Source organism: Corynebacterium sp. AOP36-E1-14 (assembly GCF_052377495.1).
Lineage (GTDB): Bacteria > Actinomycetota > Actinomycetes > Mycobacteriales > Mycobacteriaceae > Corynebacterium.
This window is the reverse complement of record NZ_JBQSWV010000019.1, coordinates 1-57408: the sequence shown is the minus strand read 5'-3', so window position 1 is coordinate 57408 and position 57408 is coordinate 1. Positions and strand designations below refer to the sequence as shown.

Sequence of the window (57408 nt, the reverse complement as noted above, 5' to 3'; positions counted from 1 at the left end):
CCTTCTCCTCGGCCTGGACCACGTCGCCCACGCCCAGGGCGGAGAGCTCGGAGACCTCGCCGTGCACGGTGACCCCGGCGTCCTGCAGGGAGGTCAGAACGCGCTTCTTGTCCTCGTCGGGCAGGGCGGCGTCGAGCAGCACGACCTCGGTGGCGTTGCACACCGAGCAGCGGCGCGTCTTACCGTTGATGACCAGCTCGATGGCCTCGTCGACGTCGGCGGAGCCGTCCACGTAGAAGTGGCAGTTGCCGGTGCCGGTCTCGATGGCGGGCACGGTCGCACCGGTGACCACGGCGTTGATCAGGCCCGCGCCGCCACGCGGGATCACGATGTCGACCAGGCCACGGGCGGTGATCAGGTCCTGGACGGAGTCGTGGGTCTCGCAGGGAAGCAGCTGCACGGTCTCGCGCGGCAGGCCGTGCTCCTCGCACACGTCCTGGAGGATCTCCACGAGGCGGGCGTTGGAGTTCTGTGCGGACTTGGAGCCACGCAGCAGCGGCACGTTGCCGGACTTCACGGCCAGGCCGAAGGCGTCGACGGTGACGTTGGGGCGGGCCTCGTAGACCATGCCCATCACGCCGAGCGGCACGCGGACCTGGCGCATCTCCAGGCCGTTGGGACGACGCGAACCGCGCACCACGTCCCCCACCGGGTCGGCGAGGTCGGCGACCTGGCGCAGGCCGCCGGCGATGCCCTCCACGCGGGCGGCGTCCAGGCTGAGGCGGTCGATGAGGGACTCGGACATGCCGCGCTCCCGTCCGGCGTCGATGTCGCGGCCGTTGGCCTCGAGCACGGAGTCGGTCTCGGCGACGAGGCGGTCGGCGGCGGCGAGGAGCAGGTCGTTCTTCTGCGTGGTGGTCAGCGCGGGACGCTGGGAGACCTCGCGGGCCTTCTGCGCCTTGGCGAGAACCTCCTCGCGCTCGGCGGCGCGCACGGGAGTCAGCCCGGCGGTGTCGCCGGAGGTGGCGGTGGCGGTGGACGGGTTCTGGGCGGTGTTCGCGTCGGTCATGACACCCAAGGTTACGTGACCGGCACACAAAAATCACCCAGATTGTTCAACAATCTGGGTGACCGGCTCAGGCGGTGGGTCAGCTCGTCGCGCCGTAGACCCGCGACTGACGGTTCGAGTACGTCGCCATGTAGTCGGCGTGGATCACCGGACGCTGCGCGAACTCCGGCAGGTCCGCGGTCGACTTGCCGACCATGCCCTCCAGCGTCGCGGAGTCGTAGTTGACCTCGCCGCGGCCGATGAGGTCGCCGTCCGGGCCCACGATGTCCAGCACCTCGCCGGAGGTGAAGGCACCGTCCACCCGCGCGACGCCCACGGCGAGCAGGGAGCTGTGGCGTTCCATCGCCGCGGCCGCACCGGCGTCCAGGTGCAGCGTGCCGGCGGAGTCGGCGGCGTAGAGCACCCAGAACTTCCAGGCGGACAGGCGGTCCTCCCGCGGCCAGAAACACGTGCCGACCATGGCCTCGTCCAGCGCCGCGCCGATGTTCTCGGTGGACGTCAGCAGCACCGGGATGCCCGCGCGCGACGCCAGCCGGGCGGCGGACACCTTCGCCGCCATACCGCCGGTGCCGAGCCGTCCCCCGTCGCCGGCGACGACGCCGCGCAGGTCCTTGCTGGTACGCACCTCGGCGATGAAGCGGGCGTCCGGCTCGGCGGGGTTGCGGTCATAGAGGCCCGCGACGTCGGAGAGCAGCACCAGCGCATCGGCGTAGGTCAGGTGGGACACCAGGGACGCCAGACGGTCGTTGTCGCCGAAGCGCATCTCCGAGGTCGCCACCGTGTCGTTCTCGTTGACGATCGGCACGGCGCGCAGCTGGCGCAGCCGGTCGATGGTGCGCTGCGCGTTGCGCGCGCGGTCACGCCGCGCCGCGTCGGAGGCGGTGAGCAGCACCTGACCGACGGAGCGTCCGTACCGCGCGAAGCTGCGGGCCCACTCCTGGGCGAGAAGAACCTGGCCGGACGCCGCGGCGGCCTGCTTCGTCGCCAGGTCGGTGGGCTTCTGCGCCAGGCCCAGCGGGCCCATGCCGCAGGCGACGGCGCCGGACGACACGACGATCACGTCGGTGTCGCGGTCCATGCGCGCCTCCAGCGCGTCGGCGATGACGTCGATCCGGTCCGGGCTGACCAGGCCGGTCTCGTCGGTCAGGCTGGACGAACCGATCTTGACGACCACACGCTTGGCGGTGCGGATCGTCTCACGGACGTCGGAGTGGTGGCCGTAGGCCGGGGAATCCTCACTGACCTCGGCGTCCGGGAATTCCTTGGAGGTCGCCGGGATGACGGGACCGGGCTGATGCACAGCATCCGTCCCGAACTCCAGGGGCGCAGGGTACTCAAATACCGTGGGCTCTGCGGACATGTCAGAGGCATCAGTGGTGTCAGACATGTCTTTCATTATGGACCAGTGGCACCGTTCCTCGCCACGAGACGGGCGAAGGGGCCCCGCAACGGGAGGGAACTCGGACACGTCCGACGAAACTCCCACATCGCGGGGCCCCGCACCCTCCCCCGGAATCGGGTGTCCGGGTGGCTGGGCGTGGCCCGAAGAGGCTCAGGCTGAAGTCGGTCTGGGGATCAGCCCTGCCAGCGCTCGCGGTCCGGCTCCTCGCCGTCGCCGAAGTCGTACTCGTCGATCAGGCCGCGGCGGGCCTGGGAGGCACGCTTGCGCTCGTCGGAGGTGGAACGCCCCGTGCGGTCCAGGCGGCGGTCCGTGCCGCGCCCGGAGGGCAGCAGGTCCACGCCGGCGGAGGTCTGCGGTTCCCACTCGAAGGTGATCGCACCGATGGTCACCTCGTCACCGGCGGAGGCACCGGCCTTGTACAGCGCCTCCTCGACACCGGCCTTGGCCAGGCGGTCGGCGAGGTAACCCACGGCCTCGTCGTTCTCGAAGTCGGTCTGGATGATCCAGCGCTCCAGCTTCGAACCGGAGACGATGTAGGCGTCCTCGAACTCCGGGTCCTTGCTGACCTCGAAGTCGGCGAACTTGCCGCGGCCCTTGCCGCGCAGGTTCTTCGGGGTGACGACCTGCGGGGCGACCTCCTCGACGGGGTGGGCGCGCCGGTGCTCGGAGACGATCCCCATCAGCGCGTAGCGCAGCGGGTCCAGGCCCTCGTGGGTGGCGGTGGAGATCTCCAGGACCGGCCAGCCGAAGGCCTCCTCGAGCTCGGGGCGCATCATCTCGGCCATCTCGCGGGCGTCCGGCACGTCGATCTTGTTCAGGACGATCACCCGGGGGCGGTCGCTGAGGTCGCCGAGGCCGGCGTCCGCCGACAGCTCAGACTCGTAGTCCTTGAGCTCGGTCTCCAGGGCACGGATGTCGTCGACCGGGTTACGGTCGGACTCCAGCGCCGCGCAGTCCACCACGTGCACGAGCACGGCGGTGCGCTCGATATGGCGCAGGAAGTCCAGGCCCAGTCCCTTGCCCTGGCTCGCACCGGGAATCAGACCGGGCACGTCGGCGATGGTGAAGACCTCATGGCCCACGTTGACCACGCCCAGGTTGGGCTGCAGCGTGGTGAAAGGGTAGTCGGCGATCTTCGGCTTGGCCGCACTCAGCACGCTGACCAGCGAGGACTTACCGGCCGACGGGAAGCCGACGAGGCCCACGTCCGCCATGGACTTGAGCTCCAGGGTGATCTCGCCGATCTCACCGGGCTCACCCAGCAGGGCGAAACCGGGCGCCTTACGTGCCTTGGACACCAGCGAGGCATTGCCCAGACCACCGTGGCCACCGGCGGCGGCGACGTAGCGCTGCCCCTTGGTGGTGAGGTCGGCGAGGACCTCGCCCTTCTCGTCGAGCACGACGGTGCCGGCGGGCACCTGGACCACGAGGTCCTTGCCGCGGGCGCCGTGTCGGTGGTCGCCGGAACCGGCGGCACCGCGCTCGGCCTTGATGTGCGGGTGGAAGTGGAAGTCGAGCAGGGTGTGGACCTGCGGGTCGACCTCCAGGACCACGTCCCCGCCGTGCCCGCCGTTGCCGCCGTCCGGGCCGCCGAGGGGGACGAACTTCTCGCGGCGCACCGAGGCGCAGCCGTTTCCGCCGTCGCCGGCCTGCAGATGCAGGACGACTCGGTCCACGAAGCGTGACATGATTGGACGCCCTCCAGTTCAGGCGGTTAAAAGGGGTGGTTGGAGAATCCCGACGATCCTACCACCCGCTCCGGACACGGGCCTCAGCACCGCAGGTCAGGCATCCCCGATCAGCTCCATCATGTCGTCCAGGACCCGGTCGGCGGCGACGACCGAGGCGTTGAGGAACCACGGGTCGACCTCCACCTCGAAGGCACGCCCCTCCTGCACCACGGGCAGCGCGGTCCACGAGTCGCTGGAGGTCACGTCCGCCGCACCCTGCGGGAAGCCGTAGAACAACCAGTCCGCGTCGAGGTCCGCGGCGTTCTCCAGGGAGATGTCGTGGCCCGGGGCGTCGTCGAAGGTCTGGTTCTCCGGGCGGGTCAGCCCGGAGTCGACTGCCACGATGCTCGCCAGCGCCCGCGCGCCCATCATGAGGTACTCGTCGCCCTTGCCGCGCACCAGCGACACCGTGCCGTCGCTGCCCCGGCGCTCCGCCCAGTCACGGGCTCGGGTCTCGTAGCTCTCCAGGAGTTCCTCGGCCTGGTCCGGGACACCGAGCGCGTCGCCGATCACCCCGAGGTCGGCCTTCCACTCCTCCGACCCGCCGTTGGACAGCACCACCTCGGCGAGCTGGCCGAGCTGGTCGAGCAGGGTGGGGTCGGCGCGCTTGTTGGACAGGATCAGGTCGGGGTCCAGTGCGGCGACGGCCTCCAGGTCCGGCGCCTGGCGCTCACCCACCGACTCCACGGTGTCCAGGTCGAACTGCGATCCGAAGCGGTCCTTGACGAAGTCGGGGATGCCGTCGGAGACCGTGCCGACGGAGCTGGCCAGGGCGATGCCGACGGGCAGGGCGCCGAGGGCGAGGCAGGTCTCGAACTGCCCGGTGTTCAGCGCGACGACGCGCAGCCCCTGATCCTCCGAACCGCCGGCCGCGCCGGAGGGTTGGGTGTCGCCGCTTCCGCCGTCTCCCCCGCTGCCGCAGGCCGCGAGCAGACCGGTGGCGCCGAGCCCGAGGGCCCCGGCGAAGAAGGCACGGCGGGTGATCCCCGCCGCTGATGCTGTGAGGTTCGGTGAGTTCATCAGAACTAAAGATAGCCTCACCATTGGTCACGGCGCAATGCGCAGAACAAAACCCCGGGACATCAGGGATGTCCCGGGGCTCTACCGCCGCGGACGGCGGTGACCGGAGGTTTAGGCCTCGACGGTCTCGTTCTCGACGATGTTCACCAGACGACGGTTACGGCGGGTGCTGAACTGCACGGCGCCGCCCTTCAGGGCGAACAGGGTGTCGTCGCCGCCGCGTCCGACGTTCTCACCGGGGTGGAACGAGGTACCGCGCTGACGGATCAGGATCTCGCCGGCCTTGACCTGCTGACCACCGAAACGCTTGACACCGAGACGCTTGGACTCGGAATCGCGACCGTTGCTGGAGCTGGAAGCACCCTTCTTGTGTGCCATGGTCTTTTCCCTCCTCGGAAAAGCTCGTACCGCCGCGCGGGACGCAGCGGTCGCTGGGTTTACTTGATGCCGGTGACCTTGAGGACGGTCAGCTGCTGACGGTGGCCGTAACGACGCTTGTAACCGGTCTTGTTCCGGTAGTGCATGCCGTTGATCTTCTTACCCTTGGTCTGGTCGACGATCTCGGCAGCAACGGTCTTGTCGGCGAGGTTGTCACCGGAAGTGACGTCAGCGCCATCGACGAGGAGAACCGGGGTGAGGGCCACGGACGAACCGGGCTCTCCCTCGATCTTCTCGACCTTGACGAGGTCACCTTCGGCAACCTTGTACTGCTTTCCGCCGGTCTTGACGATCGCGTACATGGAAGGGCTACCCCTTTGTTTCTCTACTCGGCTCAGGCCGCCCCTCCACCGAGCATCCCCGCACGGGGCGGGACACGGCCTGAAAAGGCAATCTGACTGGACTTCATTGCTTATTTCACTGCGTCCGACCCGATCGATTCTGCGCCGGACGTGCGGCGCAACCGTAGCTCCCCGGTTGTAACCGGGGTGCCGACGGACACGATCGACCAATGGTCGAACAGCGACTATGCAAGGCTACCGCCCTACCCCGGGAAAACAAAATCTCCACCGCTTCCACAGGGTGCGGGCCGGACGGGGAACGACACGCCGGTGATTCACCGGGCGCTACGCACCACCCGGCGTCGGCCCCTGCGGTCCGAACGCACCTGCGGGGCCGCTGAGCGCGCGGGCTCGGGTGAGGACGACTCGGCGACGTCCTGTACTGCCTCAGCGGGCTCGGCGGGACGTCCGGCGTCGGACGCCTCGGCACCGTAGTCCTGCGGCCGCGGGGCGACGTCGGAGCGGGAGTTGCCGCGGACGCGTCGGCGACGACGCGGCGAGCGCTCGAACGCCTCCTTCGCCGACTCGTAGTCGCCGGCAGTCTCTGCGGCAGCCTCGGCGACCTGCTCGACAGCAGGCTCGGCAGGCTCAACAACCGGCTCGGCCGGGGCCACGCGGCGCACCACGCGGCGACCGCGACGGTCCTTGCGACGCGACGTTGCCACCGGCGCCGGAGCGTCCTGCGTCGGCTCGTCCTGCGCCGGAACGTCCTGCGCGGGTTCGTCCTGAACGATGCCGCGCAGGAGCTGCTCCGTGGCGTCGTCGGCGGACTCGCTGAACTCCTCGTCAGACACGTAGTCCGAGCCGCTGGGCTCGTCCGGGTCCTCCTCGCCGGCGCGGCTCAGCGCGTAGGCGACGATGTCCTGCACGGACTCGGGACCCGAATCCGGGGCCGACCCCTTGCGCCGTCGGCGACCGCCCTGCGCGTGGGTGCCGTGCACGGTCTTGGCGACCTCGGCGGTGGCGTCAGCGGTGGCGTCGGCGGTGGCGTGCTGGTCCTCCTGCGCGGGCGCAGGGGCGTCCTCGATGGCGCTGTCCTCGTAGCGCTTGCGGATCTCCTGCTCGTGACGGGCCTGCTTGAGCCCCTCGCGGCCACCATGGTCGCGGCGCTCCTGGCGGTCGTCGACCTCCTCGTGCTCCACCGGGTCGTCGTGCAGGATGATGCCGCGGCCGTGGCAGGTTTCGCACTGCGTGGAGTAGGTCTCCACCAGGCCGACGCCCAGGCGCTTACGCGTCATCTGCACCAGGCCCAGGCTGGTGACCTCGGAGACCTTGTGCTTCGTGCGGTCGGCGGCGAGGTACTCGTGCAGCCGGCGCAGCAGCAGGTCACGGTTCTCCTCGAGCACCATGTCCACGAAGTCGACCACGATCATCCCGCCGATGTCGCGCAGGCGCATCTGGCGCACGATCTCCTCGGCGGCCTCCAGGTTGTTCTTGGTGACCGTCTCCTCGAGGTTGCCGCCGGAGCCGACGAAGCTGCCCGTGTTGACGTCGATGACCGTCATCGCCTCGGTCTTGTCGATGATCAGGTAGCCACCCGACGGCAGCCAGATCTTCTGGCTCAGCGCGTTGGACAGCTGCGCGTCGAGCTCGTAGGCGGCGAAGACGTCGTCGCCGCCGTGCTCCTCGGGGTTCCAGCGCACCACGCGCGACTCCAGGTCCGGGGCCATGCGGTGCACGTAGTCGCGCACCCGCTGCCAGGACCGGTTGCCGTCGACGACGAGTTCGTTGAAGTCCTCGTTGAACATGTCGCGAACCACCTTGACCAGTAGGTTCGGCTCCTCGTACATGGTCACCGGGGAGGCGCCCTTCTTGGCGCGCTCCTTCTCCTCACGCTCGGTGATGTCCACCCAGCGGCGGTGCAGACGGTCGACGTCCTCGGCGATCTTCTCCTCGCTGACACCCTCGGCGGCGGTGCGGATGATCGTGCCGCCGTCCTCGGGCACCACGCGCTGCAGGATCGACTTGAGACGCTTGCGCTCGGCCTCCGGCAGCTTGCGGGAGATGCCCTGCGTGCGTCCGCCGGGGACGTACACGAGGTAGCGTCCGGCGAAGCTGACGCGGTTGGTCAGCCGGGCGCCCTTGTGCCCGAGCGGCTCCTTGATGACCTGCACGAGCACCTGGTCTCCCTGCTTCAGCGCCGATTCGATGCGCCGCGAACGGCCGCGGACGTGCCCGGAGCGCCAGTCGACCTCGCTGGCGTAGAGCACGGCGTTGCGGCCCGTTCCGATGTCGACGAAGGCGGCCTCCATGCTGGACAGCACGTTCTGCACGCGCCCCAGGTAGATGTTGCCGATGGTGGACTGCTGGTCGTCGCTGGTGACGAAGTGCTCCACGAGCAAGCCGTCCTCCGCGACGCCGACCTGGGTGGTCCAGCCGTTGCCGTCGTGACGGTGGGCGTCGCGCACGACCATGGAGCGGAAGATGTTCTCGCGGCGCGCGAGGAACTCCGCGCGGGTGACCGCCCGGTGCTTCTCGTTGCCCTGCTCCTGACGCCACCGGCGCTTCGACTCCAGCCGCGTGGAACCCTTGAGCTTCACCGGCTCGTCGACGACCGGGGTCTGCTCGGGGGCCTTCTCCTGGGACTTCTCCTGCTGCGAGTCCTGCTGCGTGTCCTGCGCGGACTGTTGCTTCTGCTGCTTCGGCTGGTCCTGCTTGGGCTGCTCGTTCTGGTCCTGCTGGTCGGCGCGGCCCCGGCCGCGACCACGGCTGCCGCGACGACGACGGGAGGACGCCGACCCCTCGCCCTGCTCGTCGGACGCCGGAGCGTTGCTGCCGGCGTTGTTGCCGCTGTTGTTGACGCTGTTTTCTTCCTCGCGTTCGCGACGCAGTGCCTCCGCACCGGCCGCCGCGCTGCGCGAACCGACACGTCGGACGATCCGACGACGCACCACCGGACGCGGCGCCTCTGCCTCCGGCTGTGCTTCCGCCGCGGCCTCCTGCACCGGTTCCTTCACCTGCTCCGGCTGGGGCTCGGGCTGGGGCTGCTGCTTCTTTTCGGCCTGCTTCTTCGGGGCCTGCTTCGGAGCCCGCTTCTTCGGCGCCTGCGCCTTCGGGGCGGCCGCCTGCTCCTGCTTCTGCTCGGTCGCGGCGGTGTCTGCCGTGTCCGTGCCATCCGTGGTGTCCCTGGTGTCCATGGCGGCGTCCTGTCCGGCCGGACGGCTCACGCGCCGACGCCGGCGACGGCGCGACGCCGACCCCGTGTTCTTCGTCTCGGGCGTCTCGGATGCCTCCGGCGCTGCCGCGGTCGACTGCTGTGCCGGCTTCGCCTCGGGCTCGACAGCCGCGAGGGGCTCAACTGCCTCGACGGGCTCAGCAGGTGCGACGGGGGCCGCGGCCTTGCGCGTCACCTTGCCGGAACGTGCCCGACGACGCGTCGGTGCCGCCTGCTCCTTCGGCGGCTGCGCCGATTCGACTGCGGGCTCTACTACGGGTTCTGCCGCGGGCTCTGCCGCGGCAGCGGCCTCAGCGGCAGGCTTCGTCTTCGTCGCCGTCGTCCGCGGCGCCCGCTTCTTCGCGGGAGCCTTCTTGGCCGGGGTCTTCTTCGCGGGGGCCTTCTTCGCGGGAGCCTTCTCCGCCTTCTCAGCCTTCCCGGCCTTGCCGATCTCGCCGAGCACCCGCTCCGCCTCGGCACTGGTCACCGTCGACGCGGCCCGCTTGTTCTCCACACCATGCTCCCCCAGCACGGTGATCATCTGCGCGCTCGGGATCCCCAGGGCCTTGGCCAGTGCGTGGACACGGACCTTCTCCCCCAGGTCGGCGACCTTCACGTCTGCCGCAGCTGCGGCAAGTTCCTGGCCTGTCTTCGCCATGCTTTCTCCTCTTGACCTGCCACGTACGGAACGTCGTTCGCGACCGCCCACCACGTCCCGACGCTCTCGTCGAGGTGGTGCGGTCGCGGCGTCCCCGTCAAGGACGTCCCGGTGGACGGCCCGGGAACTGGTCCCCGGGAAAAGAGCGGGCGCGTGTGATCGGTCCGATCAGGTCGCAGCCACACTGTCGCGTCGTCCACCCGAGTCGTACGGGGTCGTGCCGCCGTGGCATTCATATTCGATGTTGTCTGCACGGTTGTCGTGCCTAGAAATCTGTCCGACATTCGGAGCACACCGTCTTCCCGGGTGCTGCACGTGTCTCCGCACATTGTTGCACACTGCGGCCGCCGGACGGGGCCCCGCCACACCGCCCCCCGTGCTGCGAGCTGTGCAACACGTTACGGTGGCTTATATGAGCCCCGAATTTCGCACTCTCCAACAGATTCAGGACTCCGTCACCCCCGCCCTCCCCGGGCGCGTGGTGGCGGCCGTGCTGTTCGCCACCTTCGTCGGCGCCTCGTCCTCCCCCATCGCAGGACCGTGGACCCTCTCACTCGCCGCGGTGGTGCTGCTCATCGGCGCAATGTACCTGGGCATGTCGCTGCGGGCGAAGGGACTGCGAAGCAACGAGTACGCCCCGATGCGTGCCGACGACCGTTCCCCGGCGGAGGTCGGCGGCACCATGGAGGAGCCTCAGAGCCCGAACAAGACGCTGCGCACGTTCCTGTCCTTCGCCGTCCCCGGGATCTACGTGCTGATGTGGATCGGTCAGCTGATCGACTCCGCCACCGTCGGGTGGATCTACGCCGCGGTGGTGACGGTGGTGAGCCTGGTGGTCTTCTGGCGCGCATTCGTGATCGAAGGTGCCCGGCCGGAGGGCTACGTCGCACTGTCGACGGTCTTCGCCACCGAGCCGGACTGGTCCCCGTCGGACGACACCGACGCGGTCGCCTCCACCCTCTACGCCGCCCAGGCGGTCCCCGGGGGACGCCAGGTGCGTCGCGACGTCCTCGCCGACCTCTCCGCCCCGCTCCTGTCGGACGCCTCACCGGACGCCTCACGCGACGAGACGCTGGACGCCGCGCTGCGCTCGCTCACCGCACGCGGCCTGGCCGTCGTCCTGCGTGAGCGCAAGGACGCCACCACGGTCGTGCGGTGGGTGACGTTGACCGAGGACGGACGCGACGCCCTCGCGCGCGGACCGGTGGGCACTGCCCCTGTCAGCTGAGTCATGCCCCAGGTCGGGAAATCGGTGTTCTCCTACCTGGGGCATGACCCAGCTGACATGACACAGGCACGGGCACGAAAAACTCCCCGCCACGACCTCGTAGGAGTCGCGGCGGGGAGCCGTGGAGCGGCGGATCAGAGGTTCGGGAACCAGATGCCGATCTCGCGCTCGGCGGACTCCGGGGAGTCGGAGCCGTGGACGACGTTCTCGGCGACGGCCGTGGCGAAGTCGCCGCGGATGGAGCCGGGGGTGGCCTTGGCGACCGGGTCGGTGCCGCCGGCCAGCTGACGCCAGGCGTCGATGGCGCGCTCGCCCTCGACGATGCCCGCGATCATCGGGGCGGAGGTGACGAAGTCGACCAGCTCGCCGAAGAACGGCTTGTCGGCGTGCTCGGCGTAGTGCTTCTCTGCGGTCTCGCGGTCGGCGACACGCAGGTCCAGGGCGGAGAGGGTGAGGCCCTTGCGCTCGATACGGGCGATGATCTCGCCGACGAGGCCGCGGGCGACACCGTCCGGCTTGATGAGGATGAGAGTGCGTTCAGTCATGGGCATCAGCCTACCGAACACGGGTGAACACAAGTTAAAGCGGCAAGCCCAGGCGTCGCCGGCGACTGCGCAGCACCTGGTTGACCACGGTGACGACCACGAGGAAGCCGGTGAGCGGCACGACCGCACTCAGCCCGGCGTGGAAGAAACTCAGCGCACCGACGATCGCCCCGGCCGACAGGCACAGTGCCATGAGCAGCGGGTACACCCACGCCGAGATGCGTCCGCCGAAGAAGGAGTCCACGAACCGTTGTCCGGCCTTCACCAATGTCCCGGTCACGTAGGTCAACGCGATGCTGACCTCCCCGTCGCGTTCGAAGACGGAGTTCAGCGCACCGATGCCCACCGACAGCAGCATCACCGCCCACACCTCGGCGTCGAGGGCCAGCAGCGCGCAGGACGCCACGAAGATCGTCGAGACGGTGGCGAGCACCGCCTCGCGCGAGCGGTAGCGTCCCCACCGGCGGGTGACCAGGCGGTGGACCAGGGCACCGAGCATGACCCCGGCCATGAACAGCACGATGCAGCGTCCCGCCAGGCGCATGAGTTCGGCGTCGTCCTCCACGAAGGAGACGGCCAGGCGGGTGCTGTTGCCGGACATGAACGACAGGAACACCCCGCCGTAGAACATGAAGCCGATGGAGTCGGCGTAGCCGGCGACGGCCGACAGGCACATGGCGAGGACCCGTTCCCCGGGTCGATATGTATTCATCGAAAGGTCATGCTACCCGCGAGGTTGGCCATGTCGGCCCCGCCGTTTCCCTGATAGATTCGACACAGGAAGAACACGGGAACGAGATGACACTGGTGACAAGGAGAGACAATGACTGAACTCACGGACAAGAAAGGGAACCCCGTCACCGTCCGTCTGAGGTCGAAGGGCAACGCCTACGGGCTCTACCTCGCCGACGGCACCCGCGCCGGCGCAGCCTACTTCGTGGACCGCGACACCGAGCACGGTGCGCCGGACGGGCCGGAGCGGATCTTCCACCACACCATCGTCTCCGACGACTACGCCGGCCGTGGGCTGGGAAGCCTGCTGGTCCGCGAGGCCCTGGCCGACACCCGTGATCAGGGACTCACGGTGGTGCCGTCCTGCCAGTTCGTGGCCTCCTGGATCAAGCGCAACGGGTACGACGGCCCGCTCGACGCCCCCACCACCGAGATCGACGAGTACGTCCTGGAGCACGCCGGCGAGGTGTGACCCGCCGCCGCACGTGCGGAGGACCGAATCAGTCGCGGTCCTCGGCGACGTAGTAGTGCTGGGCAGGCAGCAGGCCCTTGTCCATGCGGCTCTTCACGTTCGCCCGCAGGTGGTAGGTGTACCACCAGGCGAGGATGAACAGGATCGCCACGAAGAGCATCGTGGGGTGCACGACCACCCCGATCAGGGCGAAGACCTGCAGGGTGATGTTCATCTTGTCCGCCCAGGGGCGGAACTGCAGGAAGGACGCCACGACCATCGCCAGGCCGAGCACGGCGACGTAGGTCATGTTGAACACGGTGGCGTGCGCCCCGTCGTCGACCACGCCGACCACGGCGAGGACGAGCAGCACGGTGATGGCCTCCATCAGCATGATGCCGGCCATCATCCCCTTCAGCCCCTTGAACGGGTCGACCTGCATCTCGTGTGCGGGCCCCAGGGGGGTGGTGTTCTCACTCACTGCATCCTCATCTCGCCTGTGCCGGTGTGGCTCTTCTGGGACCACTTTGCCGTAGCCGGGGTCCAGGAGTCCAACGCGTTCGCCAGTCCGCAAGGGTCGGTGAGGTGGATCAGGTTGTCGCGGTGTTCGGCGGAGAAGAACCCGCGCTCCACCATCTGGTCGACCATCGCCAGCAGCGGGGCCCAGTAGTCGTCCACGTCGACCAGGGCGACGGGCTTGTGGTGGATGCCCAGCACCTGGCCGGTCCACACCTCGAAGAATTCCTCGAGCGTGCCGATCCCACCGGGCAGGGTGACCATGGCGTCGGCGGTGGACGCCATGCGTTCCTTGCGCTCGTTCATGGTGTCCACGATCTCCAGGCTGGTCAGCCCGGTGTGGCCGGTCTCGCCGTCGTAGAGGTGGCGGGTGATGACACCGTGGACCGCCATGCCGGCGGCCAGGGCGGCGTCGGCGGCCACGCCCATCAGGCCGACCGATCCCCCGCCGTAGACCAGGGAGTGCCCGGCCTCGGCCAGCTGACGGACCACGGCGACCGTGGCCTCGCGGTAGGCCGGGCTGTCGCCGGTGGCCGAGCCGAGGTACAGCGCCACGCGTTTCGGCGCGACGAGGGTGCCGGTCACGGTGCCGCTCATGCCGGGTCCTTGCCGAACAGGGTGCGGGCCTCGCCGGCGGTGACGACCGACCCGGTGACCAGTACGCCGGCGCCGGAGACCTGACTGTCGCCGAAGCCACCGTCGTCCTCGGCGAGCTGGACGGCCAGTTCCACGGCGCCGGGCAGGTTCACCGCCACGTGCACGCGCTCCTCGCCGAAGGCGTCGCGGGCGTACTCGGCGAGGTCCTCGACGTCGACGGCGCGCGGGGAGGTGTTCTGGGTGACGACGATCTCGTCGAGCACCGGCTCCAGGGCGGCCAGGATGCCGCGGGCGTCCTTGTCTCCGAGCACGGAGACCACGCCGACGAGGCGTCGGAAGGAGAAGTCACGGTCCACGGCCTGCGCCAGCGCCTTGGCGCCGTGCGGGTTGTGGGTGGCGTCGATGAACACGTTGGGCGTCGAGCGCACGCGCTCCAGGCGACCCGGCGAGCTGACCTGGGCGAAACCACGCCGGACGGTGTCCTCGTCGAGCATGCGTCCGGCACCGGCGCCGAAGAACGCCTCCACCGCGGCCAGTGCGGTGGCGGCGTTGCGTGCCTGGTGGGCGCCGGAGAGCGGCAGGAAGATGTCGGTGTAGACCCCGCCGAGTCCCTTGAGCGACAGGTTCTGACCGCCGACGGCGACGGCGGACTCCACCACGGCGAACTCCTCGCCCGCGCGGGCGACCGAGGAGTCGGCCTCCACTGCCTGGCGCAGCAGCACCTCGAGGGCCTCGGGTTCCTGCTCGGCGATGACGGCGACGTTGTCCGGCGGGGTGAGCAGGTCGTCGGCGTCCCAGCGCTGCTTGATGATGCCGGCCTTCTCCCCGGCGATCTCGGCCAGCGTGTCGCCGAGGTAGTCGGTGTGGTCCAGCCCGATCGGGGTGACCACGGCGACGTCGGCGTCGATGACGTTGGTGGCGTCCCAGCGTCCGCCGAGGCCGACCTCGACGACGGCGACGTCCACCGGGGCGTCGGCGAAGGCGGCGTAGGCCATGGCCACGAGGATCTCGAACTTGCTCATCCGCGGACCGCCCTCGGCCTCGGACTCGCGGTCGACCATCTCCACGAAGGGCTGGATCTCACGCCAGGTGGCCACGTAGTCCGCCGGGTGCAGCGGCGTGCCGTCGATCGCGATGCGCTCGGTGGCCAGCTGCAGGTGCGGGCTGGTGGTCCGTCCGGTGCGGCGGTGGAAGGCGCGCAGCAGCGACTCGACCATGCGGGTGACCGAGGTCTTGCCGTTGGTCCCGGCGACGTGGATGGCCTGATAGTTACGCTGCGGGCTGCCGAGCAGGTCCATGAGCCGGCGGACGCGGTCGAGGGTGGGGTCGATCTTGGTCTCGGGCCACCGCTCGTTGAGCTCGGCCTCGACCTCGGCGAGGGCGGCGAGGTCGCCGGCGGTCACCGGGCGGGCCAGTTTCGCGGCGTCGTCGTCGGTGTTGGCGGGTTCGGACAGGTCGATCGGCAGGTCGAGGCCGGTGGCGTTGAGCTGGGCCTCGCCGAAGTCGTTGTTCTCGTCGTGCTTGTCAGTCACTGTTGCGGGGTCACTTCCCTGCCAGGTCGGTCAGCCGGGCGTTGATGCGCTCGACCTCGTCGGCGGCGATGCCGCGACGCTCACGGATCTCGGCGACGACCTTCTCCGGCGCCTTGGCCAGGAAGTTGTCGTTGCCGAGCTTCTTGTCTGCGCGCTCGAGCTCCTTGTTGGCCTCGGCCAGGTCCTTCTCCAGGCGCTTGCGCTCGGCGGCGACGTCCACGGTGCCGGACGTGTCCAGCTCCACGGTGATCGTCGCACCCGACAGGCGCAGCTCCACCGACGCCGTCGGCGTGAAGTCCTCGGCCGGGGCGGTGAGTCGGACGATGGAACGCACGGCGTCCTCGAGCCCGGCGAGGTCGGCGGCCGCGGCGTCGAAACGTCCCGGCACCTTCTGGGTGGGCTTGACACCCTGGTCGGCGCGGAAGCGGCGGACCTCGGTGACGAGCTTCTCCACGTCGTCCAGACGACGCACGGCGTCGACGTCCGTCTGCGCCCCACCGTTGGTGTTGGCGGCGGTGGGCCAGTCGGTGACCACGAGGCTGTCGGCGTAGCCGTCGACGCCGTCGGTGAGCACGGTCCACAGGGTCTCGGTGACGAAGGGCATCGAGGGGTGCAGGAGGCGGAAGACGGTGTCGAGCACCCGGCCGAGCACAAGCTGGGTGTTTTCGCCGCGGGTGCGCTCGGCCTCGGTGGCGGCGTCCCAGTCGCGCGGGATCTGCACCTTGGCGATCTCCAGGTACCAGTCGCAGAACTCGCCCCAGGTGAAGCGGTAGAGCGCCTCGTTGGCCACGGCGAACTCGTAGCGGTCCAGGTGGGTGTCGACGAGCACGCGCAGTTCCTCGAGCTTGTCGAGGATCCAGCGGTCCGGGTCGGTGAGCTGTTCGCGGGACGGGAAGGCGTCCTGCCCGTCCACCGGGAGCACGCGGGCACCGTTCATCAGGGCGAACTTCGTGGCGTTGAACAGCTTCGTGGCGAAGTTACGCGAGGACTGCGCGGAGTCCTCACCGATCGGCAGGTCGGTTCCCGGGTTGGCGCCGCGGGCCAGCGTGAAGCGCAGCGCGTCCGCACCGTAGTCGCGGACCCAGTCCATCGGGTCGATGCCGTTGCCCAGCGACTTGGACATCTTGCGGCCGTGCTCGTCGCGGACGAGTCCGTGCAGGAAGACGTCGGTGAAGGGCACCTGGGGGCGTCCGGCACGCTGGTCGGCGGTGGTGCCGGGCTCACCGTTGTCGAGGACGGAGCCCTCGACGGTATCGGCGAAGGTGGCGAACATCATCATGCGCGCGACCCAGAAGAACAGGATGTCGTAGCCGGTGACCAGCACGGACGTCGGGTAGAACTTCGCCAGCTCGTCGGTGGCGTCCGGCCAGCCCATCGTGGAGAACGGCCACAGCGCGGAGCTGAACCACGTGTCCAGCACGTCCTCCTCGCGGTACCAGCCCTCGCCGGTGGGGGCCTCGTCATCCGGGCCGCAGCACACGATCTCGCCGTCGGGTCCGTACCAGATCGGGATGCGGTGGCCCCACCACAGCTGCCGGGAGATGCACCAGTCGTGCATGTCGTCGACCCAGTCGAACCAGCGCGGTTCCTGGGAGGCCGGGTGGATGACCGTGTCGCCCTCGCGGACGGCGTCGCCGGACATCTTCGCCAGCTCCTCGACCTTCACCCACCACTGCTCCGACAGGCGTGGCTCGATGGCCTCGCCGGAACGCTCGGAGTGCCCCACGGAGTGCACGTAGGGGCTGATGCGCTTGACCACGCGCCCCTGCTCCTCCAGTGCCAGGCGGATCTGCTCGCGCGCCTCGAAGCGGTCCATCCCGTCGAAGCGGGTGCCGGTGTTGGCGATGTGGCCGGTCTGGTCGATGACCTCGGGCATGTCGAGGTCGTGGCGGCGGCCCATCTCGAAGTCGTTCGGGTCGTGCGCCGGGGTGATCTTCACCGCGCCGGTACCGAACTCGGGGTCGACGTAGTCGTCGGCGATGACGACCATGCCGTGGCCCTCGATGAACGGGTGCGGCAGGCGGGAACCGACGAGGTCGCGGTAGCGCTCGTCGTCCGGGTGGACGGCCACGGCGACGTCGCCGAGCATCGTCTCCACACGGGTGGTGGCGACGTCCACGTGCGCGCCCTCGCCGGAGGCGTCGCCGTAGCGCAGGGTGACCAGCTCACCCTCGTCGTCGGAGTAGACGACCTCGATGTCGGAGATGGCGGTGCGCAGCACCGGCGACCAGTTGACCATGCGCTTGGCGCGGTAGATCAGGCCGCGGTCGAAGAGCTCCTTGAAGATGGTCTGCACGGCACGCGACAGCCCGTCGTCCAGGGTGAAGCGCTCGCGCTCCCAGTCGACGGAGTCGCCGATCGCGCGCATCTGCGACTGGATCACGCCACCGTACTGTTCCTTCCACTCCCAGACCTTGTCCACGAACTCCTCGCGCCCGTAGTCGAACCGGTCCTTGCCCTCGGTCTCCTTGAGCATGCCCTCGACCTTGGTCTGCGTGGCGATGCCGGCGTGGTCGGAGCCCGGCAGCCAGAGGACCTCGTGGCCCTGCATGCGCTTACGCCGGGCCATGGAGTCCATGAGGGTGTGGTCGAGGGCGTGACCCATGTGCAGCTGACCGGTGACGTTCGGCGGCGGCAGCACGATGGAGAACGGCGGGCGGTCGCTGGTGGCGTCCGCGTGGAAGTAACCCGAGTCGACCCACCCCTGGTAGAGGTCGTTCTCGACGTCCGCGGGGGTCCACTGCTTCGGGAGCCGGTCGGCCCGGGAGGAGGTGTCGGGGTTGCTGCTGGCTGCGCTGGAGCTGGTCTGATCAGTCACGGTAGGACAGTCTAGTGCAGGGCCCGGACATGAACGTGACCGGCTGGTGGGCGTTCCGAGGACCCAGGACGGCTCAGGAAGAGACAGGACGTCGCGCAGCCACTGGTCGACCTCCTCCATCGTCGCCGTGTCCACAACCCCCGCATCGCCGGTGATGCGGTCCCTGGAGATTGTTCGTGTCCGTTCAGCGAGGGCATACGTTGTCCGGTCCAGATCCGGCGCGGTCCCACGAAGCTGCACGCGCAGAAGGACGTGGCCTCCGGGGATTGTCCTCCCGGGGGCCACGTCCTGTGGTTGCCTGCGCGTTTCGCCGGTGGCGGCTACCGCGGCGGGCTGTGCGTCGGCCGAGTGCGGCCTACGCTCCGTCCCAGCTGGTGGGGTTGTCGTCCAGCGGGATCTCGAGGGTCATCAGGAACCGGGCGGTCATCATGTAGTGACCGACCAGCAGCGTGATGATCGCGGCGGACTGCTCGTCCAGGGCCTCGACCACGGCCTCGAAGGTCGGGCCGGCCTTGGGGTTGGCGACCAGGTCGTCGGTGAGCTCCATCGCCTTCTGCTTGGCATCGCTCAGGGAGCTGAAGTCACCGGACTGGATCGCCTTGATCTCGTCCTCGGTGACACCCACGGAGCGGGCCTTGTCGGCGTGCTGCATCCACTCGTAGTCGCTGTGCGAGATCACACCGACGCGCAGGGTGACCATCTCACGGATCTGCGGGTCCAGCGGGGAGTTCGGGAACGAGTTGCCGTAGTCCAGGTAGGCGTCGGTGATCCCGGTGGTGGTGCGCATCAGACCGGCGACGAGGTTCGAGGGGAACCGGTTGTAGACCCGCTTCTCCTCCTCGGTGCCGGTGGACGGGTCGAACAGAGGAATTCGTGACATGACGTGACCTTTCCGATCTAGTGGTTGTCGAAGCCGGTGTCTGCTGCGAAGGTACGTGCGGCCTTCACTGCGTCGGCGAGCTTCATGTTCATCGGGTCGCCGTGACCCGGCAGGATGACGTCGGCGTCGACGCCCTCCAGGAGGTCCAGGGCCTCGAGGGCCTCGGAGCGGGAGTGGTTGAAGAACCACGGGCACGGCTGGGGGCCCTGCTTGGTCGAGCAGGCGTGGCCGGTGACCAGGGCGTCGCCCGTGGCGATCACGCCGACGGAAGGCACCAGGAAGGCACTGTGGCCGGAGGTGTGGCCGTGGGTGGCCACCGGGACCGGACGCCCGGGGATGTCCATGGGACCGTCGCCGACGGGCTGGACGTCGGTGATCTTGATGTCCTGCTCGGCGCCGACCTTCTGCACCCGCTCCCACCATTCCATGGTCTGGGGCATCGGGCCCTGCTCGACCTCGTCGGTGCCGGCCTGCTCGAGGTACTCGCGTGCGGCGTGGTGGACCTCGACCGGGTCGGAGTACACCGGGGTGCCGAAGCGGCGGTGGAACGCGTCCACCGCACCGAGGTGGTCGACGTGGGCGTGGGTCAGCAGGATCGCGCGGACGTCTTCGGGCTTGTGCCCGATCGACCGCAGCGCCTCCTCGATGGCCTCGACGTCGCCGGGCCACCCACCGTCGATCATGGTGAGGTCGCTGCCCTCACGCAGAATTCCGACGTTGACGTCCGTGCCTGACAGGCAGAAGACGTCCTTGGCGATTTCACTCATGGTCTGGAACCTTTCTCTCTTACTGTGCGAAGCCTTGTACGCCTCAGGAAGCGACGTAGAGCGTCCCACGGAGTTGAATGCGTTGCGAGTAACATTTATGTAATCCCGCACCGCCCGAAAAGCCACGGTACCGAGGCTCATCTCGGTACCTGTTCCAAGCCTAAAAGCGAATGAAGGGCAGCGTCGCCTGCCTATTTCTACTGCTATAGCAATCGAAGTGCTGATTATGCCATTAGCGATCTATTTATATCCCGTCAATGTCATTTAGAGACAGCCTCAATGCTTCCATTTCACCGCGCGGGTCACCAGATCCAGCAGCTGGCCGGATGACACTGGTTTCAGGTCGGTGGCCTCGAGGCTGACGTTCACGTTCTTCGGCCTCACCGCCACCGTCGAATGCGTGTGCCCGTGCACCGTGCAGTCGAACCCGTCACGGCTGGTCGCCCCGCCACGCGCCGCCCACCGCGTCAACGCCGGGGTGAGATGGGCGTCCTCCACCTTCCCGGGAGCCGGGATGTGGGTCAGCAGCACCAGCCAGCGGCCCACCTTGACCTGCAGCTCCAGGGAGATGACGTCGAAGACCTGCCGGTACGCCGGCGTCCACTCGACCACCGAGTCGATCCCGAACACGGGATGCACCCTGTCGTGGTTGCCCGGCACCAGGACCATCGTGAAGTCCTTCTCCGCCTTGAGCTGTGCCAACGTCCTCAGCGCCCCGGCGTCGTCACGCACCGAGATGTCGCCGAGGCAGATAAGTGTCGCCCCGTCCGGCACCTCGCGCAGGTTGTCCAGGATCGCCCGGTCATGGGCGGCGACATCGGGGAACCCGCGCAGCGCCGAGACTTTGGCGTGGCCCAGATGCAGGTCCGACACCAACCAGAAACCGTCTGCGCGGGAATCCTCTGTAGCCCCCATGACACCCGAAGCTACCCGGGTACGGGGCCGGCGGCTCGCCTGGGTGACAGTCCCCCACCACCGCGCGTACAACGGGGACATGAGCAACTTCAGTGTGAACAACCCGTCCACCGGACAGACCGAAGACACGTTCACGAGGATCGAGGACGCCGACCGCGACGCCATCCTCGACCGCTCGACCGCCGCCTACAGGCAGTGGCGGACCACCACCGTCGACGAGCGTGCCGCCGTGCTGAACCGCGCCGCCGACCTCTACGAAGAGAAGAAGGACGAACTCGCGTCCTACATCGGGCGTGAGATGGGCAAGCTCGACGGCTGGGCGAAGGCCGAACTCGACATCGTCATCGACATCTACCGCTACTACGCCGAGCACGCCCACGAGCTTCTCGCCGACAAGCAGCTGCCCGCCCAGGGCGCGCGCCACACCTACGTACGCAAGGACCCGATCGGCCCGTTGCTCGGCATCATGCCGTGGAACTTCCCCTACTACCAGGTCGCCCGCTGGGCGGCACCGAACCTCCTGCTCGGCAACTCGCTGGTGCTAAAGCACGCGTCGATCTGCCCACTGTCCTCGCAGGCCTGCCAGGACATCCTGGAGGACGCCGGCCTGCCGCAGGACGTCTTCCAGAACGTCTACGCCTCCGGCTCGCAGATGGACGCCTTCGTCGCCGACCCGCGCATCGCCGCAGTCTCCCTCACCGGTTCCGAGGGCGCCGGCGCAGCGGTCGCCAGGACCGCCGGCGAGAACTACAAGAAGTCCCTGCTCGAGCTCGGCGGCAACGACCCGTTCATCGTCCTCGACGACGACAACCTCGACACCGTCCTCGACCAGTACGTGGGCATCCGCATGTACAACACCGGCCAGGCCTGCAACGCCCCCAAGCGCCTCATCGTGATGGACGGCTTCTACGACCGCGTGGTCGAGGGCCTGGAGAAGCGCATCGGTGCCCTGACCGTCGGCGCGTGGGACGACCCGGAGGCCGACGTCGGACCGCTGTCCTCCATCGACGCCCGCGACGAGATCGTCCAGCGCCTCGCCGACGCCAAGGCCAACGGGGACGCCACCGTCCGCGTCGGCGGCGACGCGATCGACCGGCCCGGCGCATTCATGGAGCCGACGCTGCTCACCGACGTCGACCCGTCGGCGGACGTGGGCTGCAACGAGGTCTTCGGCCCCGTCGCCATCGTCTACAAGGCCGCCGACGTGGACGAGGCCGTGGAGATCGCCAACAACTCCGACTACGGGCTCTCCGGCTCCGTGTGGGGTTCCGACCTGGCGCTCGCCGAGGACGCCGCCGCCCGCCTGGAGGTCGGCATGTCCTTCGTCAACGAGGCCTCCGTCACCGCGGCGGGCCTGCCCTTCGGTGGTGTGGGACGCTCCGGCTACGGCCGTGAGCTCGCCGAGTGGGGCGTCGGCGAGTTCGTCAACGAGCACCTCGTGCGCGTCTCGCCTCTGACATAGGCCTCTGACATAGGCCTCTGGGCCGGGGAAGAAGACCGTTGCCGGCCCCACCTCCGGGGTGTGAAGATGATTGCCTACCCTTCCCCCACCCTGGAGGCAGCAATGACGACCACGTTGTTCCGTAATGCGGCGGTGCTCAACGTCCACCTCGGCGAGATCCGGCCCGACAAGTCCGTGATCGTCGAGGACGGCCTCATCCGTGAGGTCGGCCCGAGCAACGAGGTCCGGGTCACCGACCCCGACCGCGTGATCGACGTGAAGGGCAGGACGCTGATGCCCGGGCTGGTCGACGGCCACGTGCACGTCTACTTCCAGTCCTTCGACACCCCGGAGCTGCTGCGATGGCGGCCGTCCTACCTCGTCGCGAAGGCGGCCCGCAGTCTCAGCGACATGCTGCAGCGCGGGTTCACCACGGTGCGCGACACCGGTGGTGCGGACTTCGCCCTGGCACAGGCGGTCGACGAGGGGGTGCTCGACGGGCCCCGTCTGATCTTCGGGGGCCTGGCCCTCACCCAGACCGGCGGGCACGGCGACGGGCGCAGCCGCAACGAGGTCAACCCCACCGGCTGCTCCCGCTGCCCCACCATCGCCCTGGTCGCCGACGGGGTCGACGAGGTGCGTAAGGGAACCCGCGAGATCCTGCGCACCGGTGCACACCACGTGAAGCTGATGCTCTCCGGCGGGGTGACCTCACCGACCGACAGCATCTCGTCCACCCAGTACAGCGACGAGGAGATCGCCGTCGCCGAGGCGTCCTCCCAGGGCGCGTACGTCACCGGGCACACCTACCTCGCCGGCGCGATCAGCAATGCGCTGCGCATCGGGCTCAAGTGCATCGAGCACGGCAACCTCATCGACGAGACCACGGTGAAGGACTTCATCCGGTACGACGCCTTCCTCGTACCCACCCTGGTCACGTACAACACCATGGACCGGCTGGGGCCTTCCATGGGGCTCTCCGCGGAGAGCCACGCCAAGAACTCGCAGGTCCTGGAGTCCGGCCTCTCCGCCCTCGAGATGGCCCACGCCGAGGGGGTCAAGCTCGTCTACGGCTCCGACCTCATCGGCGGGCAGCAGGTCCACCAGCTGGAGGAGTTCGCGATCCGGCGGGAGGTGCAGCCCGCCATCGACGTGATCCGCGCGGCCACGACCACCGCGGCGGAGCTCGTCGGGTTGGAGGGCCGGATCGGCGTGGTCGGGCCGGAGGCCTACGCCGACCTGATCATCGTCGACGGTGACCCGCTCAAGGACATCTCGGTGCTCACCGACCCGGACAGGTACCTGTCGATGGTCATGAAGGGTGGCGTGGTCTACCGCGACCGGCTGTAGGAGCACCGAGGGCGCCGACAACCCCGGTCGTTGGGCGTCCACGCAGCACCGCATATGCTTTATCCGGTAATTACCGACGCGGGCCCCGCCGCCGGGCCCGCGACCGACGTTTCCCGGAAAGCCGCCACATGAGCTCCAGCACCCGTGCCGACGCGCCCCCAGCGTCCACCCGCCACCCTGTCGACCAGGTACCGCCCAAGGGCAAACTCGCGATCCTGTCCACCCAGCACGTCCTGGCGTTCTACGCCGGTGCCGTGGTCGTGCCGCTGCTCATCGCCAGCGGCCTGGGGCTCGACGCCGAGACCACCATCCACCTCATCAACGCCGACCTGTTCACCTGTGGCATCGCCACGTTGATCCAGTCGGTGGGGTTCTGGAAGGTCGGTGTGCGCCTGCCGATCATCCAGGGTGTGACCACCACCGCCATCTCCCCGATCATCGCCATCGGACTGGCCACCACCGGTGGTGAGGGCGGCACGGAGGCACTGCCGGCGATCTACGGGTCGATCATCGTCGCCGGCCTGTTCACCTTCCTCGCCGCACCGTACTTCGCGAAGTTCATCCGGTTCTTCCCGCCGGTGGTCATCGGCACGGTGCTGACCACGATGGGCATCACCCTGCTGGGTGTCGCCGCCAACGACATCACCAACTTCGCCGAGGGCACCCCGGACGCCAGCGACATGGCCTACGCCGGTCTGACCCTGGCGGTGATCCTGCTGGCCCAGCGCTTCTTCAAGGGCTTCCTGGGCACCCTGTCCATCCTCATGGGCCTGGTGGTGGGCACCGTCGTGGCCGTGGCCCTGGGCGACGCGGGCTTCAACGACGTCGGTTCGTCCGACTGGGTCGGTTTCACGACCCCGTTCTACTTCGGCGCCCCGGAGTTCGTGCTCACCGGCATAATCTCCATGTGCATCGTCATGCTGATCACCATGGTGGAGACCACCGGCGACGTCTTCGCCGCCGGTGAGATCGTGGGCAAGCGCATCAAGAAGGAGCACATCTCCGCCGCGCTGCGTGCCGACGGCCTGTCCACCACCCTCGGCGGTGTGCTGAACTCCTTCCCCTACACCTGCTTCGCGCAGAACGTGGGCCTGGTGCGTATGACGCGGGTGCGCTCGCGCTGGGTCGTCGCCGGCGCCGGTGTGATCATGATCGTCATCGGTCTGATCCCCAAGGCCGGCGCGGTGGTCAACGCGATCCCCGGCCCCGTGCTCGGCGCGGCGAGCCTCGCCCTGTTCGCCAACGTGGCCCTGGTCGGCATCCAGACCCTGGGCAAGGTGGACCTGGCGGACAACCGCAACGCCGCGGTGATGACCATCTCCATCGGTCTGGGCATGCTCGTGGCCTTCAAGCCGGACATCGCCCAACTGTTCCCCGACTGGGCGCAGGTGTTCTTCGCCTCGGGCGTGACCACCGGCTCCATCGCCGCGATCCTGTTGAACCTGCTGTTCTTCCACGTCGGACGTCGCACCTCGCCGGACGTCACCCGCGACGCCGGCGGGCGCGCGGTCACCCTGGAGGACGTCAACGCCATGGACCGCGACACCTTCGTGGAGACCTTCGCCCCACTGTTCAACAACACCCTGTGGCCGTTGGAGAACGCCCACGCCGCGGCCCCCTTCGACACCGTCCAGGACCTGCGCGACGCCGTGCAGGAGGCGGTGCTCACCGCCGACCGCGACGACCAGCGCGCCCTCATCCGCGACTACCCCTCCATGGCCGAGCTGCTGCTCGACCCCGAGGCGTCGAAGCGGATCTCCGGCTTCGCCGGTTCGGTGGCGATGGAGGACCTGGACAACATGGACGACGTCGACCGTGAACAGCTCGTGGAACTCTCCGAGAGCTACCGTGAGCGCTTCGGCATGCCCTTCGTCACCTGCCTGGGGCGCCTCGACTCGCGCACCCAGATCATCAGCGAGGGCATCCGCCGCCTGGAGAACTCCCCCGCCCAGGAGCACGTGCAGCTGCTCGGCGAGGTCGTGGAGATCGCCAACGACCGCTTCAACTACATGATCGCCGACGCCAACCCCGTCGCCGCGGCGTGGGAGAGCAAGTTCGACCACCTGGAGTAGGACGCGCGGCGATCAGCTGTCGCGCAGCGCCTCGATCAACTCGTCCTTCGTCATCGACGAGCGTCCGTGGACGTCGAGTTCCTGCGCCCGCTCGTAGAGCTCGTCCCGGGTCCACTCGTCGTAGCTGGGCGACTCCCCGCCCCTGTGCCCGATCTCGGAGCGGGACGTGTTCGCCGCGGCGTTGGCGATACGGGCGGACTTCTCCTTCGACTCCCCCTCCCCGCGCAGCCGTTCGTAGAGTTCCGGGTCCTTGATCGACGGGTTCCTGTTCTCAGCCATGCGCGCCCAGGGTAGTCCCCAGCGCCGACCTCAGGTGCGCGGTGGCCTCCGCCATCGCCGCCCGCGCCCCGGACCACACCGCCACGGAGTTGACGAAGGGGTGCACCAGCCCGCGGTGGCGCCGCAGCGTGACCTCCACCCCGGCGTCCTCCAGCCTGCCCGCGTAGGCCTCTCCCTCGTCACGCAGGGGATCGAACCCGGCCACCGCCACGTACGCCGGGGCGAGTCCGGTGAGGTCGGGTTCCAGCATCGGTGACACCAGCGGGTCGCGCGGGTCGATCGCCTCAGTCAGGTCACCGTTACGCCCCAGGTAGTGGTGCTCGTACCACTCCATCTGCGCGGCGGTGAGGTACAGCCCCTCCTCCCCGAACTCCGCGTAGCTGGCCGAGCGCTGCGACAGGTCCGTCACCGGGACGAAGAGCTGCTGCAGTGCAGGCTGGGCGCGCCCCTGCGCGCGCAGCCACAGGCAGCAGGACGCCGCGAGGTTCCCGCCCGCGGAGTCGCCCGCGACGACGAGGCGTCCTGCGTCCACGGTGGTGTCCGCGACGCGGGCACCGTCCTGCAGGGCGGCGAAGACGGCCGTGGTGTCCTCCAGCGCCGCCGGGAAGGGGTGCTCGGGGGCCAGGCGGTAGTCCACCGCCACCACCGTGACACCGCCGTCGGCGCAGAGGCTGCGGCAGGCGGCGTCGTGGCTGTCGAGGGACCCGGTGACCCAGCCCCCGCCGTGCAGGTACACCAGCGTCGGACGCGGCGAGGCGTCCGCCGGCCGGTGCAGGTAGACGCGTACCGGCACGCCGGCCACCTGCTCCTCACGGACCTCGGCGACGCTCGGACTGCCGCCGGCGATGAAGGCCTCGCGCTCCACGATGCGCCGTGAGTGCACCGGCGGCACGTCCACGATGTCCAGCCCGCTGACCACGCGCAACGCCAGCAGCGTCGCGGTGACGTCCGGGTCCAGGACGTCGCCGTCGCCGTTACGGCGCAACCCCGCCCGCCGCCACGCCGCCCGTGGCACGAGGCCGGCCACCGTACCCAGCAGCCGGGCGCCCAGGCCGACCACCTTGTCGACCGCCCCCGGACGGTAGCGCCCGTTACCCGGATTCAGGTCCGGTGCGTTGTGATCCACATCATTTCCATGAAGCATCTACCTACTGTGTCACAGCATGCCCGCGTCGCGCACCGTGTCGCGCTCCTCCGCCAGCTCGGAGGCACTGTCGGCGATGCGCCGGCGCTGCCGGTCGTCGAGGTCCAGGCCCTGGACGATCTGCCAGACGCCGTCGACCGCGCGGCAGGGGAAGCTGGCGAACAGACCCTCGGCGACCCCGTAGGAACCGTCCGAGCGCAGCGCCACGGACGTCCAGTCACCCTCCGGGGTGCCGTTGAACCAGTCGTGCATGTGGTCCACCGCCGAGGACGCCGCGGACGCCGCCGAGGACGACCCGCGCACGTCGATGATCTCCGCGCCGCGCTGGGCCACCCGCGGGATGAACTCCGAGTCCACCCACTCCGGGTCCAGCGTGCCGGCGACCGGCTCCCCGTCGAGCAGCAGCTCGGCGACGTCCGGGAACTGCGTGTTCGAGTGGTTCCCCCACACGGTCATGCGCGACAGCCGGCCCGGGGTGACACCCAGCTTCCCTGCCACCTGCGCCAGCGCCCGGTTGTGGTCCAGACGCGTCATCGCCGTGACCTGCCCGGCCTCCAGGCCCGCGTGGGCGTCCAGGATCGTGGCATTCGTGTTCGCCGGGTTACCGACGACCAGCACACGCACCCCCGGTGCGGCGTTGGCCGCGATGGCCTTGCCCTGCGGGCCGAAGATCTTGCCGTTGCCGGTGAGCAGGTCCGAACGCTCCTCCCCCTTGCCGCGCGGCTTCGCGCCGACGAGGAACACCGCCTCCGCACCGGCGAAACCCTCGTCCGGGTCGTCGGTGACGGTGATGTCGGCGATGAGGGGGAAGGCCGAGTCGAGCAGCTCCATGGCAACCCCCTCCGCAGCGCGTTTCGCCGCCGGGATCTCCAGCAGACGCAGCTTCACCGGGCGGTCACCGAAGACGTCCCCGGAAGCGACGCGGAACAACAGGGAGTAGGCGATCTGCCCGGCGGCCCCGGTGACGGTGACGGTGATGGGTTGTGTCGGCATGGTGTGCGACCTCGTTCCTTTTCGCGATTGCAGTGGTGTTCGGTGCCCCACCAATGTAGACGTGAGCAACTGTCCCCCTGTTCCGGTGCCCCCTCATAGGTGGGGGCATAAACGTTATGTGCGTCCCTGGCGTGGGTTCCGCTTAGCATGGGAGTACACGGCGACACCCGGTTGCCGCGCCCACGGGAGGATCCCCGACCCCAGCACACGTCCCCGCCGCACCAGTCGCTGCACCAGACGCCGCACCAGACCAGGCCAGGAGCGCCCCATTGATCACTGACCCCGCCGACCTGCCAGGCAGCCACCGGCGATACGACTGCTCCCCGCAGGAGTACCAGCTGGTCCTGGACACCGCGATCCCCGAACTCGTGCGCTCCGGGCTCTCCGCCGACACCCGCGACATCGCCGTCGGTGCGGGTGTACCCGCCACACACCCCCTACTCAGGGACACCCGCGTGCTCTACGACGAGGCCGTGCGCTACGCCTTCCGCCGGCTCTGGCCCCGCCCCGAGGACCTGGACGTGGAACGCCTCGTGCCCGCCGAGGCCGTGCGCTCCCTGGTGCGCACCGCCTACCGGCGCCACCGCGCCGACCCGGACGCCGTGCGCCTGATCATCTCCGAGAACGTCCTGTCCCGCGGGCACCTCGAAGGACGCAACGACGTGCTCGAGACCTCCCCCGTGGTGCTGCAGATCGACCGGGTGCTGATGCGCGGGCAGGACTACGGCGCCTTCCGTCCCGGCATCTCCGCCGAGGACGTGTACGTGCTGATCACGTCCCTGTGCTGCTTCCCCGCCTCCCAGGGCGGGTTGTTCCAGCTGCTCTACGGCACGGACATGGACCACGCCGCCACCGTGGAGGGCCTGGAGAAGTTGGCCTGCGACACCGTGCTGGCCTTCCTGACCACCTCGATGCCCACCACCCAGGGCAGCTCGTACACCCACGCGGCCCCCACCACGCGGACCCCGTCGTCGGTGTCGGCGTCGTTGTACACCGCCGGCGACGGTGGCTCCGTGGAAGAGGTCGTGACCTACCGCGCCGAGGACCTGCCGGAGTACACCGCCCCGCGGGAGTCCCAGGTCTCCTCCTACCCGTCCTTCGACTCCTTCGGTGGGGAGCTGGGTGGTGAGCTCGGTGGGGACAGCTCAGAGGGGCACGGCATCGACACCGACATCCCCGAGGACCCCGACGAGGACCACATCGCCGACCTCTACGACGAGTAGCTCCGGCACCCGATGTCATCTGTGTCATGCCCCAGGCCAGGAAACACCGAAAATCTTGCCTGGGGCATGGCTCAGCTGACATCGCCGGGATCCCGGACCCCCGAACAACCCGGAACCCCGCGCTATTGGTGGTCGACACCCCGATGACCACCAACCGCGCGGGGTTATAGAACGCCGGTCCCGCACTGCAGACCGCGGCGCCCCGGTCAGGCGCTGCGGCGGTCGCGCTCGGCGACCTCCTCGTGGGTGAGCAGCTCGGGCTCGGCCTCGCCGGTCACGCACCCGCCGGAGATGATCACCTCACCGGTGTCCGGGTCGTCCGGGATGGCGTACATCATCGGCAGCAGCAGGTGCTCCACGATCGAGCGCAGGCCACGGGCACCGGTCTCGCGCTCCAGCGCCTTCTTCGCGATCTCGCGCAGGGCGTCGTCCTCGAAGGTGAGCTGCACCCCGTCCATCTCGAAGAGGCGCTGGTACTGGCGCACCAGGGAGTTCTTCGGCTCGGTGAGGATGCGCACCAGGGCGTCCTCGTCGAGGTGGCCGACGTGGGTGATCACCGGCAGGCGGCCGATCAGCTCGGGGATCAGGCCGAACTTGACCATGTCCTCCGGCTCCACGAAGCGGAACGGATCCGGGTCCTCGTCGGACTTGCCGCGGATCTCGGAACCGAAGCCCACGCCCTTGCGTCCACGACGCTCGGCGACGACCTTCTCCAGGCCGGCGAACGCGCCCGAGACGATGAACAGCACGTTCTTCGTGTCGAACTGGATGAGCTCCTGGTTGGGGTGCTTGCGCCCGCCCTGCGGCGGCACGTTGGCGACCGTGCCCTCCAGGATCTTCAGCAGCGCCTGCTGCACACCCTCGCCGGAGACGTCGCGGGTGATCGAGGGGCTCTCGGACTTACGCGAGATCTTGTCGACCTCGTCGACGTAGATGATGCCCTGCTGTGCCTTGGACACGTCGAAGTCCGCCGACTGCAGCAGCTTGAGCAGGATGTTCTCGACGTCCTCACCGACGTAGCCGGCCTCGGTGAGGCTGGTGGCGTCGGCGATGGCGAAGGGCACGTCCAGCATGCGGGCCAGCGACTGGGCCAGGTAGGTCTTGCCCGAGCCGGTGGGCCCGAGCATGAGGATGTTGGACTTGGTCAGTTCCACGGCGTCGTCGCTGCGGCGTGCACCGGCGTTGGCCGTCTCGGCGCGGATACGCTTGTAGTGGTTGTAGACCGCGACGGCGAGGGTGCGCTTGGCCTCGTCCTGCCCGATGACGTACTCGTCGAGGAACGTGGTGATCGCCGCGGGGTGCGGCAGGTCGGCGTCCTCCCCGGCGGGTGTCACGCCGGCGGCGAGCTCCTCCTCGATGATCTCGTTGCAGAGCTCAATGCACTCGTCGCAGATGTACACACCTGACCCTGCGATGAGTTTGCGGACCTGCTTCTGGCTCTTTCCGCAGAACGAACACTTGAGCAGTTCGGCGCTTTCCTGCATCGATGGCATGTGAGACGAACTCTCCTGTGAAACTTGGTGATCCGTTGGTAACGCGTCCGGCCCATCATACCCCCGCGCCCGCAGCGGTGGCGGACGTTCCGGCACAGTGTCGTCGACAGCGGGCGCGTCGGGGTGTAGAGGAGCCGTGGGACCGTGGGGGTAGACTGCCACCGAAGCGACTGCCGCCACCGGGCGGCCAGCCCAACCCAGTTACACCCAGCCCGCCCCCAGCGACCAGGAAGATCCCTTTGTCCCCGTCCATCACCTCCCTGACCGACCACGCCTGTCTGGTGGTCCACGGACCCGACCAGCCCGGCCTGGTCTCCGTGATCGCCGCACTGATAACCCGGAACAAGGGCAATATCATCTCGCTGGACCAGCACTCCTCCGACCCGGAGGACGGCGGGTTCTTCCAGCGCATCGTCTTCCACCGTCAGAACCTCGTCACCGCCATGGACGACATCAGGGCCGACCTGACGGAGACCCTCGAGCCCTACGACATGGCGTGGTCGCTGTCCGACCGCTCTCAGCCCAAGCGCATGGCGATCCTGGCGTCCAAGGACGACCACTGCCTGCTGGACCTGCTGTGGCGCCAGCGCCGCGGGGACCTGCCGGTCTCCATCCCCATGGTGATCTCCAACCACACCGATACCGTCGAGGACGTCCGATCCTTCGGGGTACCGTTCTTCCACGTCCCCTCGCAGGCGGGGCCGGACAAGTCAGAGTCCGAGGCGGAGATCCTGCGTCTGCTGAAGGGCAACGTGGACTTCATCGTCCTGGCCCGCTACATGCAGATCATCTCCAGTGACTTCCTGGAGCAGGTCGGTGTGCCGGTGATCAACATCCACCACTCCTTCCTGCCGGCGTTCATCGGCGCGGCCCCCTACCGCAAAGCCAAGGAGCGCGGGGTGAAGCTCGTCGGCGCCACGGCCCACTACGTGACCGAGAACCTGGACGAGGGCCCGATCATCGAGCAGGACGTGGTGCGCGTCAACCACCGGGACAACGTCGCCGACCTGAAGCGGCTGGGCGCGGAGGTCGAGCGCTCCGTCCTGTCCCGCGCCGTGCTCTGGCACGCCCAGGACAAGGTGATCCGGAACGGGAACACCACGATCGTGTTCTAGTCCCCTCCCCCGCGCAGGACGCCAGGTCACCGCACGGCGAACGGTGCGGCGGTGATCTCGCGCAGTTCCTCCACGCTCACACCGTCGGCGCACTCCACCAGGGTCAGGCCCGCCTCGGCGTCGACCTCGAAGACCGCGTGGGAGGACACGATCAGGTCCACGCACTTCGCCCCGGTCAGCGGCAGGGAGCACTGCTCCACGATCTTCGGCGTGCCCGTCTTGGTCACGTGGTCGGTCATCACGATGATCTTCTGCGCCCCGTGGACCAGGTCCATCGCCCCGCCCATGCCGCGCACGAGCTTGCCCGGCACCATCCAGTTGGCCAGGTCGCCGTAGCGCGAGATCTCCATCGCGCCGAGCACGGCGACGTCCACCGAGCGCGAGCGGATCATGCCGAAGGACTCCGAGGAGCTGAAGAAGCTCGCCCCGGGGTTCACGGTGATGGTCTCCTTGCCGGCGTTGATCAGCTCGGCGTCGACCTCGTCGTCGGTGGGGTACGGCCCCACGCCCAGCACCCCGTTCTCGGAGTGCAGGATCACGTCGATGCCCTCCGGCAGGAAGCCGGGGACCAGCGTCGGCATGCCGATGCCGAGGTTCACGTACTGGCCGTCGGCGAGTTCACGGGCCACGCGTGCGGCCATCTGTTCACGATTCCAGACCATGCTCTCTAGGCCTCCGTCTTGTCGTCGGTCGTCTCGTTGGTCGTCTCGTCGGGTCGGGTCGTGCGGTTCTCGATGCCGGTCTCCTGCGGGCCGACGTGCACCACGCGGTCCACGTAGATGCCGGGCAGGTGGACCTCGCCGGGGTCCAGTTCGTCGACGAGGTGCTCGACCTGGGCGATGGCCACGCGGGCGCACTTGGCGGCCTCGGGGTTGAAGTTCTGGGCGGTCTCGCGGAACACCAGGTTGCCCTTGCGGTCGGCCTTGTGGGCGTGGACCAGGGCGACGTCGGCGTGGATGGCGGTCTCCAGGATGTAGTCCTCACCGTCGAAGGTGCGGGTCTCCTTCGGCTCGGAGAACTCCGCGACGCTGCCGTCCGGGTTGTAGCGCACCGGCAGTCCGCCGGTCGCCAGCTCGGTGCCCACGCCGGCCTTGGTGTAGAACGCCGGCACACCGGCGCCGCCGGCACGCATACGCTCGGCGAGGGTGCCCTGCGGGGTGAACTCCACCGACAGGTCGCCGTTGAGGTACTGCTGGGCGTAGATCCGGTTGGAGCCGATGTAGGAGCCCACCGTGCGGGCGACCCGACGATCCTCCAGCAACGTGCCGAGGCCGAAGCCGTCGGTGCCGCAGTTGTTGGAGATGATCGTGAGGTCGCCGACGCCCAGGTTGCGCACGGCCTCGATCAGCACGGAAGGGATGCCGACCAGGCCGAATCCGCCGACGGCGAGGGAGCTTCCGTCGGTGAGGTCGGCCACCGCCTCGTCTGCTGTGGTGAATGTTTTGTCAAGCATATGGAAAACTGTACACTGGTGTTCGCGCAATGGACAATTGTTCGCTGAATGAACGGATGACGGGAGAAGTTCGGTGACACAGACACAGCACACGACCGAGAAACAGGACGGCGGCCAGGTCCAGTCCTTCGTCCGCGGACTGGCGGTGATCCGCTGCTTCGACGGCGACCACCCCACCCTCACCCTGGCCCAGGTCGCCGAGCGTACGGGCCTGGCCCGCGCCACCGCCCGCCGTTTCCTGCACACCCTGGTCTCCATGGACTACGCCAGCACCGACGGCACGGAGTTCCGCCTGACCTCCCGGGTCCTGGAACTCGGGCACAGCTACCTGTCCTCGCTGTCGCTGCCGGACATCGCCCAGCCCCGCCTGGAGGACCTCTCCCGGCGCATCGGTGAGTCCAGTTCCATGTCGGTGCTCGAGGGCTCCGACGTGGTCTACGTCAGCCGCGTGCCGGTACGCCGGATCATGGCGGTGTCGATCACCATCGGCACCCGCTTCCCCGCCACGGCGACCTCGATGGGACGGGTCCTGCTGGCCGACCTGCCCGCCCACGAGCTCGACGCGATCCTCGACGCCGGCGACCTCCCCGCCCCCACCCCGCGCACCTGCACCTCCCCGGACCAGCTGCGCGCCGAACTGCAGAGCGTGCGCGAACAGGGTTTCGCCCTCGTCGACCAGGAGCTGGAGGTCGGCCTGCGGTCCGTCGCCGCCCCGGTACGTACGCCGGACGGACGGACCGTCGCCGCGGTCAACGTGTCGACCCGCACCGAGGTCCACGACCTCGACGACCTGCACTCCCGCATCATCCCGGAGCTCGTCGCCACCGCCGCCACCATCAGCGACGACCTCGCCGCGCAGCACCCCTGAGATCCCTGACACCCTTGAACCACCACGGAGGAAACCAATGACAAACAACCCCGAGCCCACCGACCCCGCCGACCCCACCGATGTCGTCCTGTGCTCCCCGCTGCGTACCCCGGTCGGCGCCTACGGCGGTGCCTTCACGGACGTGCCCGTCCAGGACCTGGCGTCCACCGTCGTCGCCGCCATCGTCGAGCGCACCGGCCTGTCGCCCGAGCACATCGACGACCTCATCCTCGGCCAGGCCTCGCCGGACAGTGCCGCACCGGCGTTGGGGCGCGTCGTCGCGTTGGACGCCGGCCTCGGTGAGTCCGTCCCCGGCATGCAGCTCGACCGGCGCTGCGGCTCCGGCCTGCAGGCCGTGGTCACCGCCGCCGCCCACGTCGCCACCGGTGCCGCCGAGCTGGTCATCGCCGGTGGTGCCGAGTCGATGAGCCGCACGGGCTACTCGGTGGACGGTTCGATCCGCTGGGGTGTCAAGGGCGGTGACCTGGTGCTGCACGACCGTCTCGCCGAGGGCCGGGCGTCCGCCGGCGGACGCGACCACCCGATCCCCGGCGGCATGATCGAGACCGCCGAGAACCTGCGTCGCGAGTACGGCATCACCCGCCAGGCGCAGGACGCGCTGGCCACCGAGTCCCACGCCCGTGCCGTCGCCGCCGTGCAGGACGGCACCTTCGCCGAGGAGATCGTCCCGGTCACCGTCCCGGGCAGGCGCCGTCGCGACCCGGACACCGTCGTCGACACCGACGAGCACCCGCGCCCGGGCACCACCGAGGAGAAGCTCGCCGGGCTGCGTCCGGTGATGGGACGCCAGGACGACGAGGCCACCGTCACCGCCGGCAACGCCTCGGGCCAGAACGACGGGGCGGCGGCGATGATCGTCACCACCCGCGCCCGCGCCGAGGAGCTGGGCCTGCAGCCGCTCGCCCGGCTGGCCGGCTGGGCCGTCGCCGGTGTCGCCCCGGAGACCATGGGCATCGGGCCGGTGCCCGCCACCGCCCGGGTGCTCGAGCGCCTGGGGCTGACACTGGACGACCTCGACGTGATCGAGCTCAACGAGGCCTTCGCCTCCCAGGCCCTGTCGGTGCTGCGGCAGTGGGGTGTCGACGCCGACGATCCTCGGCTCAACCCGCACGGTTCGGGCATCTCGCTGGGCCACCCGGTCGGTGCGACCGGCGCGCGGATGCTGGTGACCCTGTGCCACGAGCTTCGTCGCAGGCAGACTGGGGACACGCCCCTGCGTGGCCTGGCCACGATGTGCATCGGCGGCGGCCAGGGGCTCGCCGCCGTCCTCGAGAGCGAAGGATAACGACCGTGAACACACCACTCACCCTGCACGCCGTCGACTACGGGCCGGACGACGCGGCCGCCAGGAACGCAGCGACCGGTACCGTCGTACTGCTCGGCTCCCTCGGTTCGACCACCGAGATGTGGCTGCCGCAGCTCGACGCACTCGGCCACGACCGCCGCGTGATCGCCCTGGACCACCGCGGCCACGGCCGCTCCCCCCTGACCCCGCAGGACGCCCCGGCACCGGGCGTGGAGGACCTCGCCGCCGACGTGCTGCACACCCTCGACGGCCTGGGTGTGGAGAGCTTCACCCTGGTCGGGCTGTCGCTCGGCGGCGCGGTGGCGCAGTACCTCGCCGCCACCAGCGGGCGGGTCGACAAGGCCGTGTTCATCTGCACCGCGGCGAAGTTCGGCGAGCCCTCCGGCTGGGTCGAGCGCGCAGAGACCGCCCGCGGGCAGGGTGTGCGGGCGCTGGCTGACACGGTGATCACCCGCTGGTTCTCCCCGGAGTTCCGCGCGGCCAACCCGGCGACCACGGACCACTACCGTGACATGGTCGCCGACACCGACGACGAGGGTTACGCGGCGTGCTGCGGGGCCCTGTCCGGGTGGGACTTCACCGACCGGCTGTCGGAGATCACCGTGCCCACGCTGGTCATCGCCGGCGAACACGACCCGTCCACCGCCCCGGAGACGGTGAAGGTCATCGCCGACCGCATCGACGGGGCGTCCTACGTGGTGCTCTCCCCGGCGGCACACCTGCCGAACCTCGAGCAGCCGCAGACCGTCAACGGCCTGGTCACCGGCTTCCTGGCGGGCTGACCGGCATGGGGGACGCCGCGCGCCCGGTGGGTCTGGCCCCGTTGTCGGCTCTGGACGTCGCACCCGACCGGCTCGTGCGTCTCGCCGCCGCGGCCGGCTTCGACTTCGTGGGCCTGCGCGTACTCGCCGTCACACCCGAGGAACCGCACCACGACCTGTCCCCCGGCTCGCCCCTGCTGGCCCGGACGATGGAGGCGCTGGACGCCACCGGGTTGTACGTCCTCGACGCCGAGTTCCTGCGCCTGGACGCCACCACCGGCCCCGACGACTGGCTCCCCGCCCTGGAGGCCGCCCGGGCCCTCGGCGCGACCCGCTTCACCGTCGCCGCCGGGGACGAGGACCGCGCGCGGTTGACCGACACGCTGGGGCGGCTGACGCAGGACGCCGCGTCCTACGGCGTGGTGCCCGCCCTCGAGCCGATCTCCTACCGCGCGGTGCGCTCACTGACCGAGGCCGGACGCATCGCGCGCGCCGCCGGGGCACGCGTGCTGCCCGACATGCTGCACCTGGCACGCGTCGGCACCGAGCCTGAGGAGCTGGCACAGGTCGGCGACCTGGTCGACATGGTGCAGCTGTGCGACTGCCCGGCAGCCGCCCCCACCGACACCGCCGGGCTGACTGAGGAGGCCCGGGCCGCCCGTCTGGCCCCCGGCGACGGCGAGCAGGACCTGGCGCGCCACCTGGCCGTCCTGCCGGACGACCTCCCGGTCAGCGTGGAGGTCCCCCACCTCACCGAGCTGGCGCGCCGCGGCGCGCCCGGCTGGATCCACCATCTGCACGACACGACCAGAAGGATGCTCGACACATGACAGACGTGATCATCGTCGGTTCCGGGGCCGGCGGGCTGTCCGCCGCCGTCACCGCCGCCCACCACGGACTGAAGGTGACCGTGGTGGAGAAGGCCGACGTGCTCGGCGGGGCCACCACCTGGTCCGGCGGCTGGGCCTGGACGCCCGGCAGCAGCTTCGCCCGGCGCGACGGGGTGCACGAGGACGCAGAAGAGTTCCGCACCTACCTGCGCGCCGTGCTCGGCGAGCGCTACCGAGGCGATGTCGCCGAGAACATCGACGCCTTCCTGGACGCCGCCCCGGACATGGTGGACTTCTTCCACGACAACACCCGGTTGCAGTTCACCCCGGGCTCGGCGATCAAGGACATCTACGGTGACCTGCCGGGTGCCGGCACCGGGCACCGCTCGGTGGGGCCCGCACCGTTCAACGCCCGGCGAATCCGCCCCGAGGTGCGCGCGAAGCTGCGCCACCAGCTCTACGAGACGTCGTTTCTGGGCATGGGCATCATGGCCGGGCCGGACCTGAGGAAGTTCCTGTCGGCCTCGCGCGGGGACGTGAGCGGCTGGTTCCACGCCGCGCGCCGCGTACTGGTGCACGCCTGGGACATGGTGGTGCACCGGCGCAACATGCAGATGGTCAACGGCGCCGCCCTCGTCGGCCGGTTGGCCGCCTCCGCCGATGACCTGGGCGTCACGATGCTCACCGGGACGACGGCCCACGAGCTGCTGACCGACGGCGCCGGGCGCGTCACCGGCGTGCGCGTGCAGGGGCCGGACGGCACGGCCGAGCTGGCGGCGTCCTGCGGTGTGGTGCTGGCCACCGGCGGGTTCCCGGCGGACGTGGAGCTGCGCAGTGACCTCTTCCCGCGCACGCCCACCGGGCGGGAGCACCACACGTTGGCACCGGAGGAGGCCAGCGGCGACGGGCTGCGCCTGGCGCTTTCGGTCGGCGCGGCGTCCTGCACGGACCTGGCCGCCCCGGCGGCGTGGTGCCCGGTGTCGCAGGTGCCGTACCTCAACGGGAAGGTGGGTACGTTCCCGCACATCATGGACCGGGCGAAGCCGGGGTCGATCGGCGTGGTGTCGACCGGCAGGCGCTTCGTCAACGAGGCCGACGGCTACCACGACTACGTGACGGCGATGCTGGACGCCGCCCCGGCCGGTGAGCCGGTGTGTTCCTGGCAGGTCGCGGACTCCACGTTCGTACGCCGGTACCCGATGGGTATGGCCAAGCCCTTCCCCGTGCCGCTGCTGCCCTACGTGCGCAACGGTTACCTGGTCAAGGGGCGCACGCTGCGGGAAGTGGCGGAGAAGTGCGGCATCGACCCGGACGGCTTGGAGGCCACCGTCGCCCGGTTCAACGACGACGCCCGGCGCGGCGAGGACACGGAGTTCCACCGCGGCGCCACGGAGTTCAACCGTTACGGCGGGGATCCGGCGGTGGGGCCGAACCCGTCGCTGGCTCCGGTGGAGAAGGGACCGTTCTACGCGGTGAAGGTGCTTCCGGGCAGCTTCGGCACCTTCGCCGGCGTCAGTGCCGACGGCAGGGCCCGGGTGCTGGGTGAGGACGGTGCGGCGATCCCGGGCCTCTACACGGCGGGCAACGACCGGGCGTCCATCATGGGCGGGTTCTACCCGGCCGGTGGCATCAACCTGGGGCCGGCGCTGACCTTCGGCTACGTGGCCGGTCGGGAGCTGGCCGGGGTGTAGGCTGCGCGGCATGGTGCAGGGACCGGGAGAGGGACCGTCTCGAGAACAAGTCGAGTTCGCCACCTTGAGGGGGCTCGACGGGTACCGTGCGGCGTTCCCGTCGGTGTTCGCCGGGATGGAGGGCGGGGACGACAGAGTCGCCCGGCGGGTGGTGCAGGCGGCGCACTCCAGTGTGTTGGAGGGGTGGGAACCCACCGACGAGGAGATGGGCGCGCTGGCCGCCGACGTGCGGCGTCCGGAACCGTCCCGGATGGGCGCACGCGAGATCGAGGCGATGGTCGCCGAGCTCGCGCCGTCCGACGGGGAGAGCCGGGATACCCGGACTCAGAAGACGCAGCAGACTCAGCGGACGCAACAGCTGCCGCAGTCGCCCGCCGCCAACCCGGCGGCCGCGTGGCGGCGGTACTTCTACCCCGGCACCGGCGTCCTGCGTAACCGCCTGGGGATCCGCGCGGCGCAGCCACTGTCCGTCGCCGAGCACCGGATGACCTCACGCCTCGGCGCGGACCTCGCCGACCTGGCGGTCGAAGGTGAGCTGCACGGGGAGACCACCAGCGAGAAGCTCGCGTGGATCCACGCGGAGCTCTTCGGCGGGATCTACGACTTCGCCGGCACCTTCCGGGACGTGAACATGACCAAGGGCGGGCAGAGTTTCGGCGACCACGCGAGCATGGGCATGTACCTGCGTCAGGTCGACGGGCTGATTCGCCGCGTCGACTGGGACGGTGCCGGTTTCGCGCAGACCGTGGACGGACTCGCCGAGGTGCACACCGACCTGAACTTCGCCCATCCCGCCCGGGAGGGCAACGGCCGCACGGGACGGTTGTTCATGACCGACCTGGCCGCACGCCACGGTGTGGTGCTGGACTTCTCCGCGGTGGACCGGGAGTCCTGGATCGCCGCGTCCGCGGCGACGTTCGGGGACGCCCAGGGACTACGTATGGACACCGGCCCCATGGAGGAGGTCTACCGGCGTATCGCCCGGCCTCGTTCTCCCCGGTCGTGACGTTTTCGCCGTGATAGGCCCGCGGCGAACCACGGGAGGTCACCATGCTGTCGGAACCCACGAAGGGGCACATCTACTTCGCCGAGTACGACGTGATGAAGTCCGTATCTGCGAGCCTGGGCGTCGCGTACTCCAACCGGTACGACGCGGCGGCCACCGAGGCTGAGCGGCAGTGGTGGGAATCCCGGCGCCAGGCTCTCCGCACGTATGTCGCGGCAGCCGTCGACACCGACCGGGAGGACCTGCTGACCCGCTGCCGGATGATGCGCGCCGAGTTCGACCGCATCGGCGGGCTCGGATCCCCGGGCGGGGAGTGAGCGGCGCGGCGGCGAGACTCGCCCAACTACACTGACCGGCGTGACCACCACCGACCGCCTCCACCACACACAGGTCAGGGAGATCCTGTCGCTGCAGCAGAGCGTGCCCGCCCACGGCGGACTCCTCGTCCGTGTTCACGACCGCTGCGCCGGTGGCGCCGGGCTGCTGCGTCAACTGGCCACCGGGTCCCCGGGGTGGCGGACCGTGCAGCAGCGGCTGCTGCCCGACGGCGGCGAACTCGATCAGGCCACGCTCGACCAGCACGCGATCGACGCCACGGCCGACACCCTCCTGCTCGTCGAGGACCTGGACCGCGCCGCGGCGTCCACCGTGCGCCGGCTCGTCGCCGAGACCCAACGACGTGACCGCCCGGCCCGCCTGATGGTGGTGGGAACCGCCACTGCCACCGACTTCACCGCCGACATCGACGTGATCCTGCCTCCCCTCTCCGTCGCCGAGGTCGCCACGTACTGCGAGACCACGACCGGACGCATGCCCGCACCACACACGGTCGAGCAGATGCACGCGATGACCGGAGGACGTATCGACCTGCTCGCCGAGTTGCTCGGGGTGTTCCCCTGCGTCCCGGACACCTGGGCCGCCTCCCTCGACCGTGTCCTCGACCGGGCCCTCGACCAGGCCCTCGACCAGGACTCCCCTGGGCTCACCGACCTCCTTCAGGCCGTCGTCGTCAGCGGTGCACCGGACGCCTCCCCTGTCCCCGTCGCACTGATCGTCGCCATGGGCGCATCCCTCGACGTCGCCGGGCAGGACGTATTCCGCACCGTCCTGCGCACCGTGCAGTGCGATACCGCAGGGACGCACGTGCAGTTCCGCGACCCTCGTCACCGCGCGGCCGTCCTCGATCGCACACCGCCGGCGACCCTGGCGCAGCTGCACCGGCGGGCCGCCGAGGCCTGCACCGACACCGACCGCCGGCTGCACCACCGGTTGCACGCCGCACTGGCCGCCGGAGACACACAGGACGTCGGGCACACCCGGGACCTGCTGCGGGAGGCCGCCGAACAGCACCACCGGAACCAGGACTGGGCCGGCGAGGCCACCGCCCTGCGCAGCGTGCATGTGGATCCCGCCGCCACCGCCATGGCACTGACGAGGGCGGGGAACCTCGATGCGGCACGGTTGTGGTCACGCGCCGGCGACACCGCGGCGTCCTGCCGCTCGACGCTGGCGATGCACGACGGCGACCGGCGCCGCGCCCACGGCGCGCTCGACGGCACAGGCGGTCCCGACGCTGCGCGCCAACGCGCCGTGCTCGCCCTGGCCGACTGGAACCCGGGCGCCATGCTCGGGCACGCCACCACCGCCGGCGACGACCTGCTCACCGGCATCACCCGGCGCATCACCGGCGACACGCACGCCGGCCCCCTGCACCCCCTGGTCGACGGCTGGCTCGCCCTCGTCGACGACGACCCGCTGACCGCCCGCGACCTGCTCACCACGCACGACACGAACACCACACCCGGCTCCGAACCGTCCGGCCCGTTGCCTGCCGTCTGGCGCGACGCATGGCTGGCGCGCACCCACTACGTCCTCGGCGACTTCGACGCCGCCCGCCGCGTCGTCGACCGCGGCCTGGCCACCGGTGAGGCCCACGGCAGCGTCCTGCTGGAACCGGTGCTGCTGTGGACGGGCACCCAGGTCGCCGCCTTCCAGGGCGACTCCCTCGGCGCCGGACGCTACACCGCGCGTCTGCCGGACGACCCGGACTCCTTCCTCATCCAACGCCTGCCGGCGGCGATGAGCCGCATGATCACCACCGCCAACAGCAGCGACCTCGTCGCCGCGCTGCGCATGGGCGAGTCGCTGGCGCGCATCGGCACGGAGACCGACACCCAGCAGCCCGGTTTCTGGCCGTGGGAGGACGTCTACGCGCAGTGCCTCGTGCGCGCCGGACGCATCCGCGCCGCAGACGCGGTGGTCACCGAGGCCGAACAACGCGCAGAGCACCGGGCCGCCGCCCGCGGGACGACCCCACTGCCGTCACTGGCGGCGAAGCTGCGCGTGCCGCGCGGCAGCATCCTGCTGCGCCGCGGCGAGGTCGAGGCCGGGCTGCGCTGCTTCGACGAGGCCGTGGACATCATCGCCGACACCCCGATGCGCGCCTACCACTCGCGCATCCTGCTGGAGTACGGCCTGGTGCTGCGCCGCCTCGGTCGGCGTCGACGTGCCGACGAGGTCTTCTCCCGCGCCGAGGAGGTCTTCGCCTCCATGGGCGCGGCGGCGATGGTGGAACGCTGCCGGCGCGAACGCCGCGCGGCGGGGATCAGCGGAAGCAGCACAGACGTCGTAGCGTCCGACGCCTCCGAGGAGACGACCCCGCTGCTCTCCACCCAGGAGGAGCAGATCGCGGTGATGGCCGCCGACGGCTCCACCAACCGCGACATCGCCCGGGAGCTGACCCTGTCGGCGAAGACGGTCGAGCACCACCTCACCCGCGCCTACCGCAAGCTCGGGGTCGCCGGGCGCCGGGAGCTCTCCGGGGCGCTGCAGCGTCGATGAGCGGCGCTAAGCCGCCCTACCCCAGCGAGTGGAAGGTGGCGCGCATCCGGTCGGCGTCGGCGGCCAGCCCGGTGAAGTGCTCGAAGGCGTCGACCGCCTGGTAGACGGCCATGTGCGTGCCGTCGAGGGTGCGGCAGCCCGCGGCCGCCGCCTCCTGCAGCAGCTGGGTGGACACCGGCATGTACACCACGTCGCTGACCCAGTGCCCCGGGGTCAGGCAGGACGTGTCGAAGGACGTCCCGGGGTGGCTGAGCATCCCCAACGGCGTGGCGTTGACCACCCCGTCCGCCGCGGCGACGGCGTCCTCCACGCCGTCGGGGCCACCGCCGGTGGCCACGGACGTCCCGGTGGCGGTGTTGAGCTTGTCGGCGAGCTCGGCGGCACGTTCGGCGTCGACGTCGCGGATCTGCAGCTCCTGCACCCCGGCCTCGGCCAGGGCGAAGGCGATGGCGTTGCCCACTCCCCCTGCGCCGACCTGCACCACGGCACGCTTGGCCACGTCCGGCAGCTGTTCGGACAGGCCCCGGGCGTAGCCGGTGACGTCGGTGTTGTGCCCGGTGGTGCGCCCGTCGCGGATGGCGACGGTGTTCACCGAACCCAGGCGGGCGGCGACCGGGTCGACGTCGTCGAGGAGGTCCAGGGCCTCACGCTTGAACGGGTGGGTGATGTTCAGGCCGTCGAAGCCCATGTCGATCGCGCTGGACAGCAGCTGCTCCAGCGGACGCGACTCCAGGCGGTCGGTGAGCACGTCGAGGCGGCGGTACACCGTGGGGTGGCCCTGGGCCAGGCCCTCGGCCTCGTGCAGCGGCGGGGTGCGCGACAGCGACAGGTCCGAGCCGATCAGGCCGAACAGGAAACTACGGGCGGGGGTGGTGCTCATGGTGGATATCCTTCTCTCGGTGGGTGTTCTGGGTGGGTGTTGGTCTCAGCTGGGGATGCCGCGGGCTGCGTCGCGCAGCACCCGGTACTGCGCGGCCAGACGCACCGGGGTGTTGTCCACCCCGTGGCCGGCGTAGTCGCCGCGGCGTTCGACGAGCTCGAAGAACATCGTGCCCAGGGTGCCGGTGTAGAACCGCAGGTACTCGCCGTGGTCGTCGCGGTCGTAGAGCACGTTGCACTCGCGCAGCTCGGCCACGGTGTCCTCGTCCAGGTTGAACCGGGCGACGAGGTCGTCGTAGTAGTTGTCCGGCACCGGCAGCATCTCCAGGCCGCGCCGGCGCGCCCGGCGCGCCAGCCCGATGATCCCGTCCACCTCCAGGGTGACGTGCTCCGGGTAGGACGCCGCGAGGAAGTCGCCCTGCTCACTGCCCTCGGGTGCGACGTTGAGGGTCAGCGAGAAGTCGCCGTGCGGCGCGGACATCACACGGGAGTGCACGTAGCCCGCCGGGCTGGGCACCGCGTCCGGGGTGTGGGCCTGCAGCCCCAGCACCGAGGTGAAGTACAGCGCCGCCTCGTCGTGCCGGTGCCAGCGTTGCGCCAGGCCGACGTGGTCGACACCGGTGACCCGCGGGCGGGCGTCGGTGACCGCGGCGATGCCGGCCACGTCCTCGCCGATCAGGCCGAACTCCTCGGCCCACACCGGCATGGCGTCGGCGGCCTGGGCAGGGGTCTCGCAGAAGAAGATGCCGGTGCCGTCGGGGGTGTACACCCCGTGGATGTCCGCCTCGTCCTCGCGGCGTTGCCGCACGATCGGCTGCGCCGACAGCGCCACGGCGCGCGCCGCGGAGCGTCCTGCGCCGACGACGTCCACCCCGAAGCTGTCGATCACCGTGTCGCTGCCGGTGGGCCCCAGGTCGCGCACCACGATGCGTGCCTCGCCCTGGACCCACACCTGGAACTCCTCCTTGCTGCGGTGGTAGCCGCCGAGCACGAAACCCAGCTGGTGCAGCAGCTTGGTGATCTCGCCCAGACGACCGGTGTGCAGCTCCACGAAGCTGTAGGCGTCCGGGACCGTGGCCTCCGGCAACGGGGTCAGGCCGACCGGGTAGCTCGCGTCGAGTTCGCGGTGCACCTGGTCCTCCAGCCAGCGCAGCGAACGCAGCCCGTCCACGGCGGTGCGTGCCACGTCGGCCTGGCGGAAGGAGTCGTTGAAGATCTCCAGCGACACCGGACCGTCGTAACCGGCGACGGTGAGCAGCCGCAGGAACTCCACCAGGTCGAAGTCGCCCTCCCCGGGGAACACGCGGTGGTGACGCGACCAGGACAGCAGGTCCATGTCGCGTGCCGGGGCGTCCGCCAACTGCACGAAGAAGATCTTGCCGTCGGTGATGTCCGGGATGCCGGACGGGTCGTCGCCGCGCGAGAGGATGTGGAAACTGTCCAGGCAGGTGCCCACGTTGGGGTGGTCGGCCAGGTCCACGATGCGCTGGGCGTGCCGGTAGGTGTTGACGTACTTCCCCCAGGCCAGGGCCTCGTAGGCCAGGCGGATGCCGTAGCCGGCGGCGAGCTCGCCGGCGCGGCGCAGCTGCCCGGCGCAGACCTCGTCGTCGTCGACGGTGGCCGAGCCGACGTTCGAGCAGATCAGGATCATCTCGATGCCCAGGCGCCGCATGATGGCGAACTTCGCTTCCAGGCGCCGCAGGTTGTCGACGAACTGCTCCTCCCCGACCCCGTCAAGGTCACGGAAGGGCTGGTAGAGGTCGAAGCTTAAGCCGAGTTCCTCGCCGCGGGCCCGGATCTGCTCCGGGGAGTGCGGGGAGACGACCAGGTCCTGCTCGAAGATCTCCACGCCGTCGTAGCCGGCGTCGGCGGCGGCGCGCAGCTTCTCGGCGAGGGTGCCCGACAGGCACACGGTGGCGATGGACGTTCTCATCGGTTCTCCTTCTCTTCCTGCACGGTTGTCTTGTCGTCGTCGATCTCGCTGAGGCTCATGAACGCCGTCTCCCGGGTGGTCGCGATCGCACACGACACCAGCACCGCCACCACCGTGGAGAACACCGCGACCCCGAGGTAGTTGTCACCCTGGCTGCCGGCGACCAGGGACGCCAGCACCGGGGCGAAACCACCGGAGAGCGCGAACCCGATCTGCGTGCCCAGGGCCACGCCGGTGACACGCACCGAGGTCGGGAACATCTCGGCGTACAACGCCGGCCAGGTGGCGTTCGCCATGGAGTAGAACAGGCCGAACATCACCGCGCCGAGCACGAAGATCAGCGGCCAGTTCCCGGCGTTGACGGCCATCAGGTAGGGGTACATCACCACCGCGGCGCCCAGGGCACCGGTGATGAAGACCTTCTTTCGTCCGAAACGGTCGGCGGCCGAACCCGCCAGCGGGATGGACACCAGCGCGCACAGGTTGCCGGTCACGGTGACCCACAGCATCGTGGAGCGGTCCAGCCCCACGATCGAGGTGGCGAAGGACAACGACCACACGGTGAACACGATGTTGATCGTGTTGATCATCGAGGCGACCGCCACCCGCACCACCGCGGCACGGTGGTGCGCGAGCACCAGACGCAGCGGGTTGTGGCGGGTGGACTCGTCCTCCTGCCCGGTCTCCTTCCCGTCCTCGGCGGCCTTCTCCTGGAACGCCGGCGGCTCCTCGAGTCGGCGACGGATCACCCAGGCGATCAGCACCACGAACGCCGAGAGCCAGAACGGCACGCGCCAACCCCAGCTCATCAGGGCGTCCTCGGACAGGAAGACGGTGAAGGGGATGAACACTGCGGTGGCCAGCAACGTACCGAACTGGGTGCCGTGCAACGTCCAGGCGGTCGTCCAGGAGCGGTGCCGTTCCTCGGCGTGCTCCAGCGACACCGCGATGGCACTGCCCTGCTCGCCGGCGGCGGAGATGCCCTGCACGATGCGGCACAGCGCCAGCAGCAGCGGGGCCAGCAGCCCGACCTGCCCGTAGGTCGGCAGACAGCCGACGACGAACGTGGACGCACCGATCATGAACAGCGACAGCATCAGCACGAACTTGCGTCCGAAGCGGTCGGCCAGCGGCCCCATGACCAGCGCGCCCAGCGGGCGGACCACGTAGGCGATGCCGACGGTCGCCATCGCGGCGAGCACGGCGACTCCCGGCGAGGTGCCCTGCGGGAAGAAGAGGACGTTGATGACCAGCGCGGCGGCGGTGCCGTACACGGCGAAGTCGTAGTACTCCAGTGCGGAGCCGATCCAGCTGGACAGCGCCGCGCGCTTCGGGGTCTTCCCGGTCGGGTGTCCGCCCGTCTCGTCGGCGGTTGCCGGCGCGACGACGGCGGGTGTGGTGGATGATGAGGGTTTCACCGGATCCTCCTTATGGAGAGTGGACGGTCGGAGAGGTCAGGAGTGCACGGTGTCGGCGGCGTCCTTCTCCACCGCGGCAAGGGTGGACGGGCGCAGCGTACGGGAGAACGAGAAGATCGCGAAGCCGAGCAGGCCGACCAGCGCGAAGGCGAAGAAGCCCCACGGGTAGGCGATGCCGGCGGTGACCATCACGCCGCCGAGCAGCGGCCCGGAGATCGCGCCGAGGCGTCCGATGCCCGCGGAGAAGCCCATGGCCGTCGCGCGCACCGAGGACGGGTGGTTCTCGCCGACGAAGGCGTAGATCAGCACCTGGGAGCTGAACACGAACACACCGGTGAGGAACACGATCACGTACAGCCCCACCAACGGCAGGCGGATGGCCAGCAGTGCCAGGAACACCGCCGAGAGCAGGAACCACAGCAGTGCGGTGCGCCGCGGCGACTGCACGTCCGCCACGCGTCCGGCGATGAACAGGCCCACGACCGCGCCGACGTTGAGCACCATGAGGAAGGCGAGGGAGTTGCCCAGGTCGTAGTCGGCCGCGCGCATGATCTGCGGCAGCCAGGTGTTCAGCCCGTAGACCAGCAGCAGGCCCATGAACGAGGTGCCCCAGATCGCGATGGTGTTGAGCCGGAAGGTCGGCTGCAGCAGGGCACGGATACCACCGGAGTTGTCGCCCTCCTCCTGCGCCTGCAGGGTGTCCATCTCGGTGTCGACCTGCAGCCCGTAGGACGCCTCGATCGCCTCGGCCTGCTCCACCCGGCCGGTGATGCGCAGGTACGCCGGCGACTCCGGCAGCAGCAGGAACAGTGCAGGGGCCAGGATCAGGCCCGGGACGGCCCCGGCGATGAACATCGCGTGCCAGCCGGCGGCGTCGATGAGGAACATGCCCAGCAGGGCGGTCAGCACCGCGCCCACGTGGTAGCCGGTCATCAGGGTGGTGGACGCCGAACCGGCCTTGCGTCCGGAACGGAACTCGGTGACCAGGGAGATCGCCGTCGGCAGCGCGCCGCCGAGGCCCGCCCCGGCGAGGAAGCGCCACAGCGAGAACCAGGCGACGTTGGTGGTGAAGGCCAGGAACAGGGTGAACACCGAGAAGAGGAACACCGCGGTGATCAGCACGCGGCGGCGTCCCAGCTTGTCGGTGAGGAACCCGATGACCAGCGCGCCGATGGTCATTCCGACCAGGCCGATGGTGCTGATCTGGGTGGCCTGGGCGCCGGTGAGGTCCCAGCCGGGGTCGTCGAGCATCGACGGCAGGGTGGTGCCCAGGACCACCAGGTCGAAACCGTCGAGCAGGACGGCGATCCAGCACAGCACGGTCACGGTGGCGGTGGAGCGTGGTGTCGTGGTGTTCACGGTGGTGTTCACGTCTCAGACCTCGAATTCGGGAAGATCGCGGCCGACGTACTGTTCGGCCAGGTAACGGCGTCCCGCCTCGGAGGACAGGACGCAGGACAGTTCGGACAGGCGCCGACGCGACTCGAAGGTCGTGGCGTCCGGCGTCTGGTGCAGCATCGACGACATCCACCAGGAGAAGTGCTGGGCCCGCCACACGCGCGGCAGGACGATGTCGGAGTAGTCGGCGAGCAGGCCCGGGTCGCCGCGCAGCACGCGCACGAGTGCGGGGGCGAGCACGGCGACGTCGGCGATGGCGAGGTTCATGCCCTTGGCCCCGGTGGGCGGGACGGTGTGGGCGGCGTCGCCGGCGAGCAGCAGGCGGCCGCGTTGCATGGGTTCGCTCACCGCCGAGCGGAAGCGCAGCACCGCCTTGTCGAAGATCTCCCCCTCGCTGACCTGCAGGTCCGGGGAGTCCGCACGGGTGTGCAGCGCCTCCCAGATCCGGGCGTCCGACCAGTCGGCCACCGTGTCGGACGGGTCGCACTGCAGGTAGTAGCGCTGCACGGTCTCCGAGCGGGTGGAGATCAGCGCGAAGCCCTCCGGGTGGGTGGCGTAGATGAGCTCCTTCTGCGTCTTCGGCGCGTTGACCAGCACACCGAACCACGCGTAGGGGTACTCGTGACGGTGCCGGCCTGAGCCGGCTGTGCCGGACGTGCCGGACGCCGTGACGCTCGCGCGGTGCGGCGAGCCGGACCCGTCGGCGGCGACCACGTAGTCCGCGCGCAGTTGGCCGTGGCGTCCTGCGCCGTCGGTGTAGTCGACGACCACGGGCCCCTCGGCGGAGGCAGCGGACTCGGTCCCCTCGACGGCGTCCACGGTGGTGTCGAAGAGCACCGCGCCACCGTCGGCGAGACGCCGGGCGACGAGGTCGGTGAGGTACTCGTGCTGCGGGTACACCGCCACGGTGTGCCCGGTCAGCTCGGTCAACGCGATGCGGGTGCGTTCACCCTGCACGGAGATCTCGATGCCCTCGTCGATGTCGGCCTCGCGCTCCATGCGCTCGGCCACGCCGGTGCGGCGCATCAGCTCCAGGGTGCCCTGCTCCAGGATCCCGGCACGCACCGTGGTCTCCACCTCCGAGCGCGAACGCGACTCCAGCACCACCGACTCCACACCGTGGAGGTGCAGCAGGTGCGACAGGGTCAGCCCCGCCGGACCCGCGCCGATGATGGCGACCTGCGTCCTCACGCGAGGTCCTTCACTGCGGCGTCGAGCAGGGAGAAGCCATGGTTGGAGTTCGGCACGCCGGCGTAGACGGCGGTGTGCAGCAGCACCTCGCCGATGGTGTCGGCGTCCACCCCGGCGCGCAGGGCGGCGCGGATGTGCATGTCGAGTTCCCCGTCGTTGCCCACGCCGGTGAGTACGGCGATGGTCAGCAGGCGGCGCTGGGTGTGGTCCAGGCCGGGGCGTTCCCACACGTCCCCCCAGGCGGTGCGGGTGATGAAGTCCTGGAACTTCTCGGTGACCGGGGTCTTCTTCTCGATGGAGCGGTCCACGTGCTCGTCGCCGAGGACGGCGCGGCGGTTGGCCATGCCCCTCGCGTGCGCGGCGTCGCGGCCTGCCTGGTAGTCGTCAGCCATGGTGGGTGCTGCCTTTCCTGTCGTTGAACACGGCGTCGACGATGTCGCCGGCGTGCCCGGTGTGGTCCCCCGGGTCGGTGCTGAAACCGTGCTCCGCCCGGGCCTTGTCCATCAGTTCGCGCAGTGTGCCGCCGGCGACGGCGGCGTCGACCTCGGCGCGCGGGACGTATCGTCCCAATGCTTCGGCGAGCACCGCCCCGCCGGTGAGCTCGAGGTTGCGGCGCATCGCCGCGGTGTCCACGGTGATGCCGTCGATGCTGGCGCGGGTGCGGGTGACGGCCCCGGCGGTGGCGGCGACGAGGTCGCGCAGTGTCTGCCACTCGGCGTGCCAGGCGCCGGTGGCGCGCTGCATGCGCTGGTCCATGGCGTCGAGCATGGTGGCCGCCAGCGCCGGGGTGCGCCGGGCGTACCCGTCGGCGGCGACGGCGGCGGCCGGGTTGGCCTTGTGCGGCATCGCCGAGGAACCCCCGGGCGAGGCCTCGCGCAACTCCCCGACCTCGGTGGCGGAGAACACGATCACGTCGCCGGCGATCTTGCGCACCGAGCCGGCCAGCGCCGCCAGCGCGGTAGCGACCTGCACCAACGGCAGGCGGTCGGTGTGCCACACCAGCGGGGAGGACGCCAGGTCCAGTCGCGTGGCCAGCGCATCGTGCACGCTCAAACCATTCGGCGCGGTGGAGGCCAGGTTGCCGGCGGCCCCGCCGTACTGCACGGGCAGGACGCCCAGGGCATCGCGCAACGCCGACGCCGCGGCGTCGGTCTGGCGCAACCAGCCGGCGGCGATGACGCCGAAGGTCGTCGGCACCGCCTGCTGACCGAGCGTCCTGCCGATCACCGGGGTGTCACGGTGGGTGCCCGCCAGCTCGGCGAGGTCGTCGGTGAGTTCGGCGGCGGTGGCCAGGATCGCCGCGCCGGCGTCGCGCACGCACAGCACCAGGGCGGAGTCGATGATGTCCTGGCTCGTCGCCCCACGGTGCACCGCCGCGGTCTCGAGCCCGGCGTCCGTGGCCGCGGCCTTCAGCCGCTTCACCAGCGGGATCGCCGGGTTGCCGCCGGCGATGGACGCCTCGGCCAGCGCGGTCAGGTCCTCACCGTCAAAGGTGGTGGACGCGATGAGGTCGGCAGTGGCCTCGGCGGTGGCCGGATCGACGAGGCCGGCGTCGCCCACCGCATGCGCGAGCGCGGCCTCGACGTCGACCATGCGCGCGACGAACGCGGCGTCCGACACCGCGTCGGCGGCAGTGGTGTCGCCGGAGGCGACGTCGCTGTAGAGGGTGCGGGTGCTCGCCATGTCAGACCCGGAAGAAGGGGGTCTCGGCGGTGGCGTCCTCGTGCTGCAGGACGATGTCCATGCGGTAGGAGTCCTCCCCCACCTGCTCCATCACCAGGCGGGAACGACGGTCCTCCGGCACCACGGCGAGCACCGGGTCGGTGGCGAGATCGGAGTCACCTTCCGCTGGGAAGTAGGCGCGCGTGTAGAGACGCTCCAGGATGCCGCGGGCGAAGACGCTCACCTTCAGGTGCGGGGCCTCGGTGGCTGCTTCTCCGGCTTCCGCCGGCGTCGCGCCGGGACGGCGGGTGCGGAAGGTGACCTCCCCGTCCTCGTCGGCCATGCCCCGGCCCACACCCGCGCCGAGCAACGGGTTCCAGCCCTTGAGCGAACCCTCGTCGGAGCGTTCGTCCAACGGCGAGGGGTAGATGCCGTGGACGTCGGCCTGCCACAGCTCGATCATGGCGTCCTTCACGCGGTGCCCGGCACCGTCGGTGACCGAGAAGGTCACCTCCACGATCTCGCCGGCGGCGAAGGACATCGCGTCCTCGTCGACCATGTTCTCCGCGCCGGGTGTCGTGAGCCCGATGTGCACGTACGGGCCCACCGTCTGCGAGGGCATGATGCCGAACGGGGCGTCGTCCTGGTCGCGGACGGCGGGGGCGGGATAGCGGAACGGACCCGTCGGGTCACTGTCGATCATCGGTCTTCTCCTTCTTCTCGAACTGCTCGAACTACTCGAAGTGGGTGGCGTCGCGCCCGCGCAGCACGATGTCGAACTTGAAGCCCAGGGCGAAGTTCTCGCGGGTCTCGTCGTAGTCGAACGCGGCGATCATGCGCTCGCGGGAACCCTCCGGCACGGAGTTGTAGATCGGGTCCTGGAAGAACATCGGGTCCCCTGGGAAGTACATCTGGGTGACCAGACGCTCGGCGAACTGGCGGCCGAACAGGGAGAAGTGGATGTGCGCCGGACGCCAGGCGTTGCTGTGGTTGCCCCACGGGTAGGCGCCGGGCTGCACGGTGTAGAAGCTGTAGACGCCGTTCTTGTCGGTCATCGTGCGCGCCACACCGTTGAAGTGCGGGTCCAGCGGGGCGGGCCAGGAGTCGTTCTTGTGGCGGTAGCGTCCGGCGGAGTTGGCCTGCCACGCCTCGATGAGGGTGTCCGGCACCGGCTTGCCGTCCGAGCCGAGCACCCGGCCGTGCACGAAGATGCGCTGACCGATGGCCTCTCCCCCGTTGGCCTTGGTCATGTCGTTGTCCTCGGCACCGAGGGCGCCGTCGCCGAAGACGGGACCGGTGGTCTCGCCGAGACGCTCGGGGACCATCAGCAGGTCGTTGTTCGGGTTGCGGAGCACCGTGGTGCGGTACTCCGGGAAGTGCAGCGGTGCGAAGCTGCCGTCGACGGAGACGTTACTGATCGGAACCATGGACGTGACCCCTTCTGCGGGATTGCGGTGAACGTGATGTGCGTCTCACGGTATCCGCCCGTGCGCTGGCCGCAAAGCCGTTCGCAGGGTGAACTAGTTTTACCGACTGACAGGTCCGTGTGCTGGGGTTTCTTTCACGTCCTCGTGATATCGGGGGTCACCCAGGGGGGGGTTCAGGGTTCCCAAAGCACGTGTCGGCAGCACTATCGGCGTTGCCGTGCATGCCCCACGCGCACGAAAAACCGCGGGGACGCGCCCCGCCGGATCCGTGATCCGGCGCGGCGCGTCCCCGCGGCGTCCTGCGGCTTCGCCGCAGCGTCCTACCCGTTCTTACTGGGTGGAGAGCTTGCGGTACTCGAAGACCTGGTCGATGATGCCGTACTCCTTGGCACCCTCGGCGGTGAGGAACTTGTCGCGGTCGGTGTCCTTACGGACCTGTTCCTCGGACTGGCCGGTGTGGCGGGCCAGCGTGGACTCCATCAGACGACGCATACGCTCGATCTCGTCCGCCTGGATCTGCAGGTCGGAGACCTGACCCTGGGTGCCCTGGGTGGCCGGCTGGTGGATCAGCACACGCGAGTTCGGCAGCGCCGCACGCTTACCCTTCGTACCCGCGGCCAGCAGGACCGCCGCAGCGGAGGCGGCCTGGCCGAGGCAGACGGTCACGATGTCCGGGCGCACGTACTGCATCGTGTCGTAGATGGCCATCAGCGCGGTGAAGGAACCACCGGGCGAGTTGATGTACATCGTGATGTCCCGGTCGGGGTCGAGCCCCTCCAGGACGAGCAGCTGCGCCATGATGTCGTTCGCGGAGGCGTCGTCGACCTGGGTGCCCAGGAAGATGATGCGCTCCTCGAAGAGCTTGTTGTAGGGGTTGGACTCCTTGGCGCCGAAGGAGGAGTGCTCGACGAAGGACGGCAGGATGTAACGCGAGGTGGGCATCTGCCCGCCCGAGACCTGGCCGGTGAGTTCGCTGGCGTGGGTGTAACCGTTCATGTTGTTGCTTTCCATCTCTGCTTACTGCTCCTTCGCCGAGCTGATCACGCGGTCCACGAACCCGTACTCCAGTGCCTGCTGGGCGGTGAACCAGCGGTCACGGTCCGAGTCCTTCTGGATCTGCTCCAGCGGCTGGCCGGTGTGCTCGGCGATCAACTCGGCCATCTCGCGCTTGGTCTGGGCGAACTGCTCGGCCTGGATGGCGATGTCCGCGGCCGTACCGCCGACGCCGGCGGACGGCTGGTGCATCATGATCCGGGCGTGGGGCAGCGCGTACCGCTTGCCCTTCGTGCCGGCGGACAGCAGGAACTGCCCCATCGACGCCGCCAGGCCCATTCCGTAGGTGGCCACGTCGCACGGTGCGAACTGCATCGTGTCGAAGATGGCCATGCCGGCGGTGACCGAGCCACCGGGCGAGTTGATGTACAGCGAGATGTCCCGCTCGGGATCCTCCGCGCTGAGCAGCAGGATCTGCGCGCAGAGCTTGTTGGCGATCTCGTCGTCGACCTGGGTGCCCAGGAAGATGATCCGCTCGCGCAACAGACGCTCGAACACCGAGTCGTTGAGGTTCATCCCCGCGGTAGAGGCCATCTGCGCCTGGCGCAGCGCCTGACCGGCAGACATGTCGTTAGTGTTCACTTATGCTCCTCGCTCAAGTTCACGTGTTGGACTGTGCACCAGACTAGTCAACAGCATGGCGCCACGCCCCTCTCCGGGGCCCTGTTCGCTGACAGCGCACGGTCGGGTTGCCGCGGCGGCGTCCGGGCAGCGCGCCGGCGCGGTCCGGGTACGGAAAACCGCCGCCCCGTCGACCCGGAGGTCAGCGGTGCGGCGGTTCATTGCCCGAGGTGGACCCGACTCAGTTGTCGGACTTCTCCTCGGCGTCGGCGTCAGCCTCGACGACCTCGGCCTCGGCGTCGGCCGACTCGTTGAGGTCGGCCTCCTCACCGAAGTAGTCCTTCGGGTCAATGGAGTTGCCCTTGTCGTCGGCGACGGTCACCTTGCAGATGTTGATGGCCAGGGCCTTGCCGCGGCGCACGTCGGCGAACAGGTTCGCGATCTGGCCGGACTGCTGCAGCTGCATCACGAACTGGTTCGGGTCCATGCCGTAGCGCTGGGCCGTGAACAGGATGTGGTCGGTGAGCTCCTGCTGGGAGACCTCCGGCTTCTCGATGTCGGCCAGGGCGTCCAGGAACAGCTGGGTACGCACGGAGTCCTCGGCACCCTCGCGGGCGTCCTCCTCGAACTTCTCGCGGGTGATGTCCTGGGCGGCGAGCATCTGCTCGAAGACAGCCTCGTCGCCACCGAACTGGCTCACCAGCTGCTGGATCTGGCCGTCGACCTGCTCCTTGACGACGGACTCCGGAAGGGCGACCTCGGTCTTCTCGAGGGCGGCCTCCAGGACCTTGTCGCGGATGGCTGCGGCCTGCTGGCCCTTGAGCTGCTCCTCGACCTGGGACTTCAGGGAGTCCTTCAGCTCGTCGAGGGTGTCGAACTCGGAGGCCAGCTGGGCGAAGTCGTCGTCCAGCTCGGGGAGCTCGCGCTCCTTGACCGACTTGACGGTCACGGTGGCCTGCGCCTCGCTGTCGGCGTGCTCGCCGGCGACCAGCGTGGTGGTGAACTCCTTGGACTCGCCCTCGGAGAGGCCGGTCAGGGCGGCGTCCAGCCCCTCGACGAGGGAGGCGGTGCCGACCTCGTAGGACAGGCCCTCGGAGGACGCCTCGTCGACGGTCTCGCCGTCGACGCTGGCGTCGAGGTCGATGGAGACGAAGTCGCCGTCCTGCACGGCGCGCTCGACGGCCTTGAGGGTGCCGAAGCGGGCGCGCAGGTTGGTCAGCTCGGACTCGACGGACTCCTCGTCGGCCTCGAGCGCGTCGACCTCGACGGAGAGGTCGGCGAAGTCCGGCACCTCGATCTCGGGACGGACGTCGACCTCGGCGGTGAAGGTGACGTGGTCGTTGTCCTCGAGCTCGGCGATGTCGATCTCGGGCTGGCCGAGGGCCTTGACGTCGTTCTCCTCGACGGCCTGGCTGTAGCGGCTCGGCAGCATCTCGTTGAGAACCTCATTGAGGATCGACCCGCGGCCCAGACGGGCCTCGAGGATCTTCGCCGGCACCTTGCCCTTACGGAAACCGGGCAGGCTGACCTGCTGGGCGAGGGACTTGTAGGCGCTGTCGAACTCAGGCTTCAGTTCCTCGAAGGGAACCTCGACGGTGAGCTTGGCGCGGGTGGCACTCAGCTGTTCAACGGAGCTCTTCACGGATGCACACTCCTGTGTGTTCTTGGTCTGTGTACTTGCGGCCGGTGGGCCACGGGATCGTTCCGTCCGCGTCACCTCCGGGTCCAACCACCCCACCTGTACCCGGCCCGCCTGACGACGGACCACAGGGAGGGCGGGGACGGCCGGAGGCTGCCACCGGTAATGGTCGTTGAAGATTTTATCGTGTTGCCGACGGCGGTTGTCAGCGGGGTCTCACCTAACCGACTTCCGATCCGTTCCCGTCGGGATAGCGGGATTTGAACCCACGACCCCTCGCTCCCAAAGCGAGTGCGCTACCAAACTGCGCCATATCCCGTCCGCGCGCCCGCCTCGACCGCAGGGCAGTCACCGGGGAGGCGCGCTTGCGCCGATGTTACGGGGTCCTGCAGGACGCGGCCAACAGTGGGGCGTGCTTACCGGACCTCCCCTGCCGGGCCTGCCGGTTTTCCTGCGTCGCCAGGGTGGTGTATCGTCGTCAGCGCAACAGCGGGAATGTCGTATAGTGGCTAATACCTCAGCCTTCCAAGCTGAAGACGCGGGTTCGATTCCCGTCATTCCCTCCATACTTGACCTGCATGATCGTCCGCATTCTGTCTCTGCGGCGCCCTGTAGGTCAGGACAATGGTCCGCACAGCCCAGAGTAGCGACCATGCGAGCGCTCCAGCGCTCCGAAACCGGCGCTACCCCCGTCGGACCGACCGAAGCCCCAGCCATTCCGGCTGGGGCTTCGGTGCTGCGCGGGGTCATGCGCCGGCGTAGGCGGGGATCTGCATCACGGAGTGCACGCGCCCCTCGCCTCCCTTCGGGTTACACAGGGCGATGGTCCAGCGGAGCGACGGATCCACAGGGGCGCTGTTGCCGTAGGCAGCCCAGTCAGACCGGGCCCGGTCGACCTCTGCGGGACTCAGGTGGCCTCCCGCGATCACTAGTGACCGGCTGGGGATGACCAGCAGGTCAAAGCTCGTTCGATTGCGCGTTCTATCGTCCGCCGTCCTCTTTGTCATCATCTGGCACCTTCCGTAGTTCCCTGACGAGGTCATCGATCACTCTAACCTGCAGGTCGGACAAGCCTGTGACGTCGACGCGAACAACACCAGCATTAGTCGAACTACTATTCGATAAGCCGCCCCATTCGACCTTCGGAACGCCCGCCGCACACAGAACATCCACCGGATCGAGCCCCACAACGCCAGCCAACTTCTTGTACTCGTAAGGCGGCAGCACGGTCGGCCCCTTACCGCGGAACCGCTCCCCGGTCTCCACCTCGCGCATCCACGCCCGGTACGAAGTCCCCTTGCCGAGCGCCTCCAGCACCGCAGCCTGGGTCACGCCCGCACCCTTGCGCGCCGATTCGATCATGCGCCCCACTCGACGGGACCGGAACAGTTCATCGTCCGTTGCCATTTTGACGATGCCACCACTTGCTAACACTAAAAAGCACACCCAAAAACCGGCCCCCACCTGCATAAACCATCAATGCAGGCAAACTGGCTCTTCGCGATACGTAGTGCATAGCTGACGGTGGAGCCGATGCGGTGTCGCACAACATATAGAGGCCCTGGCCGGTACAAGATGAGAGTTGCGAAGCAATCATCTGAACCGAACCAGGACCCTAGAAGTGCAC

General features: G+C 69.4%; 50 protein-coding genes and 2 tRNA genes (1 of these 52 only partly in view). 16 read left to right on the top strand and 36 right to left on the bottom strand.

Going from position 1 to position 57408, the window contains the following annotated elements; translation table 11 throughout:
- From ACT3TD_RS10025 to ACT3TD_RS09995, 7 genes are all read right to left on the bottom strand, one after another.
- Window positions 1-1009, bottom strand: partial view of a glutamate-5-semialdehyde dehydrogenase gene (locus ACT3TD_RS10025; RefSeq protein WP_301441723.1) — the 5' portion only. It extends 332 nt beyond the left edge of the window; 1009 of the gene's 1341 nt are visible here — the first part of the coding sequence; its start codon is at window positions 1007-1009; the stop codon falls past the left edge of the window.
- A 79-nt stretch (window positions 1010-1088) separates the two neighbouring features.
- Window positions 1089-2396 (bottom strand): glutamate 5-kinase, encoded by a 1308-nt coding sequence (gene proB / locus ACT3TD_RS10020; protein WP_441579617.1) that lies wholly within the window; start codon window positions 2394-2396, stop codon window positions 1089-1091.
- 188 nt (window positions 2397-2584) lie between these two features.
- Window positions 2585-4099: a GTPase ObgE gene (obgE, locus tag ACT3TD_RS10015; RefSeq protein ID WP_441579616.1), complete on the bottom strand. Its 1515-nt coding sequence runs from the start codon at window positions 4097-4099 to the stop codon at window positions 2585-2587.
- Between the two features lie 96 nt (window positions 4100-4195).
- Entirely contained in the window at window positions 4196-5161 is a 966-nt protein-coding gene (locus ACT3TD_RS10010; protein WP_441579615.1) for an ABC transporter substrate-binding protein, read from the bottom strand.
- Between the two features lie 111 nt (window positions 5162-5272).
- Window positions 5273-5539: a 50S ribosomal protein L27 gene (gene rpmA, locus ACT3TD_RS10005; protein WP_038549531.1), complete on the bottom strand. Its 267-nt coding sequence runs from the start codon at window positions 5537-5539 to the stop codon at window positions 5273-5275.
- Window positions 5540-5598: 59 nt separating this feature from the next.
- The gene (rplU, locus tag ACT3TD_RS10000; protein WP_301441726.1) at window positions 5599-5901 is read right to left on the bottom strand and encodes a 50S ribosomal protein L21; all 303 of its coding nucleotides are present in this window, start codon (window positions 5899-5901) and stop codon (window positions 5599-5601) included.
- A 314-nt stretch (window positions 5902-6215) separates the two neighbouring features.
- Window positions 6216-9752 (bottom strand): translation initiation factor IF-2 N-terminal domain-containing protein, encoded by a 3537-nt coding sequence (locus tag ACT3TD_RS09995; protein WP_301441727.1) that lies wholly within the window; start codon window positions 9750-9752, stop codon window positions 6216-6218.
- Between the two features lie 412 nt (window positions 9753-10164).
- Between ACT3TD_RS09995 and ACT3TD_RS09990 the strand changes: the two genes are divergently transcribed.
- A complete protein-coding gene (locus tag ACT3TD_RS09990; protein WP_301441728.1) occupies window positions 10165-10980 on the top strand; it encodes a hypothetical protein in 816 nt (271 codons plus the stop codon).
- A gap of 134 nt (window positions 10981-11114) precedes the next feature.
- Here ACT3TD_RS09990 and ndk read toward each other — a convergent pair whose 3' ends face one another.
- Together ndk and ACT3TD_RS09980 are read right to left on the bottom strand one after the other, a co-directional pair.
- Window positions 11115-11525, bottom strand: coding sequence for a nucleoside-diphosphate kinase (gene ndk / locus ACT3TD_RS09985; RefSeq protein ID WP_301441729.1), 411 nt, complete (start codon window positions 11523-11525; stop codon window positions 11115-11117).
- Window positions 11526-11559: 34 nt separating this feature from the next.
- Window positions 11560-12237, bottom strand: coding sequence for a YoaK family protein (locus ACT3TD_RS09980; protein WP_301441730.1), 678 nt, complete (start codon window positions 12235-12237; stop codon window positions 11560-11562).
- Window positions 12238-12348: 111 nt separating this feature from the next.
- Here ACT3TD_RS09980 and ACT3TD_RS09975 point away from each other — a divergent pair, with 111 nt between their 5' ends.
- Window positions 12349-12729: a GNAT family N-acetyltransferase gene (locus ACT3TD_RS09975; RefSeq protein ID WP_301441731.1), complete on the top strand. Its 381-nt coding sequence runs from the start codon at window positions 12349-12351 to the stop codon at window positions 12727-12729.
- A gap of 28 nt (window positions 12730-12757) precedes the next feature.
- Here ACT3TD_RS09975 and ACT3TD_RS09970 read toward each other — a convergent pair whose 3' ends face one another.
- The 7 genes from ACT3TD_RS09970 to ACT3TD_RS09940 all read right to left on the bottom strand — a co-directional run bounded on the left by ACT3TD_RS09970 (window position 12758) and on the right by ACT3TD_RS09940 (window position 20733).
- Complete coding sequence (locus ACT3TD_RS09970; protein WP_441578880.1) at window positions 12758-13189, bottom strand: DUF4233 domain-containing protein; 432 nt, start codon at window positions 13187-13189, stop codon at window positions 12758-12760.
- Complete coding sequence (locus tag ACT3TD_RS09965) at window positions 13186-13821, bottom strand: LOG family protein (protein ID WP_301441732.1); 636 nt, start codon at window positions 13819-13821, stop codon at window positions 13186-13188. The genes ACT3TD_RS09970 and ACT3TD_RS09965 overlap by 4 nt, the downstream gene beginning before the upstream one ends.
- Window positions 13818-15353, bottom strand: coding sequence for a bifunctional tetrahydrofolate synthase/dihydrofolate synthase (gene folC / locus ACT3TD_RS09960; RefSeq protein WP_441578879.1), 1536 nt, complete (start codon window positions 15351-15353; stop codon window positions 13818-13820). The genes ACT3TD_RS09965 and folC overlap by 4 nt, the downstream gene beginning before the upstream one ends.
- A 10-nt stretch (window positions 15354-15363) precedes the next feature.
- Complete coding sequence (locus ACT3TD_RS09955; protein WP_301441734.1) at window positions 15364-18171, bottom strand: valine--tRNA ligase; 2808 nt, start codon at window positions 18169-18171, stop codon at window positions 15364-15366.
- Between the two features lie 355 nt (window positions 18172-18526).
- Window positions 18527-19051, bottom strand: coding sequence for a carboxymuconolactone decarboxylase family protein (locus tag ACT3TD_RS09950; protein ID WP_301441735.1), 525 nt, complete (start codon window positions 19049-19051; stop codon window positions 18527-18529).
- 17 nt (window positions 19052-19068) lie between these two features.
- Window positions 19069-19818: an MBL fold metallo-hydrolase gene (locus ACT3TD_RS09945; protein WP_301441736.1), complete on the bottom strand. Its 750-nt coding sequence runs from the start codon at window positions 19816-19818 to the stop codon at window positions 19069-19071.
- Between the two features lie 276 nt (window positions 19819-20094).
- Window positions 20095-20733 (bottom strand): metallophosphoesterase, encoded by a 639-nt coding sequence (locus ACT3TD_RS09940; protein WP_301441737.1) that lies wholly within the window; start codon window positions 20731-20733, stop codon window positions 20095-20097.
- 79 nt (window positions 20734-20812) lie between these two features.
- Here ACT3TD_RS09940 and ACT3TD_RS09935 point away from each other — a divergent pair, with 79 nt between their 5' ends.
- From ACT3TD_RS09935 to ACT3TD_RS09925, 3 genes are all read left to right on the top strand, one after another.
- On the top strand, window positions 20813-22195 hold the full coding sequence (locus ACT3TD_RS09935; RefSeq protein WP_301441738.1) for an NAD-dependent succinate-semialdehyde dehydrogenase: 1383 nt from the start codon (window positions 20813-20815) through the stop codon (window positions 22193-22195).
- A 66-nt stretch (window positions 22196-22261) separates the two neighbouring features.
- Window positions 22262-23524, top strand: coding sequence for an amidohydrolase family protein (locus tag ACT3TD_RS09930; protein ID WP_444614989.1), 1263 nt, complete (start codon window positions 22262-22264; stop codon window positions 23522-23524).
- 128 nt (window positions 23525-23652) lie between these two features.
- Window positions 23653-25596: a solute carrier family 23 protein gene (locus ACT3TD_RS09925; protein ID WP_301441740.1), complete on the top strand. Its 1944-nt coding sequence runs from the start codon at window positions 23653-23655 to the stop codon at window positions 25594-25596.
- A gap of 12 nt (window positions 25597-25608) precedes the next feature.
- Here the strand turns inward: ACT3TD_RS09925 and ACT3TD_RS09920 are convergent, their stop codons facing one another.
- The 3 genes from ACT3TD_RS09920 to ACT3TD_RS09910 are packed head-to-tail and all read right to left on the bottom strand — an operon-like array spanning window position 25609 to window position 28012.
- The gene (locus ACT3TD_RS09920; RefSeq protein WP_441578876.1) at window positions 25609-25875 is read right to left on the bottom strand and encodes a DUF7218 family protein; all 267 of its coding nucleotides are present in this window, start codon (window positions 25873-25875) and stop codon (window positions 25609-25611) included.
- Window positions 25868-27001: an alpha/beta hydrolase gene (locus ACT3TD_RS09915; RefSeq protein ID WP_301441742.1), complete on the bottom strand. Its 1134-nt coding sequence runs from the start codon at window positions 26999-27001 to the stop codon at window positions 25868-25870. Before ACT3TD_RS09915 ends, ACT3TD_RS09920 begins: the two co-directional genes overlap by 8 nt.
- Before the next feature lie 30 nt (window positions 27002-27031).
- Window positions 27032-28012, bottom strand: a complete 981-nt coding sequence (locus ACT3TD_RS09910) for a malate dehydrogenase (protein WP_301441743.1) — start codon at window positions 28010-28012, stop codon at window positions 27032-27034.
- Window positions 28013-28281: 269 nt separating this feature from the next.
- Between ACT3TD_RS09910 and ACT3TD_RS09905 the strand changes: the two genes are divergently transcribed.
- Entirely contained in the window at window positions 28282-29235 is a 954-nt protein-coding gene (locus ACT3TD_RS09905; RefSeq protein WP_441578875.1) for a TetR family transcriptional regulator, read from the top strand.
- A 206-nt stretch (window positions 29236-29441) separates the two neighbouring features.
- Here the strand turns inward: ACT3TD_RS09905 and clpX are convergent, their stop codons facing one another.
- Window positions 29442-30719 (bottom strand): ATP-dependent Clp protease ATP-binding subunit ClpX, encoded by a 1278-nt coding sequence (gene clpX, locus ACT3TD_RS09900; protein ID WP_441578886.1) that lies wholly within the window; start codon window positions 30717-30719, stop codon window positions 29442-29444.
- Window positions 30720-30883: 164 nt separating this feature from the next.
- Here clpX and purU point away from each other — a divergent pair, with 164 nt between their 5' ends.
- Window positions 30884-31843: a formyltetrahydrofolate deformylase gene (gene purU / locus ACT3TD_RS09895; RefSeq protein ID WP_441578885.1), complete on the top strand. Its 960-nt coding sequence runs from the start codon at window positions 30884-30886 to the stop codon at window positions 31841-31843.
- Between the two features lie 26 nt (window positions 31844-31869).
- Here purU and ACT3TD_RS09890 read toward each other — a convergent pair whose 3' ends face one another.
- Window positions 31870-32505, bottom strand: a complete 636-nt coding sequence (locus tag ACT3TD_RS09890) for a 3-oxoacid CoA-transferase subunit B (RefSeq protein WP_301443976.1) — start codon at window positions 32503-32505, stop codon at window positions 31870-31872.
- 5 nt (window positions 32506-32510) lie between these two features.
- A complete protein-coding gene (locus tag ACT3TD_RS09885; RefSeq protein ID WP_301443977.1) occupies window positions 32511-33296 on the bottom strand; it encodes a CoA transferase subunit A in 786 nt (261 codons plus the stop codon).
- Window positions 33297-33369: 73 nt separating this feature from the next.
- Between ACT3TD_RS09885 and ACT3TD_RS09880 the strand changes: the two genes are divergently transcribed.
- The 8 genes from ACT3TD_RS09880 (at window position 33370) to ACT3TD_RS09845 (ending at window position 42620) form a co-directional block, all read left to right on the top strand.
- A complete protein-coding gene (locus ACT3TD_RS09880) occupies window positions 33370-34164 on the top strand; it encodes an IclR family transcriptional regulator domain-containing protein (protein ID WP_441578874.1) in 795 nt (264 codons plus the stop codon).
- Window positions 34165-34201: 37 nt separating this feature from the next.
- Complete coding sequence (locus tag ACT3TD_RS09875) at window positions 34202-35470, top strand: acetyl-CoA C-acetyltransferase (RefSeq protein WP_441578873.1); 1269 nt, start codon at window positions 34202-34204, stop codon at window positions 35468-35470.
- A gap of 5 nt (window positions 35471-35475) precedes the next feature.
- A complete protein-coding gene (pcaD, locus tag ACT3TD_RS09870) occupies window positions 35476-36273 on the top strand; it encodes a 3-oxoadipate enol-lactonase (protein ID WP_441578872.1) in 798 nt (265 codons plus the stop codon).
- Window positions 36274-36278: 5 nt separating this feature from the next.
- On the top strand, window positions 36279-37082 hold the full coding sequence (locus ACT3TD_RS09865; protein ID WP_441578871.1) for a sugar phosphate isomerase/epimerase family protein: 804 nt from the start codon (window positions 36279-36281) through the stop codon (window positions 37080-37082).
- Window positions 37079-38773, top strand: coding sequence for an FAD-dependent oxidoreductase (locus ACT3TD_RS09860; protein ID WP_301442117.1), 1695 nt, complete (start codon window positions 37079-37081; stop codon window positions 38771-38773). The genes ACT3TD_RS09865 and ACT3TD_RS09860 overlap by 4 nt, the downstream gene beginning before the upstream one ends.
- 64 nt (window positions 38774-38837) lie before the next feature.
- Window positions 38838-39779, top strand: coding sequence for a Fic/DOC family protein (locus ACT3TD_RS09855; protein WP_301442116.1), 942 nt, complete (start codon window positions 38838-38840; stop codon window positions 39777-39779).
- A 44-nt stretch (window positions 39780-39823) separates the two neighbouring features.
- Entirely contained in the window at window positions 39824-40096 is a 273-nt protein-coding gene (locus ACT3TD_RS09850) for a hypothetical protein (RefSeq protein ID WP_301442115.1), read from the top strand.
- A 40-nt stretch (window positions 40097-40136) separates the two neighbouring features.
- Window positions 40137-42620 carry a helix-turn-helix transcriptional regulator gene (locus tag ACT3TD_RS09845; RefSeq protein ID WP_301442114.1) on the top strand — a complete coding sequence of 828 codons (2484 nt, stop codon included), beginning with the start codon at window positions 40137-40139 and terminating at the stop codon, window positions 42618-42620.
- A 16-nt stretch (window positions 42621-42636) separates the two neighbouring features.
- On the opposite strand, the gene ACT3TD_RS09840 is transcribed toward ACT3TD_RS09845, so the two are convergent.
- From ACT3TD_RS09840 to ACT3TD_RS09780, 13 genes are all read right to left on the bottom strand, one after another.
- Window positions 42637-43500, bottom strand: a complete 864-nt coding sequence (locus tag ACT3TD_RS09840) for a shikimate dehydrogenase (RefSeq protein WP_301442113.1) — start codon at window positions 43498-43500, stop codon at window positions 42637-42639.
- A gap of 45 nt (window positions 43501-43545) precedes the next feature.
- A complete protein-coding gene (locus tag ACT3TD_RS09835) occupies window positions 43546-45432 on the bottom strand; it encodes a sugar phosphate isomerase/epimerase and 4-hydroxyphenylpyruvate domain-containing protein (RefSeq protein WP_301442112.1) in 1887 nt (628 codons plus the stop codon).
- A complete protein-coding gene (locus tag ACT3TD_RS09830) occupies window positions 45429-46751 on the bottom strand; it encodes an MFS transporter (protein WP_441578884.1) in 1323 nt (440 codons plus the stop codon). The genes ACT3TD_RS09835 and ACT3TD_RS09830 overlap by 4 nt, the downstream gene beginning before the upstream one ends.
- A 135-nt stretch (window positions 46752-46886) precedes the next feature.
- A complete protein-coding gene (locus ACT3TD_RS09825; protein WP_301442109.1) occupies window positions 46887-48221 on the bottom strand; it encodes an MFS transporter in 1335 nt (444 codons plus the stop codon).
- Window positions 48222-48224: 3 nt separating this feature from the next.
- On the bottom strand, window positions 48225-49439 hold the full coding sequence (locus ACT3TD_RS09820; protein ID WP_441578870.1) for a 4-hydroxybenzoate 3-monooxygenase: 1215 nt from the start codon (window positions 49437-49439) through the stop codon (window positions 48225-48227).
- The gene (gene pcaC / locus ACT3TD_RS09815) at window positions 49436-49831 is read right to left on the bottom strand and encodes a 4-carboxymuconolactone decarboxylase (protein ID WP_301442107.1); all 396 of its coding nucleotides are present in this window, start codon (window positions 49829-49831) and stop codon (window positions 49436-49438) included. The genes ACT3TD_RS09820 and pcaC overlap by 4 nt, the downstream gene beginning before the upstream one ends.
- Entirely contained in the window at window positions 49824-51122 is a 1299-nt protein-coding gene (pcaB, locus tag ACT3TD_RS09810) for a 3-carboxy-cis,cis-muconate cycloisomerase (RefSeq protein WP_301442106.1), read from the bottom strand. The genes pcaC and pcaB overlap by 8 nt, the downstream gene beginning before the upstream one ends.
- A 1-nt stretch (window position 51123) precedes the next feature.
- Complete coding sequence (gene pcaG, locus ACT3TD_RS09805; RefSeq protein WP_301442105.1) at window positions 51124-51804, bottom strand: protocatechuate 3,4-dioxygenase subunit alpha; 681 nt, start codon at window positions 51802-51804, stop codon at window positions 51124-51126.
- 31 nt (window positions 51805-51835) lie between these two features.
- Window positions 51836-52528: a protocatechuate 3,4-dioxygenase subunit beta gene (pcaH, locus tag ACT3TD_RS09800; RefSeq protein ID WP_301442104.1), complete on the bottom strand. Its 693-nt coding sequence runs from the start codon at window positions 52526-52528 to the stop codon at window positions 51836-51838.
- 330 nt (window positions 52529-52858) lie between these two features.
- The gene (locus ACT3TD_RS09795) at window positions 52859-53524 is read right to left on the bottom strand and encodes an ATP-dependent Clp protease proteolytic subunit (RefSeq protein WP_441582103.1); all 666 of its coding nucleotides are present in this window, start codon (window positions 53522-53524) and stop codon (window positions 52859-52861) included.
- A 21-nt stretch (window positions 53525-53545) separates the two neighbouring features.
- Window positions 53546-54148: an ATP-dependent Clp protease proteolytic subunit gene (locus tag ACT3TD_RS09790; RefSeq protein ID WP_301442121.1), complete on the bottom strand. Its 603-nt coding sequence runs from the start codon at window positions 54146-54148 to the stop codon at window positions 53546-53548.
- 235 nt (window positions 54149-54383) lie between these two features.
- The gene (gene tig, locus ACT3TD_RS09785; protein WP_441588188.1) at window positions 54384-55784 is read right to left on the bottom strand and encodes a trigger factor; all 1401 of its coding nucleotides are present in this window, start codon (window positions 55782-55784) and stop codon (window positions 54384-54386) included.
- A 242-nt stretch (window positions 55785-56026) separates the two neighbouring features.
- Window positions 56027-56100: transfer RNA gene (locus ACT3TD_RS09780), tRNA-Pro, on the bottom strand.
- 172 nt (window positions 56101-56272) lie between these two features.
- Here ACT3TD_RS09780 and ACT3TD_RS09775 point away from each other — a divergent pair.
- Window positions 56273-56347 (top strand) — tRNA-Gly (locus ACT3TD_RS09775).
- 415 nt (window positions 56348-56762) lie between these two features.
- On the opposite strand, the gene ACT3TD_RS09770 is transcribed toward ACT3TD_RS09775, so the two are convergent.
- Window positions 56763-57188 (bottom strand): hypothetical protein, encoded by a 426-nt coding sequence (locus tag ACT3TD_RS09770; protein ID WP_441588187.1) that lies wholly within the window; start codon window positions 57186-57188, stop codon window positions 56763-56765.
- Window positions 57189-57408 lie beyond the last annotated feature (220 nt).

What these genes read in the sequence shown, in the direction of transcription:
- clpX (WP_441578886.1), bottom strand. Translation starts at nt 30,719, where the DNA reads ATGCAGGAAAGCGCCGAACTGCTCAAGTGTTCGTTCTGCGGAAAGAGC.
- pcaG (WP_301442105.1), bottom strand. Translation starts at nt 51,804, where the DNA reads ATGATCGACAGTGACCCGACGGGTCCGTTCCGCTATCCCGCCCCCGCC.
- ACT3TD_RS09965 (WP_301441732.1), bottom strand. Translation starts at nt 13,821, where the DNA reads ATGAGCGGCACCGTGACCGGCACCCTCGTCGCGCCGAAACGCGTGGCG.
- ACT3TD_RS09990 (WP_301441728.1), top strand. Translation starts at nt 10,165, where the DNA reads ATGAGCCCCGAATTTCGCACTCTCCAACAGATTCAGGACTCCGTCACC.
- ACT3TD_RS09795 (WP_441582103.1), bottom strand. Translation starts at nt 53,524, where the DNA reads ATGAACGGTTACACCCACGCCAGCGAACTCACCGGCCAGGTCTCGGGC.
- ACT3TD_RS09770 (WP_441588187.1), bottom strand. Translation starts at nt 57,188, where the DNA reads ATGGCAACGGACGATGAACTGTTCCGGTCCCGTCGAGTGGGGCGCATG.
- ACT3TD_RS09930 (WP_444614989.1), top strand. Translation starts at nt 22,262, where the DNA reads ATGATTGCCTACCCTTCCCCCACCCTGGAGGCAGCAATGACGACCACG.
- ACT3TD_RS09865 (WP_441578871.1), top strand. Translation starts at nt 36,279, where the DNA reads ATGGGGGACGCCGCGCGCCCGGTGGGTCTGGCCCCGTTGTCGGCTCTG.
- ACT3TD_RS09875 (WP_441578873.1), top strand. Translation starts at nt 34,202, where the DNA reads ATGACAAACAACCCCGAGCCCACCGACCCCGCCGACCCCACCGATGTC.
- ACT3TD_RS09995 (WP_301441727.1), bottom strand. Translation starts at nt 9,752, where the DNA reads ATGGCGAAGACAGGCCAGGAACTTGCCGCAGCTGCGGCAGACGTGAAG.
- ACT3TD_RS09935 (WP_301441738.1), top strand. Translation starts at nt 20,813, where the DNA reads ATGAGCAACTTCAGTGTGAACAACCCGTCCACCGGACAGACCGAAGAC.
- ACT3TD_RS09835 (WP_301442112.1), bottom strand. Translation starts at nt 45,432, where the DNA reads ATGAGAACGTCCATCGCCACCGTGTGCCTGTCGGGCACCCTCGCCGAG.
- obgE (WP_441579616.1), bottom strand. Translation starts at nt 4,099, where the DNA reads ATGTCACGCTTCGTGGACCGAGTCGTCCTGCATCTGCAGGCCGGCGAC.
- ACT3TD_RS09910 (WP_301441743.1), bottom strand. Translation starts at nt 28,012, where the DNA reads ATGCCGACACAACCCATCACCGTCACCGTCACCGGGGCCGCCGGGCAG.
- rplU (WP_301441726.1), bottom strand. Translation starts at nt 5,901, where the DNA reads ATGTACGCGATCGTCAAGACCGGCGGAAAGCAGTACAAGGTTGCCGAA.
- ACT3TD_RS09940 (WP_301441737.1), bottom strand. Translation starts at nt 20,733, where the DNA reads ATGGGGGCTACAGAGGATTCCCGCGCAGACGGTTTCTGGTTGGTGTCG.
- ACT3TD_RS09890 (WP_301443976.1), bottom strand. Translation starts at nt 32,505, where the DNA reads ATGGTCTGGAATCGTGAACAGATGGCCGCACGCGTGGCCCGTGAACTC.
- rpmA (WP_038549531.1), bottom strand. Translation starts at nt 5,539, where the DNA reads ATGGCACACAAGAAGGGTGCTTCCAGCTCCAGCAACGGTCGCGATTCC.
- ACT3TD_RS09790 (WP_301442121.1), bottom strand. Translation starts at nt 54,148, where the DNA reads ATGTCTGCCGGTCAGGCGCTGCGCCAGGCGCAGATGGCCTCTACCGCG.
- proB (WP_441579617.1), bottom strand. Translation starts at nt 2,396, where the DNA reads ATGTCTGACACCACTGATGCCTCTGACATGTCCGCAGAGCCCACGGTA.
- ACT3TD_RS09925 (WP_301441740.1), top strand. Translation starts at nt 23,653, where the DNA reads ATGAGCTCCAGCACCCGTGCCGACGCGCCCCCAGCGTCCACCCGCCAC.
- ACT3TD_RS09885 (WP_301443977.1), bottom strand. Translation starts at nt 33,296, where the DNA reads ATGCTTGACAAAACATTCACCACAGCAGACGAGGCGGTGGCCGACCTC.
- ACT3TD_RS09920 (WP_441578876.1), bottom strand. Translation starts at nt 25,875, where the DNA reads ATGGCTGAGAACAGGAACCCGTCGATCAAGGACCCGGAACTCTACGAA.
- ACT3TD_RS09945 (WP_301441736.1), bottom strand. Translation starts at nt 19,818, where the DNA reads ATGAGTGAAATCGCCAAGGACGTCTTCTGCCTGTCAGGCACGGACGTC.
- pcaC (WP_301442107.1), bottom strand. Translation starts at nt 49,831, where the DNA reads ATGGCTGACGACTACCAGGCAGGCCGCGACGCCGCGCACGCGAGGGGC.
- ACT3TD_RS09850 (WP_301442115.1), top strand. Translation starts at nt 39,824, where the DNA reads ATGCTGTCGGAACCCACGAAGGGGCACATCTACTTCGCCGAGTACGAC.
- ACT3TD_RS09980 (WP_301441730.1), bottom strand. Translation starts at nt 12,237, where the DNA reads ATGAATACATATCGACCCGGGGAACGGGTCCTCGCCATGTGCCTGTCG.
- ACT3TD_RS09975 (WP_301441731.1), top strand. Translation starts at nt 12,349, where the DNA reads ATGACTGAACTCACGGACAAGAAAGGGAACCCCGTCACCGTCCGTCTG.
- ACT3TD_RS09840 (WP_301442113.1), bottom strand. Translation starts at nt 43,500, where the DNA reads ATGAGCACCACCCCCGCCCGTAGTTTCCTGTTCGGCCTGATCGGCTCG.
- ACT3TD_RS10010 (WP_441579615.1), bottom strand. Translation starts at nt 5,161, where the DNA reads ATGAACTCACCGAACCTCACAGCATCAGCGGCGGGGATCACCCGCCGT.
- ACT3TD_RS09860 (WP_301442117.1), top strand. Translation starts at nt 37,079, where the DNA reads ATGACAGACGTGATCATCGTCGGTTCCGGGGCCGGCGGGCTGTCCGCC.
- ACT3TD_RS09950 (WP_301441735.1), bottom strand. Translation starts at nt 19,051, where the DNA reads ATGTCACGAATTCCTCTGTTCGACCCGTCCACCGGCACCGAGGAGGAG.
- pcaH (WP_301442104.1), bottom strand. Translation starts at nt 52,528, where the DNA reads ATGGTTCCGATCAGTAACGTCTCCGTCGACGGCAGCTTCGCACCGCTG.
- pcaB (WP_301442106.1), bottom strand. Translation starts at nt 51,122, where the DNA reads ATGGCGAGCACCCGCACCCTCTACAGCGACGTCGCCTCCGGCGACACC.
- ndk (WP_301441729.1), bottom strand. Translation starts at nt 11,525, where the DNA reads ATGACTGAACGCACTCTCATCCTCATCAAGCCGGACGGTGTCGCCCGC.